We start from the raw sequence: 57305 nt of genomic DNA, 5'->3' as shown, positions 1-57305 counted from the left end.
GCCTGCCTGAATTTCTAAGAGCGTTTTCGCTGTTGCGGGTGCAAAAGTAGAACCTTTTTCCGCTTTTCCAACACTTTCCCCGCCCTTTTTTAAATCTTTTTCAAAACTTTTTCTTAACTCGCTGGCAACGTCCCCTTTACATTTTCATGTTTTTTTGGTTTGCGTGGGATTTTTCTGAAATGATTTCCGTTTTTCCTGTTTTATGCCTGTTTCGCATTCTCCATTTTGCAGAGTTTTCAGGTTTTCCGCGCCTTTTTTAATCATTTTTATGCTTTCGAAATCTTCTTTCCCCCCGAAAATCCTCTTCCGAAGACCGATCCCCTAGCCCCGATAGCAGCGGAAATCCTTTTTGGGCCGGGGTTCGGCCCGAAAAGATTGCAGCGGATAGCGGGATAAAGCTCCTAAACCAAAAATTGCAATTCTTCAAATCTCGAATTCCAAAACTCGAAGGGCCTCGCTCCGCCCTGCCAGACAAATTACTCTTATATAATATGTATATCAAAAAATAACCCGACAGCTTTTGGAAAACTGTCGGGTTTGGTATTATGATTTTATTTTTTACTTAGTCGAAGCGAATTGCTTTTACGGGCGATATTTTTGTTATTATATATGACGGAATTAATAGTACCAAGAAACAAACACCGATGGTAAGCAGGTTTAATAAGAGTATATAAATCCAATTGAGATAAACTGGCGCTTGATTGACATAATAGTTTTCAGGGTTTAGCTGAATTACTCCAAATTGTTGTTGGATTAACAGAATTGAAATTCCAATTAAATTTCCCCAAAACAATCCGCGCAGAATTAGGTAAAAGGCGTTATATAAAAATATTTTACGAACTGACCAGTTATTTGCTCCCATCGATTTTAAAATTCCGATCATTTGAGTTCTTTCTAAAATGAGAACCAAGAGCGCTACTACCATATTAATTGTAGCGACTAGAATCATAACTCCTAAAATGATTATAATATTAAAATCGAATAGTTTTAGCCAATCAAAAATATAGCTGTATTTATCTATTATAGTTTTTGTGTCAAGATTAGACGATGTTCCTTCGTAAATTTTATTTCCAACTGATTTAATTTCATTAAAATCTTTGACAAAAATCTCAAATGCTCCAACTTGATTTTCATTCCACTTATTAATTCTCTGAATATGTCGAATGTCTCCAATAATATATGTTGCATCAAAATCTTGAAATCCTGAGTTAAATATTGCCGCGATTTTAAATCGACGACTGTTTGGAAGCTTCCCTTGCTCCTCTTTTATAAAAAAGGTGTTAAATTGATCTCCAATTTTCAAATTTAAGCGATCTGCAAGAAATCTTGAAATAATAACATCTTCATTTAATGCTTTTGTAAAATCTGGCAATTTTCCTTCTACAATATATTCTTTAATATTGTTCCAATCATAATCTGCTCCCACTCCTTTGAACACAATTCCTTCAAAAGCATTTTCTGTTCTAATTATCCCAGCTTTGGTAGCCACCGCTTGGACATGGCTTACTTCTGGAACGGATTTAAATTTAGGATAAAAATCTTGTTTCTTTGAAATTGGAACTGTTGTGACTTCTGAATTGTTATTATCATAATTAGAAATTACAATCTGACCATTAAAAGCGGAAACTTTTTCACGAATTTTTTTCTGCAAACCTATTCCAGTTGCTACAGAAACCATCATCATGATAATTCCGATTGCAATTGCAGAAATAGCAATTTTTATAATAGGCGCCGAGATACTGCTTTTATAATCTTTCGCAGTAATAAGTCTTTTGGCTATGAAATATTCTAAATTCAAATTATGAAGTTTCTTTATGTTGTTTAATTATTTCTTTCTCAAAAATACATCTTAAAAAAGGAAATCAAGATATTCCTGAAAACAATTACCAGTTTTTATTTATAGTGGCAGTTTCTTTTTCATTTCTTCGACGATATTGAATGCTGCTGGACAAATTTCGACGTTTTTCAAAGTTAAGTTTGAAATTTGATAAAATTTGTTTCGATCAGTATGAGGAAATTCTCTACAGGCTTTTGGACGAACATCATAAATCATACAGTAATTTTCGTTGTCCAAAAACGTACAAGGAACGCTTTTCAAAACATAATCTTTATCCTCGTCAATTCGTAAATACTGATCAATGAATTGTTGCGGCTTCTGCCTGAAATGTTTAGAAATTCGCTCAATATCTGCCAAAGTAAATAACGGCCCAGTTGTTTTACAGCAATTAGCGCACTTCAAGCAATCCGTCCTTTTAAATTCAGCATCGTGCAAATCTTGCATAATATAATCTAAATTCTTTGGCGGTTTCTTTTTAAGCTTATCGAAATACTTTTTATTCTCGTTATGCTTATCTTTGGCTAACTTACTTAAGTTATTTAAAATCTGTTTCAAGTTTACTCTTTAAAATTTATTTGCAAAATTAAACAACTTTGAACTTGAAACCTTAAACTTTGAACTAAAACAATGAAAGATCTTTTTGGGAAAGCGATATTTGATTTTTACACCAAAAATTCACCAGAAGACATTATTACCGAAACTTCAATTTCTGAAGAAGACGAAATGAGTGTTGAATATCTTTTTCGAACTTATAATGAAATGCCAAAAATTGAGCAAAAAGCTTTGCAATTGGCGAAAGGAAAAATATTAGACGTGGGTTGCGGAGCTGGGAGTCATGCTTTATCTCTTCAAAACGAACGAAATTTAGAGATAACAGCTATCGATATTTCAGAAAAAGCAATTGAAACTTGTCGCCTTCGCGGAATTAAAAATGCTAAAGTTGAAAATATTTTAGATTTTGATGACGAAAAATTCGACACGGTTTTACTTTTAATGAATGGAACAGGAATTTTTGGTCAGTTAAAAAACTGCAACACTTACTTATCTAAATTAAAATCTCTTTTAAATCCAGGCGGACAAATTTTAATTGACAGTTCTGATATCATTTATATGTTTGATGAAGATGAAGATGGAGGAAAATGGATTCCGTCTGAAAATGATTATTATGGCGAACTAGTTTTTAACATTAGTTATAAAGGAGAAAAAGAAGAGCCTTTTGATTGGTTATATTTGGATTATAATACACTTCAAAATGCTGCGATTGCGAATGGCTTAAATTGTGAACTGATTCTTGAGGGTGAACATTATGATTATTTAGCCAGACTTTCTATTTAAATCAAACCATAAAAAATTTATGAAAGAACTAGATTTAGAGAAATTAAAATATCCAATTGGAAAATTTATTGCTCCAGAGAATTATTCATTAGAATATCTTGCTGAAAAAATCAAAGAAATTGAAACTTTTCCAGAAAAATTAGCAAATGAGACGGTTCATTTAACTGATGAACAACTCGACACACCTTATCGCCCTGAGGGATGGACTGTAAGACAAGTTATCCATCATTGTGCAGAAAGCCATATAAATTGTTTCATTAGGATTAAATGGACACTAACAGAAAACAATCCGGTTATTAAAGCTTACGATGAAGCACTTTGGTCTGAATTACATGATAATTTAACAATGCCTATTCAGCCAACTCTAGATTTATTGAAAGGACTTCATTTTAGATTGGGTTATCTAATGAGAAATTTATCTGAATCTGATTTAGAAAAAACTTTTGTACATCCTGCAGATAATTCAGAAAACAAACTCAAAAAGATTATTGGGATGTATGCTTGGCATGGAAATCATCATCTAGCACACATTACAACTTTAAAAAAATATAAAAACTGGAAATAACAGAGTGTTTACTTTTTACACAAATTGTATACTTATAAAAACAAAAAAATCTCTTCGGTTGAAGAGATTTTTTGTTTTATGGAATATTAAGATATTTATGAGTCTGTAATGAAACTCTCCATTTTGGATTATTCATAACATAATCAACAATAAGCGGAGTCATTTCTTCTTTTTTACTCCATTCTGGCTGAAGAAATAAAATTGCATTATCGTTTACTAATTCTGCTTGTTCTTCTGCAAAAATAAAATCGTGTTTATTGTAAATAATCACTTTTAATTCATGAGCATTGTCATACACAGTTTGTGTTGGCAGTTTATTCTTTTTTGGCGAAAGACAAATCCAATCCCACGTTCCCGATAACGGAAAAGCTCCAGAAGTTTCAATATGTACTTTTAAATTCTTTTCTTTTAATCGCTTTGTTAAAAGCGTCATATCCCAAGACAAAGGCTCTCCACCAGTCACAACAACTGTATCAGCATATTTTGCAGCATTTTCGACAATTAAATCCACACTTGTCGGCGGATGAAGCTCAGCATTCCAGCTTTCTTTCACATCACACCAGTGACATCCTACATCACATCCACCAATTCTAATAAAATAAGCAGCTCGTCCTGTATGCGAACCTTCTCCTTGAATGGTGTAAAATTCTTCCATCAAAGGCAGCATTGCTCCTTTATTTACTTCTAATTGAATTTCTTTTGGTAACATTTTAATATTTTAAGAGTGCAAAGATAGTCAATAATATACGGAACAAAAAAACCGATAGTTTTTTGAACTATCGGTTTTTAATTATTTTCTAAAATCTAGATTATTTTAAAGTCTTAATAGATTGTGTAGCATATGAATTTGCTGGATCTAATACTAAAGTTTTATTGAAATATTCAATAGCTTTAGCTTTATCAGTATTCGCATAAGCAGCACCAATACCATTGTAAGCTTCAATAAATTTCTTAGTTACAGCAGGTTTAGCAACCTCTTCTGCACCTTTTGCTGAAATTTTAGTAACGTATTCTTCGTAGTTTTTAATGATCATATCATCTTTGTCTAATAAAGAATTGATTCTCGCTTTGTACAAGTATGCTTCATCATAACTAGGAGCAGTAGTCAAAATTTTATCGAAAGCTGCATCTGCTTTCCCTAAAGCAACAGCATCACGGCTTTCTTTTGGTTTACTAGCATTACCATAGTATAAAGAAATTCCATAATAAACACTGTCATCTAAGTAATTTTTAGACTCAGAATTACTTGCTCCAAGTTCAAAAATAGCAGCTGCTTGTGTATATTGTTTTTTACCGAATAATTCTTTTCCAAAATCTGCAAATTCTTCAACTACTAGAGGCTCTAATTCAACTGCTTTTTTGATATCAGCTAAACCTGCATCAAAAGCCGCTTGGTCAATTGTACCGTCAGCTGCAGTTCCTTTTTTAATTTTTGATAATCCTAAGTAGTAGTAATCTCTACCGATAACTTTGTTTCCTGGAGCTTTGATATAATCTTCGATAGATTTGATAGCTACATCAACATTTCCGTTTTCGTAAGCAGCATATCCTAAATATCTGTAAATTCTAGGATTTACTTTATCTTGAGCAATCATTTTGTTTGCAACAGTTTCCAATTGCTTGTAATCTTTAACTAAGATCAAGAAATCTGCATGACGCATTTTAGAATCAAGAGAGTAATCTGTCAAACTTAAATACTTCTCGTAATTTGTAATTGCATTTTGCAAGTTTACTTTAGCAGTAGAAGGTTTGTTTCTTGCCCATTTGTAATAAGTTTCAGCAAGCTCTCTGTAAACTGGTCCGTAGTTAGCATCTAAAGCGATTACTTCATTAAAAGATCTAATCGCTTCATCGTAAGATTTAGCACCTTTTAATAAAACTCCTAATTGCATTTTTGCTCTCAACAAAGTGTTATCTGCTGTAAAAGCATCACGGTATGCTTTATAAGCATCATTTTGGTTATTAGCTCCGTAATAAGCATCTCCAATTGCTAATAATGCTTGTGCATTTTGCGGATCAACTAATAAAGCTCTTTTCAAAATTTCAGTAGCGCTTTTGAAATCTGGATTCTCAGAATTCATGTAAGCTCTAGCGATGTAAATAAACTCATTTACATCTTTTTTCTTCATGTCTTTAGTAGCCAAAGTAAAATTAGCTTGAGCTGCAGCTGAATTTTTTGCATCAAGATCTAATTGTCCTAAACCAATATAGCTTAAGTTTTTCTTATCTGAAGCTTGCAATCCATTATTATAATAGATTTTTGCAGAATCGATAACAGATTGATTTAAATAAACATTTCCCAAAACAAAATTTGCTTCCCCGTCTGAAGGTTTAGCTTTGATGATTGATTTAAGGATAGTTTTTGCTTTATCAAATTGTTCAGCATCAATTGCCTTCTTTGCTTGGTTGATGTCTTGCGCTGTTGCCGCGGTAGCCGAAGCAACTAATGCAAGACTTAAAATTTTAAATTTATTCATCTTTATTGTAATTAATTTATTCTTTATCTTTTATAATTTCACTTCTAATCTTTAGTTTACGTCCTGGAGTTTTGAATGGTAGCAATCCAGATTTCAAAACTATACGCTGTCCAATATCGCCCGCAATGAATGATGCAAACCCCATTCCTAGTCCTGAGTAACCTTGACAATTGATAATAAACAAATCACGTGCCAAAGGATATTTTCCTTCTCCAAGGTCATTTTGTGTTGGGCTGTAGTATCCACCACCATTTAACCCTTGTACACTCAAAACATTTACTTTCTTAATTGTTTCTTTCATGTCTGGAGTTGGCTGATATAGCCAGTTGACACCAATAATACCAACCATTCCGTCATTTTCAGAGACAAATTTTATTACTTCATTATTCGTTTTAAAAGAGAAAACTCCAGATTTAGGAATTTCATTAACTTTTGCTAATTCTTTCATGTAACGAACAGTACTTGAATTAGGATTATCGAAAACTAACCCTTTGATTTTACCATCTGATTTGCCTTGCATAAAATCAAGTACACTTTTCAACGCAATAAGTGTATCATTATTGCTTTTGTTTGAAATAAAAGCAATCGCGTCATGAGCAAAAGGAGTTACTCTAGGATTAATTTTACTTTTATCGAAACGAGTTTTTTCTTCAGCAGTTAAATCACGAGTTGTAATTACAACTTTAGCTTTTTGATTTAACAAATCATTAATCACTTCAGCTTCCGATTTTGGTTTTACTGTAATTTTTGCATCATAGTAAGTTCCTTCGAAAACAGCAACCTGATCGTCTACAATTTGCTTTACCGTTTCGTCAACCGTAACATCTAGTGATCCTTTTAAAATGGTTTCTTTTTCCGTTTCACTTTTGCTTTTTTGGTTACACATGGCAAACAAAAAGACAAAAACTATCAAACCTAAAGCCTTACTATATTTCAACATAATTATTCTTCTTTTGAATTAATTAATCTTAAAAATCTTATTCCAGAATACACAATTAGTAAACCACCAAAAGCGTATCTATATTTAGGTTCCATATTAAGTGGGAGTTTTTCCCAGAACATAATCATTAAACCGAGTACAAGATATATTAAAAAAAACAGTATTCCTAAAACAAGAAGAAATCGCTCTTTGAGCGATTTCTTCTGAATATTATTAAGCATATCTTTTAACATTATTCTGCAGATTGAATAGTAATAGGAAGAGAGTATAATACCCTAACTTTTTTACCATTTTGCTCGCCGGGAGTCCATTTTGGACATTTTTTAAGAACACGAATTGCTTCTGCTCCTGTACCATAACCGATATCTCTTAAAACTTTGATATCTGTTAATGACCCGTCTTTTTCAACTACAAACGTAACGTAAACTTTACCTTTTAAACCTTCTTCTTCTGGAGTCTTGTAGTTGTTTCCTACGAATTTGTAGAATTTCTCAATACCTCCTGGGAAATCAGGTTTTACTTCGATACCAGCTGTGTTATATACAGTGTTATCTTCTTGTACCACCTCTGCTACTGGTCCTTTACCAACTGGCTCATCAACAGTTAAAACTGCATCTGGATCTCCTTTGATAGTCTCAGCACCAACTTTTTTGTCTTTTAAATCAACAATTTTTGGTGGGTCTTCAGTTACTTCTTCCGCTTTTGCAACCACAGGTTTAACGAATTTAACCTGATCCACTTTTGGTGGCGGTGGCGGTGGCGGTGGCGTGTTAGGTTTAATTTCCTCTTTTTTCGGAGGTAATTTTACCGCAGCCATCTTAACCTCTTTAACCTCTTCTTCTTCTGTAGATTCTGGTAACAGATTCGCAATAAGAGGAGCAGCGATAGCAGCACTGAAGATAAGAGAACCAATAACAAGTGATTTCACACTTGTTTTTCTGTTTGATTTTCTCAGCTCGTATGCACCATATATCTTATTACGCCCTTCGAATACGATATCAAGCCACTGATTTTTTATAATATCTAATTTCATACTTCTTGATTTTTAAGTTGATAAAATCTAAGATTGCTCTTATTTTTTATCTATCACTTTTGTTTCTTCAGGTGTAAACTCAGGAACAATTGCATAAGTCTCAACTCCAGTGATAGCCATTTCGTCCAAGATATCAACCAAATTACGGTAATTTGATTTCTTCGTTGGTTTAATGATCACAATGATACCGTTTTTAGGTTTTCCTAAAGCAGTAGAATATGCTAAAACATTTTTCTTTTGTTTTAATAATTCTCTACGGATACCATCTTTACCATATGCAATATCTTTAGGCCCTACTTTTGGTGTTGCCAATAATCCCATATAGTAAACCATTGTATTGTTCTCACCCAACATTACTGTCATCGTACGATTTTCATCTACCTTTGTATCTTCTACTGGCTTATCATCTGGCTCTTTATTTGGCAATGATAAATCCATCGATTGAGGTTTTGACAACGAAGTAGTTAACATAAAGAATGTGATCAATAAGAATGCCAAATCCACCATCGCCGTTAAATCGACTTTCGAGTTTTGCTTTTTACTTCTTACTTTACCACCTTTTCCGCCACCACCGTCGCCGGTATTTAATTCAGCCATTTTAGTGTATTTTTTTTAATTAAAAGTCTTTCCCTCTCGTACCTGTAACTAAGTTAAAGGAATTGATTTTCTGATCTTGTAAGATATCCATAATTTTTCTAATTCTTGGATATTCTTCCTTAGCATCTCCTTTTATTGCAATTTGCAATTCTTTGTCATCAAGGTCAATTGTAGCTCTTCTAGAAATTAGAAGCCATTCTTTTAATTGATTATCTAAAGAATCCAAAGGTATTCCAGGTTGGTTTGCTTTGGTTCTGTCTGCCGCTTTCATATCAATGATTTGCTTTAGACCTGTAATTGGCACACCAAAGTCATCCATCAATGCAAATTTGGTTTTATCTTCTTCTGAAAATTCAATACCATATTTTGCACCCATTCCTTCAAGAGTTCTTTTACGAAGCTCTCTTCCTTTGATGTCAAAAAATACTTTCCCTTTTCCTACTGTAATAATAGCCAAATCAGTATCTGGCAATTTAGTTATAGCAACAGAAGCAGGCATATCTACAGGCAATGCCTCAGGCACTTTAGCAGTAGCGGTCAAAATAAAGAACGTTAGCAAAAGGAACGCTACATCGCACATCGCAGTCATATCTGTCGATGTCGACTTTTTTTTCATTTTTATTTTAGCCATTATCTTTTATTTTATTTTTTTGATATAAATATCAAAAATTAATTATTGTCTTAAACTTCCTCTGAATTTTCTGTAAGTATTCACGATTGTAGTACCAGCCTCATCGATAGAGTAAGTTAAATCGTCAATTTTAGCAGTAAAGAAGTTGTAAGAAACAATTGCTAAGATAGAAGTAGAGATACCTGTAGCAGTGTTGATAAGTGCCTCAGAGATACCTGTTGCAAGAGCAGCTTGGTCAGGAGTACCAGCAGAAGCTAACGCACCAAACGCTTTAATCATACCAGATACAGTTCCTAATAATCCTCCTAATGTACCTAAAGATACTAAAGTAGAGATAATAGTCATGTTTTTCTCTAACATTGGCATTTCTAATGAAGTTGCCTCTTCAATTTCTTTGTGGATTACTTCAGAAGCTTCTTCACTGTTGAATCCTTCTTTTTTAACGTCTTGGTATTTTACCAAAGCAGATTTAATTGCGTTTGCAACTGAACCTTGTTGTTTGTCGCAAGAAGCGATAGCAGCTTCGATGTTTCCTTCTTTAATACTTCCTTGTACATTTTTCATAAATGCATCTAAGTTAGTTTTTCCAGCAGCTTTACCGATAACAATAAATCTTTCAATAGAAAAAACAACAACCATTAAAAACATACCTAATAATACAGGTACAATGAATCCTCCTTTATAAACTTGTCCTAATGTATTGATTGGATGTCCAGTTTCTGGATTACCTCCTTCGAAGTTCGCAGAGTCCCCCATGATTACTTTCCAAATAAACACCCCTACTAAGATACACGCAACAATAATGATTCCAGTGATCATTCCTCCCCCATTTGAAGTGCTTTCTTTTTTAACTTTAACGTTTGCCATTTTTTTTAATTTTAATAGTTTTAAATAATTTTTATTTTTTAGTTATATTTAACTTGTAGAGGAGCAAATTTATACGTTTAGTTTAAATAAAAAAACTTTTTTTAATTTAATTGACCGAAATTTAACTTCAAATTAAAAAATATCTCATTAAATTGCCAACACCATTTTTTAGATAAAACAAAAAAAGGGACGATAATTAGAAAAATTACAACGTTTTAGTAAATATTCAAAGATTCCTTTGATATCTTCTTAAAAAGCTGCGAATTTTTTTTTTATTAAATTTTCAATCAAAAAAAGCTTTTTCTTACTAAAAAAAACCATATAAAAAGTACCCAAAAACAAAGCAATACTCATATAACAATCTAAATTACAAATAAAAACATGAATAAAAAAGAGAATTTTATTGCAGATATAAATACAGGGTATTCATCGAAGGGAGACAGCATCATACTTGGAGGTGCAATGCTTGACGGTGAGCCACTTGCAGAAGCGCATGTTAAAATTCCGCTGAAAACTTTAAATCGCCACGGCTTAATTGCCGGTGCAACTGGTACAGGAAAAACCAAAACAATTCAGGTTTTTTCGGAACAACTTTCTAATGCTGGGATTCCTGTTTTAATGATGGATATTAAAGGAGACTTTAGCGGTATAGCCAAAGAAGGTAAAGAAGAAGGTTTTATTACAGAACGTCATGCTAAAATAAACATACCTTATAATGTAGCTGCATTTCCTGTTGAATTGATGTCTTTGTCTAAACAGAATGGAGTTCGCCTGCGCGCAACAGTTTCTGAATTTGGACCTGTATTGTTTTCTCGAATTTTAGATTTGAATGATACTCAGGCTGGAGTCATAGCGGTTATCTTCAAATATTGTGATGATAATCAAATGCCTTTATTGGATTTGAAAGACATAAAAAAAACAATCAATTATATTACTGAAGAAGGCAAAGAGGAAATTGCTGCCAATTATGGGAAAATCTCAACTGCCACAACAGGAACCATTCTTCGAAAAATCATTGAATTGGAACAACAAGGCGGTGATTTGTTTTTTGGCGAATTATCTTTTGAAACTGATGATTTAATGCGAATTGATGAAAACGGAAAAGGTTACGTTAATATCATCCGCTTGACGGATATTCAGGATAAACCAAAATTGTTCTCGACTTTCATGTTAAGTCTTTTGGCTGAAATTTATCAGAAGATGCCAGAAAAAGGAGATGCAGGCCAACCAGAATTGGTAATCTTTATTGACGAAGCGCATTTGATTTTTAATGAAGCGAGCAAAGCTCTTCTAGAGCAAATCGAAACTATCGTAAAATTAATTCGTTCTAAAGGTGTCGGACTTTATTTTGTAACTCAAAATCCGATGGATGTACCTAGTGGTGTTTTGGCTCAGTTAGGATTAAAGATTCAGCATGCATTGAGAGCTTTTACAGCAAATGATCGTCAGGCAATTAAAAAGACAGCCGACAACTACCCTACTTCTCCTTATTATAAGACGGATGAATTATTGACTAGTTTAGGAATTGGAGAGGCTTTGGTTACGGCACTTAACGAAAAAGGTATTCCAACTCCGCTTGTTGCCACAATGATGCGTGCGCCAATGAGTAGAATGGATGTTTTGTCTGCTGAAGAAATTGATGAGATTAATGGCAAATCGAAATTAGTTAAGAAATACGCTGAAGAAATTGACCGCGAAAGTGCTTTTGAAATTTTAAACAAAAAATTAGCAGAAGCGAATGAAGCTGCGGCACAGCAACAAGAACAAGCCCCAACAAGAACATCAAAAGCAGAACCAAGTACTACAGAGGTTGTAACAAAATCTGTTCTTAAAGTTGTAACAAGTGCTACCTTTATAAGAGGTGTTTTTGGAGTTTTATCAAAATTCTTAAAAAAATAATCTACTATTTTTAAACCATATAAGTTATATAAGTAAATATAAACTTTACCCATATAGAAAACCCGACAAGTTTTAAAAAAATGTCGGGTTTATTTATGTTTACAATTCAGATTAAATGAACTTATATAACTTATATGGTTAAAAAAACTTAAGACTGTTCTAATAAGGCTAGTATTTTGTTTTCAACTTCTGGACTATCCCAAATATTTTCAATATTCTCCATTCCGAGAACTTTTTCCATAATTCCGTTTTGATAATCTCCAATTGCTAGCGCTTCTGCATAAGGACGATCGCTGAAAGTAACTCGGCTGTAAAGCGGAATCCATTTGTCTGGATGTTTATCTGAAAATACTTTCTCTATTTTCTTTTGCAGTAAGAATTTTTCATCTGCTGTTTTGGTGCTCATTTCTAAAAAATTTCGATAAGAAAGCTCTGCAATTGCATCTGCATTTGGTTTTCTAGAGATCTGATATTCTGCAAATATCTTCTTCCAATCGTCTTGGTACTTTTCAATCATTTCACTCAAAACGGTGATATCTTCAAAGCCTGCATTCATACCTTGTCCGTAAAACGGAACTATAGCATGACAAGCGTCTCCAATCAAAGCAATTTTATTTTCGTAAGTCCAAGGGAAACATTTCATGGTTACCAAAGTACTCGTTGGATTTTTAAAGAAATCGTTGGCCAGTTCTGGAATTACTTCAATAGAATCTGGGAAATTTTTCTCGAAGAAATCTTCTACCATTTTACGATCTGTAAGCGATTCAAAAGAATTTTCTCCTTCAAAAGGCATAAATAAAGTACAAGTAAAACTTCCGTCAAGATTAGGAAGCGCAATTAACATGTACTCGCCTCTTGGCCAAATATGAAATGAATTTTTATCTAATTTATGTGTTCCATCTGGATTTGCTGGAATATTTAATTCTTTATATCCCATATTCAAAAATTCTTGAGAATAATTGAACATACTCTGACGCTGCATTCTGTGGCGGATTCTAGAAAAAGCTCCATCGGCACCAAAAACCATATCAAATTTTCTTTCTTCCCACTCGCCTCTTTCGCTTTCTCCTATATGAAGTGTTGCATCATTTAAAGTAACGTCCCAAACTTTTTGCTCAAAATGAAATTCAGCTCCAGCTTCTTCAGCCAGATCGATCATTTTTCGGTTTAGTTTTCCTCTTGAAATAGAATAAATCGATTCGCCTTCTTGTCCGTAATTCTGAAAGTTTAATTTATCAACCAAATGAATGGCGCGTTTATCCATCGGAATTGCAATTTCTCGAACTGAATCGCCAACTCCCACTGCATCCAAAGCTTTCCAGCCACGATTGGACATTGCTAAATTAATAGAACGGCCAGAGAAATTTATTTTTCGGATATCGGGACTACGATCATAAACATGAACGCTGTGACCAGCTTTTTTAAGATAAATTGCTAGAAGCGACCCTACAAGTCCAGAACCAACAACAGCAATTTTTAATGAAGTTTGCATCGAGGAAAATCTAATATTGGGTCGTAAAAATAACTAATAAATGTACATGAGCCTTAAAATAAATGAACAAATTGCTTGTAAATAGTGATTCAGAAGATTATTGGGATTTTTGTTATTTTAAAATTATAACAAATTGTTATTTTATTGAATTTATTTGCAGAAATTAAACAATTACTTTCGCTCTAAGTTTATTTCATTAGAAAAAATAAAAATTCATGAACAGCGAAATTTTACAATCAGACATTATTTTAGAAAACGAGAAAGTGCTTTTAATTCCGTTTGAAAGCAAAAGAAATAGAGAACTCAAAGAAATCATTTTTGATGATGAAATTTGGAAATATATGGGAATGTATGTTCGAAACGATCAAGACTTTGAAAAATATATAGAAAGTACATTAAAACAAAAAGCTGACGGAATTTGTTATCCGTTCTTAATTATTGACAAAGTGACAAATAAAGTTGCTGGAAGCACACGTTACGGTTATTTAAATCATGCAAGTCAGAAATGTGAAATTGGCTGGACTTGGTACGGAAAAGCATTTCAGGGAACGGGATTAAATAAAGCTTGCAAATTTGAATTGTTGAATTTTGGTTTCGAGCAAATTCAATTTAGAAGAATACAATTTAGTGCCGATCTTGAAAATTTAAGATCACAAAAAGCTATTGCAAAATTAGGTGCTGTAAAAGAAGGTGTTTTTAGAAATAATTATGTTGATTCTGAAGGAAAAAGCAAGGATGATGTTTATTTCAGCATCATATCGGAAGAATGGGAAAATACTAAAAAGGAATATTTCTCAGAATTTATTTTAAAAAACAACCCAGCTTAAAAACTGGGTTATTTTCTGAATTAATTAACCTTTTCCAAATCTGTTAATTTCCACGATTGATCAAACAATGCTGGTGTTGGACCATAAAATCTTGTCAAAATTTCAAAATCTCCATTTGGATCTGTGGGCGTCCAGTTACTTTCTCCTTCAGACGGTGGTTTGGGTCCAAAATAAAGTGTCACTGTTCCATCACTATTCTTTTTCAAACCAGGAGTTTGAGATGAACGACCTGCCCATTTCATATTTCTCACAAATGCATGTGTTTCGCGATCATAAACGGTCATTGACCAATATTGTTTTACTGGAACATTTGCAGGAACTACCACGCGATAAGAAGAATTTCCTATTAAAAAATTCCCATCTTTGTCTTTTGTAGTCATTAAATAATATTGCGATTCGCCCAAATGTTTTGCACTAAAAAAAGCAATCATGTAGCAAACTCCTCTGTTATCAATTGGATAAATTTCTCTAGTTTGAAAAGAATTTTTAATACTGTTTATATTATCTGCACTGGCAGGAAAAAACCATTGACTACCTTGATAAAATGGTTTTATATTTTCATAATTCCATATTAACCATTCTTTTGCATCATGAATAGCCACATTAAATATTTCTTTAGCTTTTGCATCTGGAGAAAATGGTTTACCTCTTTCTATTCCGATTGTTTTTAGAAGATCAATCATAGCTCTATCCCGCTCTAAAAATGGTTCTTGCTGAACAATTTCATTTAAGGTTTGATAGAAGCTTTCATCATATTTAATAGTAGAATTGTATTCGACTTTACTTGCATCTACAAAAACAGTTTGTGGCGAACTTGATCCTTGAACATATGGATATAATTTTACTCTTTTTCCATAATCTACCGCTGCTTTTACATCTGCTGGACTTCCGCTTTTAAGAACCGAACGTAAAAGTGCATAACCGCGATAAGTATCAGACTGCATCACAAAATAGCCGGACGGGATTTTACTTTTATCGTAACCTGGAGGCAGAATAATATACTTTCCTCCTTTTCCTTTGTCTAATCCGCCTGGACCAACATCTTCAATTGCAGCCTGCCAATAATTCATTACACTTCCGTTAAAAGTACCACCATCAGCTGGAGGAATTTCCAAAACTACTGGTCCTTTTTCTGTATTAAAAAAAGGCATCAAATAAATTACATCTGGATTTGGTGTTAATGTTTGATTCTTCCAATTTAACAATCCAGGCCAATACACGATTTGATTATAAGATCCGTGAAGTTTTTCCATCTCTTTATACATGAGTTGAAAATTAACGGCCGGTAATCCCCAAATTGCAGCTTCAACTGCGCGATTGTACTGCATCTTTTCTTTAATATTCTCAGAATGAAATTCGGTTTTCTGGGAAGATTCTGTGTTTTGAGCTGTATTATTTTCTGCTGTGTTTTCTTTTTTACAAGCCGTTGCAAGAAGAAACAACGAAAACAGATAAGCAATTATTTTTTTCATAACATTAGAGTTAAATTGGTATTAGACATAAAATCTCAATCAAATTTAAATCTAGTGAACAGAATATTAATCAATTATAGACTTCAAAGAGGTTTCATATTATAATTTGAAACCTCTTTTTCCTTAGTCTTCATTTTTACCACTTCATCTTTTTAACCTAAATTTGAATTGGCAAATCAATATTAAAAGTCTCTTATAAAAATGCAATTATACTCAGAACATTACGTCAGTCAAAAAACGGAGCGATTTGTCAATAAAATCTGGCGTCTTGATAATAGCATTGGCGAAAGCCTAATCGAAAACAAATTGGTTTTGCCAAATGGCTGTTTTAATCTGGCAATTGTGAGTGGCAATGCAATCGAAGTTCATACGAGCAAAAACAAATACGAAATGAACGAAGGCATTTATTTCTGCTCGCAAATGACGAATAAAGTTTTGGTTCATATTCAGCCAAAAACAAAAGTTACTATAATTCAGTTACATGCGTGGACACTTTCAATGTTTCCAAAATATGATTTAAGCAATTTTACAGATTCAATTATTAAAATTAATTCAGATGAATTGCCTTTTAAAATTGAAATTCAATCTGAAATTCAAACTCTTCTAAATACAATTAATTTTTATTTTGAAGAATTAGCAAATTCAAACCAGAACATAATTGAAAAAATCTGCAAAATAATAAGAGTTGATGAAGATGAAATTTCAGTTTCAGAAATCGGAAAACTATTGAACTCTTCACAACGTTTGCTTCAAATAAAATTTAAAACCGCAACGGGACTTACAATCAAAAAATACATTCAGATTTTAAAATTTAGAAAATCTGTCGATCAAATGCTAAATGCTGATTTAGAAAAAATGAGTTTAACCGAAATTGCGCTTTACAACAAATATTTCGATCAATCGCATTTTATCAGAAAGTTTAAAGATGTGACCAAAACAACTCCAAAAATGTTTAATCCCGATTCGTATTTTCTTTCGCAAAAAAGATAATTTTTTCGCTTTTGTACAATTTTGATGTTGTGAATTGAATTACTATTGCAAAATCAATAATCATCAATCAATCATCAAAATGAAAATCATTAATCGCCTTTCGTTTCAATTCAAAGTTATTTTAATTGGAATTTTACTTTTTCAAATGCAAACTGGTTTTTCGCAAGAAGAAAAAAGCTCTGAATTGTATAAAACCATTATGTCAAAAGACAGCCTTCTTTTTAATATCGGATTTAATACTTGTGACGTAAAACAATTCGAAAATTTATATACGGAAGATTTTGAGTTTTATCACGACAAAGACAGTATTTCGGATAAAGCGAGATTTCTAAAAACTTTTAAAAGCGGTATTTGCTCTCCAACTAGAAAATACAATTATCGTAGAGAATTAATTGACGGAAGTACCGAAATTTATCCTTTATATAAAAATGGAATTCTTTACGGAGCGATTCAAATGGGAACACATCGTTTTTACGAAAGTTCTGCTGGAAATGCTGAACAGGCTGGAAGTTTTGCCAAATTCACACATCTTTGGCTTCTAAAAAATAAAGATTGGAAATTAGCAAGATCGCTGAGTTATAATCATCAGATGACTAGTTCGACAGCTGGAATCGAGAACCTTTTTGACAATAATCAGGAAACCGAAAAATGGCTGAAACAAAATAATATTCCAGCTTTAGGATTGGGCATTATTACGGATGGAAAACTAAAGCAAATCAAGACTTTTGGCAAGTTAAAACGAGAGGTTTCTGCTCCTTATAATACGATTTGGAATGTTGCTTCGCTAACCAAACCTGTAACTGCTATAGTTGCCTTGAAATTGGTTTCTCAAGGAAAATGGAATTTAGATGAGCCACTAAATAAATATTGGATTGATCCAGATATTGCAAAAGATCCGAATCATAAATTATTGACCACTAGAATTATTCTGAGCCATCAAACCGGTTTTCCGAATTGGAGGTCTTTCAACGAGTCTAAAAAGTTAGATTTTAAGTTTAAACCCGGAACGCAGTATCAATATTCTGGAGAAGGATTTGAATATCTGCGAAGAGCTTTGGAGAAAAAATTCCATAAATCATTGGATCAATTGGCCTCAGAATTGGTTTTTGAACCTTTGAAAATGACCGATTCTCAATTAATCTGGAATGATAAAGTTGATCTTTCGAGATATGCAATTAATTACGACAAAGACGGAAATGCCTACGAAACAACTAAAAATAAAACTGCAAACGCAGCAGACGATTTATTGACTACGATTGAAGATTACGGCAGATTTTTATCGAGCATTATGAACAGCGAAGGATTAAGCAAAAAGGTTTTTGACGATATGATTTCGCATCAAGTTCAAACCAAAAAGAACAAATATTTTGGTTTGGGTTTTGAAATCTATGACTTAGGAAATGAAAATTATGCGCTTTCGCACGGTGGTGCAGATCAAGGTGTTCAGACTATTTTTATTTTACTCCCAAAAACCAAGCAAGGTTTAATCATTTTTACAAATGTTGATGACGGCTATAAAATTTACGAAAATATTGTTGTTCATTATCTTGGAGAAAACGGTAGAAAAATAGTCGATATCGAAACCAAATAATTTCCACTTCAATCAGATATTAACTTTAATCTGAAAACATGCTAAAATTATTTATCCTTCTATTATTATACTTGTGTGAAGTTTTAATCGCTTAACATCTTTTAAAAATATTTGTTAGTTATGAGCATGAACCTACTTTTAAAGTACTTGGTTCATGCTCTACTTTTTTTACATTCAGAAAAAAAATAAAAAAATCTCTACAAATCTTGAAACCAAATCGCAAATCAATCGTCTAAGATTTTAAAGCACAAATTTATTTCATTAAAAAAAAACGTAATTTCGATTTTAACTTTCTGAATATCTTTTTGTTACCAAGTTTCAATCATCAATCAAAAACGAATCATTTCATTAATCTTAACCATAATCAATCCATTATGAAAAAATCAATCAAACTTATTGCACTCTTTGTCGCTATTCAACTCTCAACATTTAGCACTTTTGCTCAGGATAAAGCACAGCAAATCGAACAGCTTTTAAATAAATATACCGAGTACGGACAATTTAATGGTTCTGCTTTGGTAGCCGAAAACGGAAAAGTAATTTTCAAAAAAGGTTTTGGTTCTGCCAATATGGAGTGGAATATCCCGAATCAGCCGGACACTAAATTCAGATTGGGTTCTATCAGCAAACAGTTTACGGCGCTTTTAATTGTAAAATTGGCTGAAGAAGGAAAAATAAAATTGGATGTTCCTATTACGACTTATCTTCCAGATTATCCAAAAGAAAATGGCAGCAAAATCACAATTCATAATTTACTGACACACACTTCTGGAATTCCTAATTATACTAGCGCGCCAAACTTTCTTAGAGACAAAGCGAAAAGCCCTTATACGCCAGAAGCTTTTATAAAAACATTTTGGAGTCTGCCACTTGAATTTACTCCTGGCGAAAAATTCAATTACAGCAATTCGGGTTATTTCTTGTTAGGTTACATTATCGAAAAAATTACAGGAAAAACGTATGAGCAAAATTTACAGGAAACTATTTTCACGCCTTTAAAAATGGTGAATTCTGGTTACGATCACAGCGATTTAATCATCAAAAACAGAGCTGCTGGATATGAAAAAGAAGGAAAGAAAATTGTCAATGCTGCTTATATCGACATGAGTATTCCGTACGCAGCGGGATCTTTGTACTCTACCGTAGAAGATTTATACTTATGGGATCAAGCGCTTTATACCAATAAATTGCTTTCTGCAAAAAGCATGGAATCTTTATACAAACCTTACATCAAAGCTTGGAATGGTTTTTACGGATACGGATGGTCAACTTATGAAGTGTCAAACGGAAACGACAAATTAACCGTTATTGAACACGGCGGAGGCATCAACGGGTTTAATACAATCATTTCTCGCACTCCTGCGAATAAAAATCTTGTTGTTTTATTGAACAATACTGGCGGAACTGTTTTGAGCGAAATGAACACTGCTATTCGCAATATTTTATACAGTCAGCCATTCAATCAGCCGAAGAAATCATTGGCTTTGGATTTATTAGATGTTTACACGGAAAAAGGCGCTGTTGCTGGAACTGATACTTTTAAAAAGTTGAAAAATGATCCGACTTACGCGATTAAAGAAGGCGATATGAACCGAGTTGGATATCAATTACTGCAAACAGGAAAAAAGAAAGAAGCTATTGAAGTTTTCAAAATCAATGTAGAGACTTTCCCTAAATCTGGAAATGTTTATGATAGTTTAGGTGAAGCTTATTTGGCTGACGGCGACAAAAAACTGGCGATTGCCAATTATAAAAAGTCTGTTGAATTGGATCCGACAAACGAAAGCGGTAAAAAAGTTTTAGACGAACTTTTAAAGAAATAAAACGAGATATTTTTTAAATAAAAACTCAAAAATAGCTCCGATAAAGTAGATGCAAAGTCTATTTTATCGGAGTTTTTGTTACAACTTGTAACAGTCAAAATTTGATGATTTAGTTTTTAAAATATTATTTTAGCCTCACCCAAAACAACTGAATTCCTATGAAAAATCTAAAAAAATACAGTTTTCTTTCTGTACTGCTATGTCTTTTTATTTCTTCTAAAGTTGCATCGCAAAACAATCAGCCGTTGATGCCGACGCAACAAAACAAAATTATAATTGACAGAATTGTCGAAGCGGCTCATTACAAAAACTATATAATTGATTTTTGTTTAGTGAAAATAAATGAAGCTTCTGCGAAAGAAGGCTGGAACGATCAAAAAGCGATGGAAATTACGGAGAGTATCAATTACAAAAATTTCAGAGATGCGATTTATAATATTTTCGCAAGACACAATGAAGTTGAATTGGAAACGATTTTAAAAGCTTACGAAAAAGACACTGCTTATCAGTCTCAAAATTTCATGACGACAAATCGAATTCTTTCTAATAATCTGAACATTTTTGCTGATGATATTGTGAAAGGGAAATATCTTTTGAAATAAGGTTCAGAGGTACAAAGTGACAAAGGTTCAAAGGTTTTCTAAATAGAAATCTTTGAACCTTTTTTATGTTTTTCAAATCAACTTGAAACCTGAAACTTCAAACAAATTTATCCCTTCGGTTTCAGAACTAGTTTTGTTGATGTTTTTATGATTTCTTCTTTGTTTAATTTCATTTTTCTGAACTTTCCTGCGTTGTACATTTCGGCTTGATCGCTGTAATGTTTGCTGAAAGGATTTCCAGATTGTCCTGTTGGTAAAATACTCCAGCTGTTTTCTACGTCTGAAAAATCGACAATTCTTCTTGTTGAAGGCCCGCCTTTTACATAGTATTTCCCTTCGTCATTAAATCCGAAGAATAAATTATTGATTACTTCATTTGAACCTGGAGAATTGAAAGGCCCGACATTAAACAATCCGCGGAGCGCAGCCACTTTTCCTAATGGATGTTCGTGTTCTACGGTGTGCACTTTCCCCCAATTCCAATCTGAAATATTTTCTCCCAGTTGATTTTGCAAAGCGATAACAGCATCATGAAATGATTTTGAAACAATTTCTGTTCTCGTTTCTTTGACATTTTTGGTTTTGATATTATCCCACCAAACCGAATTTTCGTTTTTTATCTGGTTCGCGATAACTTGTTTTCCAAGAGAAATTCCTAAGAATAAATTGAAATTGTCTTTCCCCATTTCGTCTTCAAATGTATTTTTCAGATACAAATAAATCCATTTGTTGTAAATCGTTGGCGCAACATCTTCTAAATTGGTGGTTCCTTTCCACGATTTTAAAACGTTCAAAACTTCTTTTTCGTTATTAGAAAGCGTTTTATTATCTAAACTTGCAATTAAATTTTTAGTCGTTTCAACTGCAACATCAGAAGTATTATCATAAATTATTTTGCTAATTGCTTCTTTGTCCCAATCAGATTTAGCATCTAGAATTCCCGAGATTCTTTTCGCACGATCTTCTGGCAAATAATATCCTGGATATAAATAACCATTGTCGATTGCTTCCGGCTGATTATTCGCAGAATAAACATATCCCCATTCCGGATTTTCAGCTGATGGATTTTGTTCGAAATCTAAAAACTTTGTAATATCATCTTTTCCGCTTGAACCGTCTAAAATCAAATGCGTATTAACGCCTTCATTATGTCGGTACAATTTTCCACTCGCCCACCATCCAACATTTCCTTTGGCATCTCCATACATTACATTCAATCCAGGCGCGGCAATAAGACTAACAGATTTTTTAAAGTCCTTTGTATTTTTAGCATGCGAAAGCCCATAAGCGGCATCTAAAATTAAGATTGGTTCTCTCGTATACGTCCACGACATGGCAATTGGCGTTTTCTTATCTAAACGATCTATAAAATCATTCATAATTGGTCCGTGACGAGTCGTTTTAATCGTCAAAACAACATCAGAAGAATCTTTTACTTTTATCGTTTTTTTTCTGATTTCATATTTGCTGAAACCTGTTGGCGTTTGATATTGAGAAGCGTCATCGGCTTTGTTTTTTTCTTGGTAAAAATCGATGTCATCATTTTCGAACATAGTCAAACCATAAGCATAATCTCTGTTATGTGCCAAAAGCGGAAACGGAGTTCCTGCCAAATAACAACCGTACAATTCATGCTGTGGCGTTACCAAATGTGCTTCGTACCAAGTTGCAGGTTGCGAAAACCCAATGTGTGGGTCATTCGCAAAAATAACTTTTCCTGTTTTCGATTTGTGCGGACCAACAACCCAGCTGTTACTTCCAACAAAAGGCGGAATCGGAGATTGATCCAACATTGCCGAAATAGATTTTGAAATCTCGGTATATTCTTCTGTCTTCTCTTTAGAGATTTTAATTCTGGTGTTATTGAATTCTCCTTCAATGCCTAAATCTTTCAAATACGCAACACCATATTTATTTTTAATATCTGTCAACAACGGATCTGTTTTCTGAGCCATCGCAAAACTAAAAGACATATATCCGAAAATATTATAAACGTCTTTTATGGTAAACTTTTGCTTTTTTACACCAACCAAAGTAAATTCTATTGGCGTAACTCCTTCCTCCAAATATTGATTAATTCCATCCAAATAAGCTTGAGTCAGTTTATAACTTTCGCTGTTTTTATCCAATTTTGCAATGGCTTTCGCCGAAGCTTCTTCAATTCCGATTCCGGCAAAAAACTTGTCATTTTTTAGCGCAACACCTCCAAAAATTTCAGATAAACGTCCTGGAGCAATTCGGCGTAATAATTCCATTTGCCATAATCTTTCTTGCGCATGCACATAGCCTAAAGCCGTCATCGCATCTTTTTCAGAATCTGCATAAATATGAGGTACACCAAAATCATCAAAATAGACTGTAGTTGCTGCATCAAGGTTTTTTAATTCTACTGAACCTTCATATTTTGGTTTTAAATGAAAAATATAAGCGCACAAACCAATCGCAAGCACTACAATTAAAACCACTAAAACCAACAGGATTTTTTTAATTATTCTCATATTCTAAAAAAGGATAAAATTCAAAATGATATAACTTTTCTCTAAAATTTTATAAAAGAAAACACTCTTTAAAAGTCTAAATTTATGTATTTAAAATTAATACTATAAATGTCAATCTATAAAAAAATAGCGATTGTAGTAATTTCTCTGTTTGCCATTGTGATTCTTGCCAATGTCGGTCTGAATTATTGGATCAAAAAACAGCTTCCGATTATTATTCACGAAAAAAACAAAACGGCTTACAATATCAATTACGAAAAAATTGAAGTCTCTCTTTTTTCTAGAAATATCAATGCGCAGACTTTATTGGTGAGTCCGAAAAATGAGCCGAAAGACAGCAAAAACGGACTTTTTTCTAAAATCGAATCCATCACTATAAAACACTTCAATATTTGGGATTTGGCTTTTCGCGACATAATTCAAGCAGAAAGCATTATCATCAATAAACCGCGAATCATTTTATATAAAAAAGGCGAAAAATTAATCAATAACAGCAAAAGCATCGAAAAAGAAATTATTGATCCTTTTCGAAAAATTATAGCGGTTTCTAATATTTACCTCAACGAAGGCTCGGTTGATGTTGTTTCTTTAGATAATGACAAACCTATTTTCAGCATTAAAAAAATCCTTTTAAAACTGGAAGGCATTTTGATTACGGACGCTACTTTAAAAGAAAAAATTCCGATTCGATATGAAAAGTATGCTTTGGTTTGTGACAGTTTGTTTTATAGACCCAACGGTTTTTATTACATCAATATTGGAAAAATAAGTACCGAAAAGAATTTTTTAAAGATTAATAATTTCTCTAATCTGCCTCAATTTGAACGATATGAATTTGTAAAACGGCTTGAAAAAGAAAAAGACATTTACAATTTAAAATTCGATTCGGCTCAGGTTGCAAAAATGGATTGGGGTTTTAAAAACAATCAATTTTATTTCAAAGCAAATTCGCTTGTGATCAATCATTTTGATGCCAATATTTATCGTGGAAAAATGGTGAAAGACGATCCAAGCAAAAAATATCTTTACAATCATTTACTACGAAATCTGAAATTCCCGCTTCAAATTGATACACTTCAAGTTTTGAAATCGAAACTGGTTTATGAAGAAGAACTAGATTTTGCTAAAGGTCCAGGTGTTTTAACTTTCGACAAATTCAATCTACAGGCAACTAATTTGCGAAGCGGTTTTGGCTTGAAAAAAACCGACGATGTAAAAATCAAAGTCAAATGTATTTTTATGAAAAGTTCTCCGCTTGATGTCGATTGGAGTTTTAATGTTTTGGATAAAAGCGATGGATTTCATATTCAAGGCATAATCTCGAATTTTAATGTTCAAGGAATGACGAGATTTACAAAACCTTATGTGAATGCCACTTTTACTGGAACTTTCAGCAAATACCGTTTCAATTTCTATGGAAATGACAATGGCTCAAAAGGAAACGCTTCTTTGGATTATGACGATCTTAAAGTCAAATTATATAAAAAGAAAAACCCAGAAAAAGAGGCTAAACTTAAAACAGCCGTTGCCAATTTGTTAGTCAAAAACGATTCGAAAGACGGAGCAAAATCTGCAGAGATTGAAGTCGAACGACTTCAGGATAGATCGTTTTACAATCTTTTGTGGAGAAGTATCGCAGAATCTTTGAAGAAGATTTTGATTTAGTTTTTTTCGCCACGAATTCACGAATTAGCCCAAATCTTTGTGGCTATTTAATTCAAATTACACAAATTAAAAAATAAAATTCGTGAATTCGTGGCGAAAAAAACCTTTCTCACAACGTGAACCTGACATTTATCAGGTTTTAGGAGGAAATATTTTTTTTCATTTGCTTCTATTTTAATCCGAATACAAATGACAAAAAAAAATCTGCATACTTTTCATATTCCGGTAATGGGATTGGCTTACACAATAGACAGTCCGATTAGAGTCGCGCAGTATGGAATTTCATCGGTTGTGGCTCTCGCCGACGATGATTTAATTGAAAAGATGCGTAATTTTTACAGCACAAAATTCAACATTCCTTACGAAGAAATTACTCAAAAATTTCATGATTACCGTGCTGAAAGAATTACCTCTTATTTGAATTTAGTCGATAAAATTGTAAAAGAGAAGTTTGAAAATTTCAAAACAGAATTGGCTGAAAGCAAAACTGCTTTGGAAAATTTCATGTCGATGTTGCCTAATTCTTCTGATATCAAAAAAGGATTTCAGAATTTATTAGATGACGGAATTGCTTTTAAAGAAAACATTCAAAATTATATTGAATCGCATCTTTGTCCAGGAGAAATTGATGTGAACATTATGACGAAATTAGATAAAGATAATTTCATCAAAAACGAACAGCTTCCAATTGAATTTAACGATGCTCATGCTGCGTTAAGAGGTTTTGCCAACAGTAATTTAGAATCTTCTGTTGTACTTTCTGCTGGAATGAATCCGAGATTGTTTGGTTACTTCGAAAACTTCAAAGATTTTTTTCCAAATGAAAATAATGAGTTAAAGAAGAAGATTATCTTGAAAGTAAGCGATTTTAGATCGGCTATGATTCAAGGAAATTTCTTGGCTAAAAAAGGACTTTGGGTTTCTGAATATCGAATTGAATCGGGATTAAACTGCGGCGGGCATGCCTTTGCAACTGACGGGCTTCTTTTGGGCACGATTTTAGAGGAATTCAAGCAGAAAAAAGAACAATTGACACAATCTGCCCACGAATTAATGATTAAAGCTTTACAGGCCAAAAATCAGCATTTACCTGAAAATCCTTTAGAATTAAAAATTACCGTTCAAGGCGGTGTTGGAACAGCGGCAGAACATGAGTTTTTATTAGACAAATACGATGTTGATTCTGTAGGCTGGGGTTCTCCATTTTTATTAGTTCCCGAAGCTACTTCTGTAGACCAAGAAACTCGCAATTTATTGATGAAAGCCAAAGAAGATGATTTTTACTTGAGTAATATTTCGCCTTTGGGAGTTCCATTTAATACTTTGAAAGGAACAACAAACGAATTCTTAAAGCAAAAACGAATTCATGAAAATAAAGCAGGAAGTTCTTGCCCGAAGAAATTTTTAGCGTTGAGCAAAGAATACGATCCGCACGGAATTTGTACGGCTTCAAAAAAATATCAGGATATCAAATTGGAAGAGTTAGAAGCGAAAAAAGATTCTTTATCTGCTGATGAATTTGAAAAAAGCAAAATCAAGATTACCGAAAAATCATGTTTATGTGTCGGTTTGGCAAATGCTTCTTATTTAGAAAATGATATTAAAATAAAAGGTCAAGCACAAGGCGTTGTAATTTGCCCCGGACCAAACTTGGCTTATTTTGATCAAGAAGTTTCTTTAAAAGATATGATTCATCATATCTATCAAGGAAAATCGATTATTAGAACTGAACGCCCAAACTTGTTTATAAAAGAGCTAAAAATGTATGTTACGTATTTTAGAAATGAAATTCAATCTATTTCTGGAGAACTTACAACGGCTCAGCTAAAAAAATGGAATTCTTTTAAATCTAATCTGTTAGATGGAATTGAGTATTATAAAAATTTATTTGAATCGACGTCAGTCTTTAAGGGTCATCTTGATCAACTCGATTCTTGTAAATCAGAATTAGTTGGTATTAAAATTCCCGTTTCAGAGTTGGTTTAAAATTGAAAACCCCAAATTATTACTAATTTGGGGTTTGTTTTTATCTATAGAATTTAAACTATTCTTTCTTCTTGTTTTTACTATCAATAACAGCTCCGGTTCCGGTTCCCAAAGCAGCTCCAGCTAAACCACCAATAATGGCACCTTCGCCTTTTTTCTTACTGACAATCGCACCAGTTGCAGCTCCTACTCCGGCACCAATAACAGCACCTTTAGCAGTTGCACTCCAACCTTTCTTTTTGGTTGTCGTGGTTGTTGTTGCACTATTTCCATTTGCAGCTTGCTGATGCACTACCACAACTTTCTCTTTCTGAGCTTCTATTTTTTCCTCATTCATTTTTGCCATTTCAGTCTTCATCGAATCGATAACACGCTGTTTGTTAATCTCAACTTTCATTGAATCAATGCTGGCTTGTTTGGCTTTATTTATATCTTCTTTATTTTGTTGTTGACAAGAAGTTAAAAATATCACGGTCAATAATATATATAAGCCTTTCATGATCTTGTAATTTTAAAATTATACATTACAAAATAAGCAATATCTGTTATAACAGTTGTTACAGAATTTTTTTGAAAGGTTATAAAATTACATTGCAGAATATTCTTTCACCAAGATTTTACTTTTAAAAATCTAGCTAAGGTCCAACGTTGAATAAAAAAACAACCATATAAGTAATATAAGATATTTTAAGTTTTTTTTCTTAATTGAACTTATATTACTTATATGGTTTATAAATACTTCGCGTCTTAGCGACTTTGCGAGCAATAATTTTACTTCCCTAAAATTCCTTTTTTCAGAATTTGCCCGAAGTCATACATATCTTCATAAGAGCAATATAATGGAACTGGAGCCAAACGAATTACGTTTGGTTCGCGCCAATCTGTAATTACTCCGTTTTTCATTAAATAATCAAATAAAGCTCTTCCTTCTCCGTGCAAGAAAACAGATAATTGCGAAGCTCTTTCTGCAGGATTTGAAGGTGTAATGATTTCAAAAGTACTTTCTACTTCTTTATCAATTTCGTGAAGAACAAATTCCAAGTAAGAAGTAATATGATCACGTTTTGCGATTAAAGCATCCATTCCAACCTCAGCGAACATTTCTACAGAAGCCAAATAAGGCGCTAAAGATAAAACAGGAAGATTACTAATCTGCCATCCATCTGCACCATGAACAGGATCGAAAGTTGGTTCCATTTTAAAACGGCGTTCTTTGTTGTGTCCCCACCAACCTGCAAATCTTGGCAAATCTGAGTTATGATGTTTTTCGTGTACGAAACAGCCCGAAGCATTTCCTGGACCTGAATTCATATATTTATAACTGCACCAAGCAGCAAAATCTACGTTCCAATCGTGAAGTTCTAATTTAATATTTCCAGCAGCATGCGCTAAATCCCAACCTACTTTTGCTCCAGCTTTTTGTCCTGCAGCAGTGATTGTTTTAATGTCAAAAACTTGTCCAGTGTAGTAATTTACTCCACCAATTAAAACCAAAGCCAGTTCATCTCCAACTTCTTCAATTTTAGCTAAAACATCTTCTAAGCGAATATTATGTTCTCCTTCTCTACGTTTAATTTCTACAATTGCATCTTCTGGTTTATAACCGTGAAAATTCACTTGACTTTGAAACATGTATTGATCTGATGGGAAAGCTTTTTCTTCGCAAATAATTTTGTAACGTTTTCCTTTTGGCTGATAAAAAGACACCATCAATAAATGAAGATTTACGGTCAAAGTATTCATAACCGTAACTTCTGACGGAAGCGCACCAACAATTTTACTCAACGGTTCAGCAAATCTTTCTTGATAATCCCACCAAGGTTTTTCAGCATAAAAATGACCTTCAACAGCCAATTCTGCCCAATCGTTCATTACTTCATCGATGTAAGCTTTGGTACGTTTTGGTTGTAGTCCTAAAGAATTTCCAGTAAAATAGATAACTCGTTTATCATTCACTTTTGGAAAAATAAATTGTTCTTGATAATGGTTTAATGCGTCTTTCGAATCTAGCTCTCGTGCAAATTCGCGTGTATTTTGAAAAGTCATTGTTTTTTGTTTTGCTTGCTAAAATAACAATTTTTGTTTGTTTTGTTTTAAGTTTCAGGTTTCAAGTTGATATTCTTTGTGTGATTTACCGCAAAGTACGCAAGGTTTTTTTATCAAGATTAACTATTACAAACACTAATAAGTTCGCAAAGCTTTGCCTTCTTTGCTTGAGGCAAACACAAACTGAGCAAAAAAAATCCTTGCGTACTTTGCGGTAAATCACAACGAACGTAAAAACTTGAAACCTGAAACTTGAAACACTTATAAAAACAGAAAACCCGATAGCTTATAAAAAACTATCGGGTTCATATCTTGAAAATTAATTCCGATTATAGAATTAACATTGCGTCTCCGTAAGAATAGAATTTGTATCCTTCTTTGATCGCTTCTTCGTATGCTTTTTTCATTAAATCGTGTCCACAGAAAGCAGAAATCATCATCAATAATGTTGATTTTGGAGTGTGGAAGTTTGTAATCATACAGTTTGCAATACTGAAATCGTGAGGAGGGAAAATAAATTTATTTGTCCATCCTTCGTAAGGATTTAAAGTATTAGCAGAAGAAACAGAACTTTCAATTGCACGCATTGAAGTTGTTCCTACAGCACAGATACGTTTTTTCTTTGCTTTTCCTTCGTTTACGATATCACAAGCTTCTTGAGTAATAATTAATTCCTCAGAATCCATTTTGTGTTTAGATAAATCTTCAACCTCAACTGGGTTAAAAGTTCCTAAACCAACGTGTAAAGTTACCTCAGCAAAGTTCACCCCTTTGATTTCTAATTTTTTCAAAAGGTGTTTTGAGAAGTGTAAACCAGCAGTTGGTGCCGCTACAGCTCCTTCTTCTTTTGCGTAGATTGTTTGGTATCTTTCAGCATCTTCAGCAGTAACTTCTCTGTTGATGTATTTAGGAATTGGAGTTTCTCCAAGTTCTGTCAATTTATTTCTGAATTCTTCGTAAGATCCATCGTATAAGAAACGTAAAGTTCTACCACGAGAAGTTGTATTGTCAATTACCTCAGCAACTAAAGTATCGTCATCACCAAAATAAAGTTTATTACCAATACGGATTTTTCTAGCTGGATCAACTAAAACATCCCAAAGGCGTTGCTCAGAATTTAATTCTCTTAATAAGAAAACCTCAATTCTAGCTCCCGTTTTTTCTTTGTTTCCGTACAAACGTGCAGGGAAAACTTTTGTATTGTTAAGAATTAAAACGTCTCCGTCATCAAAATAGTTGATAACGTCTTTAAACATTTTATGTTCGATAGTGTTTTTTTTACGGTCAATTACCATTAAACGTGATTCGTCTCTGTTTTCTGCTGGAAATTCAGCCAAAAGTTCTTTCGGTAAATTGAAATTGAAGTGTGATAATTTCATATTTGAATTGTTGATTTTAGCGTGTAGATTTCAGATTTGTTTATCTAAAATTTTAAATCGGTTGCAAATATACGATTGTGAAATAGGCGTTGTCAAGTGTTTTGGCTATTATTTTCAAAAGTCCTTGATTTACTGAGGTTTCAGATTGACTTAAAAAGCTATTCTTTAAGTCAATTTTAACTTTTTCATTGTCATTTCGAGTAAAGAGAGAAATCACAATAGGAGCTTTCTAAAGCATATAGTCAATCTTTGTTGAGTTACTTGCGTGGTCTTCGACTTCGCTCAGACTGACAAACTTTGCGATTATACTAAACTCAATCCATAAAAAAACCTCTGGTTGAAACCAGAGGCTATATTTACAAGCTTTGTGCTAAGCTTTTATTTAAATGAACTTATATGACTTATATGGTTCAAAAAATTAAAGTTCTGAGATTTGAAAGTTTAAAGCTTTTAAATCATTCCAGAAATCTGGATATGATTTAGAAACTACTTCTGCATCATCGATGATAATTGGCACTTTGATTGCTAACGGAGCAAATGCCATTGCCATACGGTGATCGTTGTATGTTGCAATATGAACATCGTGATTAATATCGCCAGAACGTGATAAAGTCAAGCTGTCATTAGTTACAGAAATATTTGCTCCTAATTTTGTAAGCTCTATTCTTAAAGCTTCAAGTCGGTCCGTTTCTTTAATTTTTAAAGTATGAAGTCCTGTTAAGTGGCATCCAATTCCTAAACCTAAACAAGTAACCACAATAGTTTGTGCAATATCTGGTGTATTGTTCAATTCAAAATTTACATCTTCGTAATTGAATCCTGAAACTTTCTCCAAAGTCATTTTATTGTTTTGGAAAGTCGTTTTCACACCCATTTTCTCATAAAGAGAAACTAATTCAGAATCTCCTTGCAGACTGTTTTCTTTGTAACTGCTTAAAGTGATTTTAGTAGCATCAGACAAAGCAACAAGGCTGAAGAAATAAGAAGCCGAACTCCAATCAGACTCAACTACCATTTCTTTAGATTCAACTGCTTCTTTAGGGAATACTTTAATTATATTTCCTTCAAAACTTGTTTTAATATCTAAATCATTAAGCAAAGCCAAAGTCATTTTGATATATGGAATTGAAGTAATTTCTCCTTCTAAAGTCAGCTCTAAACCATTATCTAATTTTGAAGCCACTAATAAAAGTGCTGAAATATATTGGCTGCTCACATTGGCTGCCAAAGTTACTTTTGAAGCGGTAATTTTTTTTCCTTTGATTCGAATTGGCGGATAACCTTCTTCTTTTTCATACGAAATCTCAACTCCCAATTGTCTTAAAGTATCAACCAAAATTTTAATTGGTCGTTCCTGCATTCTGCTAGAACCTGTCATTACCACTTCTCTTCCTTCGTTAACCGAAAAATAAGCAGTTAAGAAACGCATTGCAGTTCCTGCGTGGTGAATGTCTACGATTTCGTCATTTCCAGCTAGAGCTTTTTGCATTACTTCGCTGTCATCTGAATTTGAAGTATTGGCTAAAGTAATATTTGGGAATAACGCTTTTAGTAGCAATAAACGGTTCGTTTCACTTTTTGAACCTGTGATATTTAGTTGCGAATCATCAATCGTGAATGGTGAATTCGTGCTTAATTTTAAATTCATTTTTTTAATTGTAAGTTGTGAATGATGAATGATGAATGACTAGAAACATATTCAGCCCTGCAATTTACCACTCCCCATTCATAATTCAAAATTCAAAACTCATAATTCAAAGCTTATGAGTGATATTTCACAATTATTTCAATTTATCATTGTTTTTGTGACGATCTTTATCTCTAACCGATTTTAGATCCATTTTTTTATCGAAAGATGCTTGCAAATCAATTCCGGTCTGATTCGCTAAACACAATACAACAAAAACAACATCTGCCAATTCTTCTCCTAAATCTTTGTTTTTATCGCTTTCTTTTTCAGATTGTTCTCCGTAACGGCGCGCAATGATTCTGGCAACTTCTCCAACTTCTTCTGTCAATTGAGCCATATTCGTTAATTCATTAAAATAACGAACACCGTGTTCTTTTATCCAAGTATCAACAGCTAATTGTGCATTTTTCAAATCCATCTTTTATATCTTTTTAAGAATTATTTTTTCGTTTTGGCTTACGATCATCTTCTGAAAAAACTCTTTTATCATTCCGTAATCCTCAGCTGCAAAAATACTACTGTTGATTTCTTTTTGGCCAACAATTTGAATTTTGTTTTCTGAAACCGAAAAATTTAAAATAAAGGACATCAACTTGTCTTCTGAAGTTATTTTAAATGGCTTAGGAATCGATTCTATAGTGTACCCCTGAGGAATTTCGACGCTTAGATTAAACTTTTCTAAGTTTTTATATCCAAAATAAACAGGCATTTGTCTTTTTTCCTGATTGAAAGGATTTTTAGTTTGGGTAAAAAATAAAAGCGGATTCATAAAAATTTTTCCATCAATAATATCAGATCGATTGCTTGAAGCAAAAGCAAAAGTTTCTATAACCGATTGATCTAGATTTGACTTCTGATTTTCTATTTTATAATTTGAAATCTCCAAACCTCCCAATCTGTTTTCAAATTTTTCAAGATAAGCATCTTCGGTTTTAGTATTATTTTCTTCTCTAAAACTGTACGCATCATAATCTGTTCGTTGCACTCGAGCCTGACCGTTCATTTTTCCGTCAGGATTTAATTTGACAATCAGACTGTAAATTTCTTTAGACTGCTGTGCCGGATCTAATTGAATTTCTTCAGAACTGCCATCTTTCTTAATTAATCTTCCGTTCCAATTTAAAACATTCAATGGCAAAATATTCGGTGCTGTAAGTTTATGACTTGCATCCAAAAGGATTCTTTTACCATCAATATCGGCTGCTGCTATCACATAATTGAATCCTGTTCTTGTTGGATAAACTGGAAGTCCGTTTTGTATTGTACTCACCAAAACAGGATTGGCTTCAATACCAGCCGCGCGAAGCATATTGATCAGAATAAAATTGATTTCTGCAACATTTCCTGTTTGATCTTTATAGGCTTTTTCGACTCCCTTTTCTGTGAAACAACTATTAACTTCATTCCAATTCATTCGATTTTTAACATAAGTAAAAATCAAATTCAATCTTTCCTTTCTATCTTCTACATTAGACAATAATTTATTCAGATCATCTGTAAATAAACTGCCTTGATTCAATTGTTTCCCGAAACTATCATCTTTAAAAATAGTCTTTGCAACACCTTCCCAAGTTAAACTGTAATCTTTTACAGGCTTATCTGGAAGACGCACTCTTTCTAGTTCTTGCTGAATGCTGCCTCGATAATTTTCTAGATTACTAATGTAAGGTTCCTCTTTTAATGCTGGAACATCTTTTCCTTGATAAAAGCTTTCGATTTGTTTATAACTAAATGAACTTGTTTGACTGAAGGAATTATCAAAGCTCTGACTTGCGCCTGTAAATTTAGATTCTGTTTCTAACGGAATTCCTCCAATTAAAATAGGTTTGTAAATATAAAACTCAGGAATCTGAGTTTTGTAATAAAAATAGTCAACAGGAATGTTGAACTGAATATCAAAATCAGGAAACTTCATCAGATTTTCTGACCTTAAAACGTATTTATATTCAATAATAGACCCCACTTTTACATTTGGCAAAGTGATCGTTTTTTCTTTCCAGTATTTATTGATTTTGTTTTTAAACTCGCCCTGATTATTCAATTTCGTTTTTACGATATTTCCATTTTCTAAGTTATAAGTCACTGCATCTGAAAATTCTAAACGATCTTCATTTAAATTATCATAACCAATATAAAAACGCACTTTCTGGTTGGCCCAGCTTAAACCTTCTTTTTTGTAAATTTTGATTTTCACCTCGCAGACATGGTTGGCATAAAATCCAACATCTTTATTATAACCAAAATAAGTCCTTCCTTTTTTAAACAAGATAGCAGCCGGCGCGCTGCTATCTTTAGGATGAACTTTCTCGTTTAATTCTGCAATCGTTACTTTGCCTAAATCATAATTTTGAGCTTGAATAGTGATCACACTTCCAAAAAGTGAAATACAAATAAGAAGGAATCTTAACATAATTAAATACGTTTTAAAACGATTTTTTCGGTTTCTTTTGCAATCATTGTTTTGTAATACTCTTTCAGCATTTCATATTTTTCAGCAGAAACGATAGCTTCATTGATCTGATGTAAAATAGCTAGCTGCAACGTATTTTCATTAACAGCAATATTAAATTTAAATATCCCTAAATTATCTTCCATTGTAACAGCAGAAGCTGCAGGCAATGTTTCAACTGCAAAACCATCTGGAATGTTAATCGTAATATTATACTTATTGGTAAAAGGATAACTAAAATCTATTGGATATTCTCGCACTTCTTGCTTAAAAGGATTTTTATCATTAGTAAAAAATAACATCGGATTTACATAGATTTTATCTCCAATAATCTCACATAAATTATTTCCGGTAAACGAATACGTTTCAATAATTGGCAACAGTATATCTTGCTCGTTAGTTTTAGAATAATCGCTTATTTCTATTTTATTATTATTGTTCTCTAGCTTTTCTAAATATTCTTCTTCTTTAAGATTGCTAATTTTGTTTCTGGTAATCATGCCATTATAATCTGCAGACTGTCTTCTTGTTTTTCCTGTCACTTTCCCATCAGCTTCGATACTGTAAGTCAAAAAGACATTGTCAAAAGATGTTTTTTCTGGCATCAGATTAATTTCTTCAGATGTTCCATCTTTTCTAATTAATCTTCCTGACCAGTTCAATACTCTAAGCGGCAAGATGTTTGGAATTGAAAATTTTTCGGAAGCATCTAATAAAATATATCCGTTTGGAGTTTCTACGGCCGCAATTACATAATTAAATGCTGTTCTGTTTGGAAACAAAGCAATCCCGTTTGAACGTGTGCTTACTAAAACTGGATTTGCAGTTAGCCCAGAATAACGAAGCATCGCTGTAAGCATCAAATTAATATCGGCAATGTTTCCTGTTTTTTCCTTGTAAGCCTTTTTCACACCGTTATCACAGCTATAGCCATAATAGTTATTCCATTTCACGTTTGATTTCACATGATTAAAAATGCCCCAAATTTTCTCTTCTGGCGTTTTTGTTTCGGCAAGCAGTTTTTTCAAATCTTCTTCAAAATATCCAGTTTTATTTAATTCAGGACCAAAATCATCATAATCATAGATTGTCTTTACTACTGAATTCCAATCTGTAGAATAAGTTTTAAATGGCGAATTCGGATACTTTGTCATTGATAATTCTTGACTTAAGCTTACGGTGTAATTATCAATATTATTTACAAAATTCTCGTCCTTAAGTGCTGGTAAATTTTCTGCGATATAAGTAGTTCTTGTCTCAAGAAAATCTAATTTTTCTTGTGAAGCGCTCCCGCTAACCACTCCATTTCGACCTTCTCTGTATGTGTATTGGATTGATCTGTTGATTTTTTCTTCTGCTATTTTTGGACTCACATATCCTTTAAAATTTCTATTGTAAACAAAATACTCTGGAACATTCATTTTAAATTCTGAATAATTTACAGGAATTCGATCTTGAAAACTCCAATCTCTTGGGCTCCCAATACTATTATTTTTTATGATATACCTAAATTCAACTATAGATCCTTCTTTAACATTAGGCATCGTAATAACCTTTTGTGCCCAATATTTATTAATTGCTTCATCAAATTCAGCTTCACTTTTCATTTTAGTCTTCTCTATCTTTCCATTCACTAAATTATATGTTGTAGCGTCAGAAACAAGAACTTTTTCTTTTGAGCCATTTCCAGCTATATAGTACCTTATTTTTTTTGTAGCCCAATCATAGCCCTCTTTTTTATATATTTTAATTTTTGCAATTACTTCCAATTGCATGACAAAGCCATTATCTTGATCATAATCAAAAGTATTTTGCCCCTTTTCAAAAAGTATAGCAGCAACGGCCGAAGAATCTTTAGGATGAACTTTCTGTTCAAGCTCTGCAACAGTAACTTTTCCTAATTTAAATTCCTGCGAAATTATTTTGGGAGAAAATAATAAAATCGCAAATAGTGTAAGTAGTTTAATAATCTTCATTGGTAATTTTTGGTTTATTTTGGTTTTGATTTGTTAGTTTTTGGTAAGTATAATTTTGGCGTTATCATTTCTAGAAACTTGTTCCATAAACAATCGATACTCATCGTATTCTTTATTTGAATATTTGCCTTTGCTAAGAAACATTGATCTTTTATAAGTCAATTTATTGTTATCTTTTTTGATGATTTCGGTTTTATACTCGCCAAATTTTCCTTTTAATTCATAATTGGAAGGCAGAAATTCGATACTGAAACCTTCTGGCAGATTGATTTCGATTTCATCTGTATCTAAAAAACCACGCTGGATTTGAAATGGATTTTTACGGTTTCTAATTCGTTTTACATTTCCCGTATATTGGTTGAAAGCATCAACCACAAAAATCATTTTATTTCCTGAAAGTGCTCCATAATTCACAGCGCTGATCTGGACATCTTCAGTAAAACGAATATTCTCTTTATCATTGGTAAAAGTAATTTTACCCAATTTTAAGTTGTTTATATTGTCCCAATATTCTTTATAGTGTTCTTCTTTCTCATTCGGTTGCATTGTTTCTACTCGAGATTTAGAATCATATGCACTTCCTTGAGAGGCTATTTTTAAAACTCCTGAAAAATTTCCAGTTTGATCAATTGTATAAACTCCTTTTCCTTCCTGAGTATTTCCGTTATCAGCATAGATTTTAGTTCGAACAATTTCTCCTCCATCAGGTTTTACTACTAAAACATCGCGATCATCTGTAAAAGTTCCTTGATATCCAAATGGTCCATCTTGACTCGTACATTCTAGCCAGATATAATTATCCTGGTTAGGAATTGCCAAAATCATATGATTTCCTTGCATCGAAACAAAATCGGATTGAATATCTTCTTTGTAGCGATCGCCATATAAAATAGTATTGTACGACGGAACATCTACAACCTGCAAAAGTGCTTTTGTATAATTTGTCAATGCCTTGCAATCTCCATATCCTAAACGATCAACATCGTTTGCCAGCATAGGTTTCCAGCCGCCAATACCAATAGCAATGTTTACATATCGAGATTTTTTCTGTACATAATCATAAATGATTTTAGCTTTTTTGACAGGATCTTTTTCATTCCCAACCAAAGCTTTAATTTTTGATTTTGTTTCTTCTGGTAAAACAGTTGTTCCATTCAAGATTTTGTCGCCATACCATTTACCAAATGCTTCCCAAGTAGTAGCATTTCCGTCAACTCCTTCCAAGTGAAAATTTTCTAATCCCATCATGACTTTAGGAAAAAGATCTGAAAGAGCAGGACTAAGATCTTCTTGTTTTTGAGCAAGAATATTTGTCGCTATATAACTTAAATTGGTATCGGAATCAGCTGTTTTTTTGATATTGAAATTATCAAATCGGAACTCTTTCTTTTTAAAGCCCAATCCTTTTGGAAAAGTAACATTCAGAACACATCTTTCTACGCTCAAATTATAACTGCCAATAAAATACCATTTCGGTATAAATGCAGTATTCGAAGTTTCAATTTCGCTTGTATAAGCAATCGTAAAGGGATACGAAATTGGTGTGTAATCTAAAAAAAGTACGCGACTGTCTGAAAAAAGAGTACTTCCGCCTACCGCGCTCTGATCTTTAAAATCTTTTCTCTTGATTTTTTTGATTTCATTTCCGAGCGCATCATAAACTATAGCTTCAATATTTTTTACTGAAGTTGTTTTGTCATAATGACAATAGGCGTCGATATCATTTAATCCTTTTTCATTTAAAACAGAAACAACTCTTTGAATTTTGACATTCATACTTCTTTGCGAAGCAATAACAATATCCATCTGATCTAAACGAAGAACAGCATTAGCATTTTGTTTTAAACTATCTGGTACAAAAATTATGGGATAATTGCCCTTTTGAGCGAATGAAGTAAGGTTTAAAAAAAGTAAAAATATCGCAAAAAAAAGGTTTTTCATTAGTAAGTATTTTCGTCAAATATATATTATTTTTAGAAATCCTTAACAAATGTTTAATAATATTTTATTCCCTGTTTTTACTATCCATTACAATTGTAACTGGCCCGTCGTTTAAGAGACTGACTTTCATATCTGCACCAAAAATTCCGGTCTGTACTTTCTTTCCAAACTCTTTTTCTATTGCCTCAACAAAGCTCTCGTAAGTAGGAATTGCAAAGTCTGGTTTTGAGGCTTTTATGTAAGAAGGACGGTTCCCTTTTTTCGTTGAAGCATGAAGTGTAAACTGACTCACGACAATAATATCGCCATCGATATCCTGAACTGAACAATTCATAACATCATTTTCGTCTCCAAAGATTCTCATTTTAATGATTTTCCCAGCAAGCCAATCAATGTCTTCCTGTGTATCGGCATCTTCAATCCCAACTAAAACCAATAAACCTTTTTGAATATCTGCTGTTTTTTGACCATCAACAGTTACTGATGCTTCGGAAACTCTCTGAATTACGACTTTCATTATAATTTTGAATTATGGTTTAATTCCACAAATTAAGGATTTTTACAGATTTTCAAACTATGCTACAATTGGGATTTGAAATTTAAAATTCTATTTTCTCGTTTCATCACTAGCAGCACGATCTTCGCCATACGTATCGGTGCGATAATGTTCATCGTCTCCTTCTAGGATTTTCAGATAACTATTGTAACGCGACCAAGCGATTTCATCTTTTTCTAAAGCTGCTTTTATCGCACAATGAGGTTCTTCTTTATGCAAACAGTTGTTAAACTTACATTGGTCTTTCAATCTGAAGAATTCTGGAAAATAACCGCTAATTTCAGACGGTTCCATATCTACGATTCCAAAACCTTTGATTCCTGGCGTGTCGATGATTCTGGCATCAAAAGACAAATCATACATTTCGGCAAAAGTTGTAGTGTGCTGACCTTGTTTGCTTTGTTCTGAAATAACAGTAGTTTTTAAATGAAGACTTGGCTCAAGTGCATTAACCAAAGTAGATTTCCCAACACCTGAATGTCCAGAAAACATGCTTACTTTGCCAATCATCATTTCTTTCAGTTTGTCAACTCCTTTATTTTCTGTGGATGAAATTCGAAGACATTTATACCCAATTTCAGAATAAATATGCTGCAAATAAAGCTGATCATCTAAAGTCTGCTCCGTTAAAGTATCAATTTTATTAAAAACAAGAATAGCTTCAATTCCGTATGCTTCGGCAGTAACCAAAAAACGATCAATAAAACTTGTAGTTGTTGGCGGATTATCAATTGTAATCAATAAAAAAACCTGATCGATATTAGAAGCAATAATATGAATCTGTTTAGACAAATTAACCGATTTACGAACGATATAATTTTTTCTTTCATGAATATTATGAATCGTTCCTGTTACGGCATCCGAAGTTTCATCCAACTCATAATCAACAATATCGCCTACAGCAATAGGATTGGTACTTTTAATACCTTTTATTCTGAATTTCCCTTTCATACGGCATTCCACAAAATCTCCTTTTTCAGATTTCACGGTATACCAGCTTCCTGTAGATTTATAAACGGTTCCTGTCATTCAAATTTTAGATTGTAGATTTTAGATTTCTGAATTTACTATTGAGAAATCTAAAAATTTTAAAAGGCAAAATTACGTTTTTTGAATTGAACAACGCAACTTCACCTTTTAAATTTGAAAGACATATCCTTAATTTGCAGACTTTACCAAACTATTTCGGCTAAAATCTCATTCTCTTTTACTTTTCCTAACTGAATTGTTTTTAAAATTCTCGATACTTTGCCGGCTTTAGTGGTATAAATTTCAACCATAATTGTTGCTGGACCATTTTCGGTTAATTCGCTTTCGCCAAAATAATTAGTCTTGATTTGATATTTTCCTTTCACCGCATTTCTAATCAAATATTGCTCTGGACCATAACCTTGCGTAAAATCTTTTGAAAATCTTCCGCCAATTGCTGTGCTTTTATGACTGAAATAGCACTCTTCTCCAGTTGGTTCAATTACATGCAAATCCAAATCGACATCCATTTGGTTCCAATTCATAATGATTCTGATATCGATAGGCATTTTAGCAATGTATTTTTTATCTAGTTTACCTGTTTTTAATCCAGAATGTTCAGCCATCAAGCGACTAATATCCATCAAAACAATATCTTCAACACCTTCATATTGTCCGCTCATTTCTCCATAATAATTCACTTCAAGCGATTTTAACAATTCATCAAAAGCTTCTTGATACTTTCCTACGTCTTCCAGTGCTAATGCATAATCTCTTAAACTTTGCGGTTCATGCGCTCTCCATTTTGCGACTTGTTTTGCTGTAAAAACAGCATCTTCATAATCTTTCCATTGACGCAAAGTGTAGGTAAGCGTTTTATATAGCTGATGATTTTCTAAACCTAAATCAGCAATATTGCTAATAACTTGTAATGCTTTTTTCACATCGCCTTGATTGTAGAAAAAATGGGCTACATCAAAATAAAAACTAGGATTTCTTTCTTGCGATTTTCTCAATTCGAAATACAAATCGTATTGTTTTTCTTTTGGTGCTGAGGCTAAAGCTTTTAAATACAATCTGTCTGGATTCCAGATTTTGTCTTTATTCTTAGAATCAAAACTGAGTGTATCAGTAACAGAATAATTTAAAGATGGCCCCGTTTCAGATGCTGATTGAATTTCAACTCCTGCAACTTTACCTGCAACAGCCTCTTCTCTTATCATTTCACTTCCAACTTTTTTATCTTTTAATTCAGTAACTACTTGTCGATCTTCAACAATCTCTTCCGCTTTTGCTACAACAGGAACTACAAATTTAACTTGATCAACTTTTGGTGCGCTTGGCGACGGCGGAGTAGTTTCATATACAGCATTATCTTCCTCAATAGTCATATTCTCTGCTCGCCCTGCTCCAACAGGTTCATCTACCGTCAGCACAGCATCAGGATCTCCTTTTATAGTAGTTTGAATAACTTGGCTTCTTACCATATTTCTACCTCTACTTCTTCCATTTGGGGGCGGTGGGGGCGGTGGAACTTGTCTATTATACTTGTATTTAGATGCGATTTTCTGTCCTGCATATTTCACGTCTTTTTTCCACCAAGAGTTTATACTATTGAAATAACTATCAATGCTTTCCCAATTATTTTTATGTTGAGCCAAAGTATTGTCTTGTTCTTGTTTTTTAATTTGATCAAATTCAGCACGCAATTCTGCTGGCGGCAAAATATCGTACATAATATAATCACGAACATTTTCTAGAACAATCAACGAAGTGTTTTTGGTTACGATTCCGAACTTCTTTCCTAAAAGTTCAATTTCGTCTGCATTTTGATCATATCGCAATTCAAGGTTCGCAATCTTTTTCTGCGCCCAAAGTCTTTCAACATTGATATCTGTTGTATTTTGAAGTGCTACATCTAAAGTTATTTTTCTTTCTAAAACAGCTTCATTATTGTAACCAAAAAGCAATGTAATTTCATTTTTTGGATTCAGAGAAATTCCTGAAAAACTGAAATTTCCTGAAACCGAACTTCCTTCCATCGGAAATAAATCAGTCACAGTAAGATTTTCTTTAATACCAAGAAATTTCAAACTCGTGTTTGTTAATTTATCCAAAGCCGTTTCTAGATTTGTCTGGTTTAAATTGATTAAACTTCCTCCTGTTTTTGTTGCTGAAAAATTCAGAAATACAAAATCGGCAGAAACAGAAGACGTTACAGCATAAATTGGCTTTTTTGTTTTTGGAAGAACATTTTCGCTCAAAGAAGATAATCCGTCAGAAAAAAATAAATATTCATCTTGATTTTCAAAATTGATTTGTGAAAAACGAGTTCCACCATCGTATTTTGTTTTTTCTAAAATTGCTTTTAAGTCTGACCAATTTCCGTTTGAAATCACAAATTCTTTTTGTTTTTCGAAAGTATAATTCAGAAAATACAAAGTCACTTTTGTGTTTTTTATTTTCTGAAAATAAGCATCTAACAAATCCAATTCTTTTTTCAAATCGCGTGTTTGACAACTCAAAGAATTATCCCAAATCAAACCAATTGAATTTGGAGTTTTCTTTGCCATTTTAGTTCCGTCCACAAAAGTATTTCCGTAGAAATAATATTGACCTCCAGCATCCTGCATTATAACACTCGGAATATTTTGCTGAATTGGAATTTTAAAAAGTAATTTTTCTGAAGGCTGATAGTTTTCTTTCTTTTGAGAAGCCTCGAAAGATTGATTCCACTTTGAGAAAACAATTTCCTTATCTGATTCTCCGCTTACAACAGGTTTCGCTGCAGCGCCTAAAACCGAAACATTAATTTCGAATTCATCCAACTTTTTAGGATAACGGCTTAAAAGCTGATACACCAAATTATCTTTATCTAAAGCCGAAAGTTCTTCTTCGTAACCAATAACAACGATTCGTTCTCCGTTTGGCATTAAAGGATAAATTCTAGTTTTAAAATTATTTCCATCGACTTTTTCCAACAATCCTGGATCGACACGACGATGTTCTATTGCTTCAAAAACCTGTTTCCCTTTATTTTTGTTTACTGGAACAGCTTCTCGTAATTTTCCATTAATATCAATTGCATATCTAGAAACCGAAACATTTTCAGGCAATGGAAAAATAAGTTCAGCTTCCATCTGACGAGTTCCCGAATTGAAAAAATGCATCTCAGCTGTCGTGTAAGCAATATTGCCAACGATTTTCACATTAACCTTTAACTGACTCATTCGTACTTTCTCAGCTTCTTCTCCTTTAACTGTCAGTTCTGGACTTTGCGCAATGACTTTTGTTCCAAAAAACAACAAAAAACAAAGAAATAAATTCATCCTTGTTTGAGAAAAAACCCAATTTGGCAAAAGCTGTTTTGGTTTCATGGCATTGAAATTTAAAAGTTATATAATTGTATAGAGAACAAAAAAGATAAAAAGGTTGGGAAACAAATATATTTATTTCAAAAAAAAATCCCCACCACTTTTTTCAAAGCAATAGGGATTTTTAAAAAACAATCTAATTTTAAATGTGTGATATAATTAAACTCAATAACAAAGTTTTTTCAAAACTTAAATTAACTTATATCACTTATATGTTGACGAAAATTATGCGTTGAAAATTTTCTCTTGGTGTCCAATACTTTCTTGGTGAATTGCTTTGAACATTCTTAAAACGAACTCTTCAGTAAGACCTTTTTTCTCACCTTCTAAAATCATTTTTCCTAAGATTTCGTTCCAACGGTTATTTTGAAGAATTGCAACGTTTGCATCTTTCTTAACCTGACCAATTTCGTCAGCAACTTTCATACGTTTTCCTAATAACTCTAATAAGTTAGCATCAAGAACGTCGATGTTAGCTCTTAGTTTAGTCATTTTTTGGCTGTACTCGTCTGTAGTATCATCCGTTTTTCTGATAGTCAAATCTTTGATGATTTGTTTCAAAGCATCTGGAGTAACTTGTTGCGCAGCATCAGACCAAGCGTTGTCTGGGTCGAAGTGTGTTTCGATGATCATACCATCGTAATTCAAATCTAAAGCCTCTTGCGTTACTTCAAAAATCATTTTACGATCTCCAGTAATGTGAGATGGATCGATGATTAATGGTAAATCAGGGAATTTGTTTTGCAATTCGATAGCAATTTGCCATTCTGGAATGTTTCTGTATTTTGTTTTTTCGTAAGTAGAGAAACCTCTGTGGATCACACCTAATTTCTCGATACCTGCCATGTGCAAACGCTCAACACCACCTAACCATAAAGCTAAATCTGGGTTTACTGGGTTTTTCACCAAAACAATTTTATCAGTTCCTTTTAATGTATCAGCAATTTCTTGAACTGCAAAAGGGTTTGCAGTTGTACGTGCACCAACCCATAATACGTCGATATCGTGTTCTAAAGCAAGTTTACAGTGCGCTGCAGTTGCAACTTCAGTACCCATTAATAAACCTGTTTCAGCTTTAGCTTTTTGCAACCATTTTAATCCAATTTCACCAACACCTTCAAATCCTCCTGGACGAGTTCTTGGTTTCCAGATTCCAGCTCTGAAAACACTTACTTTTGAATCTTTCAATTCGTGAGCAATTTTCAAAACTTGATCTTCAGTTTCTGCACTACAAGGTCCAGCTATCACAAGTGGGTGATTTAAATTGAAATCTTCTAACCACTTTCTCATTTCTTTCTTATTTTCCATCTTAATTCTAATTTTACTTTTTAGTTGTTGTTAATCCGTTTAGTATTTCTTTTATTTTATTTGTGCTTTCCATTTCTTCAAAAATGGCGTTATAATCTTCTTCTTTCAGCAAATCTCTAAACCGACTTAGGTTTGAAATATATGCTTCTAATGTTTCCAGAACGTGTTCTTTATTTTGTTTAAAAATCGGTGTCCACATTGCTGGCGAACTTTTTGCTAAACGAACTGTACTTTCAAATCCACTTCCCGCCATGTCAAAAATATCCTGTTCGTCTTTTTCTTTATTCATTACCGTTTTCCCAAGCATAAACGAACTAATGTGCGATAAATGCGAAACGTAAGCAATGTGTTTATCGTGTGAAACGGGATCCATATATCTGATTCTCATTCCAATCGAAGTAAAAAGATTTAATGCTTTCTCTTGTAATTTAAAAGCTGTCTTTTCGACTTCGCAGATAATATTTGTTTTTCCTTGAAACAAACCTCTTATTGCCGCCGATGGTCCAGAAAACTCTGTTCCTGCAATTGGGTGTGTAGCAATAAAATTTCTTCTTTTTGGATGATTCGCTACTGCTTCACAAATTGGCTTTTTAGTCGATCCAACTTCAAAAACAATCGTTTTATCTCCTACTGCATCCAAAACTTTAGGTAAAACTGTTAGCGCTACATCTACAGGAACCGAAACAATTACAAAATCTGCTTTTTGTAAATCTTCGAAACTTCCTGCTTCGTCAATAACTCCTAAATCTATTGCTTGTTGCAAATGCTGTTCGTTACTGTCAATTCCTAAAATAGTTGCATCAGGATAACGTCCTTTGATGTCTAACACCATCGAACCGCCTATTAACCCTATTCCTATTACGTATACTTTCATATTTTTTTTTATTTGAAGCTATGTCATTGCGAGGAACGAAGCAATCACACTAACAATGATTCAGCAACTGAGATTGCTTCGTCCCTCGCAATGACTTCTAAAATCGATCAATCGCTTCTTGTACTTTTTCTTCTTTTACACACAATGAGAATCTGATATATCCTTCGCCGTTGCTTCCAAAAATGGTTCCCGGTGTAATGAAAATATGTTTCTCATATAATATTTCGTCAATGAACTTCTCTGCTGATTCTATTCCTTCTGGAAGTTTGGCCCAGACAAAAAGCCCAACTCCTTCTTTATAAACTTTACAATTTAACTTTTCAGCTAATTTTTCCGTCAATTCTCTACGGCGTTTGTAAATTTTGTTCTGATCTTCAAACCAAGATTTATCACATTTTAAAGCTGCAATTGCTCCTTTTTGGATTCCGTAAAACATTCCGCTGTCCATGTTGCTTTTTACTTTTAAAACAGCATCGATAATTTCAGGATTTCCTAAAACCATTCCGACTCTCCAGCCTGCCATGTTGAATGTCTTACTTAAAGAGTTTAATTCTAAAGCTACTTCTTTCGCACCTTCAACTTGCAATAAACTCATCGGATTATCATTCAAAACAAAACTATACGGATTATCATTGATCAATAATATGTTGTGTTTTTTAGCAAAAGCAACCAATTTTTCAAATAACGCTAAATTTCCTCTCGCTCCTGTCGGCATGTGCGGATAACCCAGCCACATTATTTTTACTTTCGAAAGGTCTAATTTTTCTAAAGCTTCGAAGTCTGGTTCCCATGCATTTTCTTCTTTCAAATCATAATAAACCGGAACTGCTTCTACCAAATTGGTTACCGAAGTATAAGTTGGATAACCTGGATTCGGAATTAAAACGTGATCGCCTGGATTTAAAAATGCAAGCGAAATATGCATAATCCCTTCTTTTGAACCCATTAGAGGTAAAATCTCATTATTCGGATTCACTTCAACACCAAACTGATTTTGATAAAAATCTGCCATCGCCTGCCTCATTTCCGGTAATCCCTGATAGCTTTGATAACCATGCCCATTCTCGTCTTGAATTGCCGCGGCTACCGCTTCAATTACTGCTTTCGACGGACTCAAATCAGGGCTTCCAATTCCCATATTGATGATCGATTTTCCTTCAGACATCAGCTGTCTCACTTCTCTTAATTTTGATGAGAAGTAGTATTCTTCAACTGTGTCTAATCGTTTTGCTGTTGTAATCATGATTTATATTTAATTTGCTTTAAGCTTTCTTTTTTGACTTTAAGACTTTTGATTTTTCAACTTTAAGATTCACTTAAAGGTTTCGTATTTTTGTATTCTCCCAACACTTTAAAATATTCTGCCATTATGTTTAATAACGTTTTGGCTTTTGCAAAATCTTCGTATTTCTCAAATGTTACGTCTACGAAGAAGGAATATTTCCAAGGTGTTTCAATTTTTGGAAGCGACTGGATTTTTGTCAAATTCAGTTTGCAGTCACTCATTACGTTTAAAACTGCTGCTAAACTTCCTCTTTTATGATCTAATTCAAATTTTACAGAAGCTCTGTTGATTTCGCTTTCTGGCAGAAATGAATTCTGTTTTTTAATGATTACGAAACGAGTCATATTATTTTTGATCGTTTGAATCGATGACGCAATAATATCAAGATCGTACATTTCTGCTGCTGTTTGACTTGCAATTGCAGCAATTCCGGTTAATTGTTTTTCCTGAATTCTTCTTGCTGTTTCTGCTGTATCTTTATCCTCAACCAATTTGATATTTGGATATTGTTTCAAGAAATCCATACACTGCAAAAGTGCCATTGGGTGCGAATGAACTTCTCTAATATCTTCAATTTTCTGACCTTTTAAAGCCATTAAATTCTGCTGAATATTTAAATAATGCTCTCCAATAATGTGCAAATTATTCTTGTCAATCAAAGCATAATTTGGAATAATCGGACCCGCAATTGAATTTTCGATCGCCATTACAGCCTGATCAGATTTTCCGGCAATAAGGCTGTCGATCAATTCTTCAAAAGACAAGCATTCATCAATATCCACATTTTCAGAGAAATACTCTTTCACAACCTGATGATGAAATGATCCTTTAATACCTTGTATTGCAATTTTCGTTGTCATATAGTCAAAAAAAAATCCTGATTTGCATCAGGATTGTATATTAGTTTTATTTGTCTTAAAATTTGATCTCAAATAACCATAGCACAATCCTCACTTCTACTAAAGAAGAAATAAAAAGAGTTGCTAAAATAAAAACGGTTACTTGCCATTTTGTTTGTGTTTTGTTTTAAATTCTTTGCGAATGTATAAATTATTTTTAGTGCACCAAAAAAAAGATTGCATTTTATGAAACAAAAAAGGATTTCTTAACAAATTTAGCAGGTTTTGTATGATAATATAAAAAAATCGGCTTAAAATGAGAATATTAAATCTAGGTTCTAAGGTTCTGAGATTCTAAGGTATTAAGTTTTTTTGCCACGAATTCCACAAATTGACACTAATTTATCATAATGTAAAATTCAATTTCCTGAATTTATATAACAGATAACAAATTAAAATTTGTGGAAATTTGTGGAATTCGTGGCAACCAAACTTTTAAAACAATCCAGAAACTGGTTTATTCATAATCCCGATTTTAGAATAATCGAAATCCATTTTTTGTTTTAATAATGAGGCGTAGACGCTTCTAAAATCTATTTCATATTTTAAATCGCCGTTGTCTAAGTCTGCTAAGTTTGGATTTTTTCCTAAAATAGTTCCTTTATTATTTCCTCCGATGATGAACATTGGCGCGGCAGTTCCATGATCGGTTCCGTTTCCGTTGTCTTTTACTCGTCGTCCAAATTCGGAGAAAACTACGACTGTAACGTTTTGAAGCAATTGCGCTTGTTTTAAATCGCTGTAAAAACTATAAAGCGCATCGTTTAAATCGGTTAGTTTTCTTTCGTGAATGGCAAGCTGATTATCGTGCGTATCGAATCCGCCGAGAGAAGTATAATACACTTTCGAGTTTAGATTTCCTTTTATTAAACGAGCTATCCATTCTAGATTTTTAGATAATTCTGTTTTCGGATAACTGATTTCATTTTTCGATTTGGCTAATGCTTTCTGAATTTCATCTGAACCTTCGGTAACCGAATTGGCAATTTTTCGAACAAAATCTAAATGCGGATTCTGCGATAAAGTCACATTTTCTTCTTTTGATTTTACCTTAAATCGGTTTGGATCTTTTATAGTAATAAAATTCGGCTCAACTCCTTTTAAGGCCAAATTATCAATTGAGTCTAAATTGATTCCAGCCGTCGCCTGATGTCCGTTACATTGCAAATCCAAAAATCTTCCGAGCCAGCCTTCATTAATATATTTATTAGAATCGGTTGCCGTTTGCCAGATTTCCTGACTTCTAAAATGCGATCGGATTGGTTCTGGATAACCGACATTCTGAATTACGGTTAAATCTCCGTTTTGCTGCATTTGAGCGAAATCTTTCAATGAAGGATGAAATGCCATTCCTTTATTCTTCCCAACCACAACATCTTTATTTAAAGCAATTTTAGTCCTATAATCATAATACAACGGATCGTCGTATGGAATAAAAGTATTCAAACCGTCGTTTCCTCCGTTCAATTGCACAAAAACAATGCATTGTTCGCCAACAACCAGATTAGTTTGCGAACCAAAAGCGTGTAAAAAATCAGGCAATACAAGCATCCCACCTGTAAAAGTTCCTGTCAATGTTAGAAAATCTCTTCTGTTCATGATGCTTGTTTTCTAAATTAATTGATATTCTGGCAGTTTTGTGATGTAATTGAATACGCGGACAACTGCAAAATCGGCATGAGGTTCTTTTGGATCAAAATCGTATTTCAAAAGATTCTCCATGTCTTTTTGAGCCGAATCGCTTACCGCGAATAATAATCGGTTTGACAATTCAGAAATAATAGTTTTATTATTTCCGTTTGAATCAAAAGTGACTTTTACATCAGCTTTTTCATATTCTGATTTTTCTTTTTCAACTCCATTCATCATGGTTTTCAAAACTCTTCGATTGAGACTTTTTCCACTGCATAATAAATCTGCGGTATTATTTCTTTGGAGATAAATCTGCGAAGTCAACCAAGAATTTCCTCCATCCCAGCCTTTCACATTTACCTGATTGTACAAATCCATTCCCTGTTGTTTTATAAATGCCATGATTGCAGCATCGTCAACATTATCAATTTGTAATTCATCGTAAAGCTGTAAAATATAAACCAGCGGATTTTTGATTTTATTTCCGGAATTCTCTTTCGAAAATTCTTCCGTAAAAATCTTAGTCAGTAAAGGCTGAATTTCGAATTTTTCTTTTCTAAAATAATCCCCATAGTACGCCACCAAATCTTCTGGCGGGTTATCATATACAAACCATTTTAGAATTTTTCGAGTAATTAAATAGGGAATATTTTTCTGTTCGAAAATAATATCAACCAAATCATCTGCTTTCCAGTTTCCCGTTTTCCCGAAATAGGTTTTATCGCTGTTGTCTTCTATATTTTTTCGGTAAACCGCGCTGTCATCGCCGATATTTAAACCCGCTAATGCTTTTGCACCGTTTTTAATGTCGTTTTCAGTATAATTTTCAATTCCAATTGTAAATAATTCCAGTAATTCACGACTAAGGTTTTCGTTTATTTTTCCTTTTTTGTTATCGCCGTTATCGAGATATCGCACCATTGCATTAGATTTCAGAATCTGTTTCGTCAATTCTTTAAAATTCCCAAAAGCATTTTCGCGCAAAATCATATTATGCTGATAAATCCAATAGTTGATTTTTACTTTTTGTGAAGTCGACACGAAGTGATTGTGCCAAAAACAAACCATATTCTCGCGAAGCGGAAATTCGTCTGTACGCATTTTAGCAATCCACCATTTTTTAAATGCGACGTTTGCTTGATTTTCTTTTTTCTGAAATTCTTTTCTGGTTTCGGGACCTGAGATTTTTATTTGCTCTCTGATCTCCTTTAATTCCAAAGTCGTTTTAGGTTGATCCTGCAGAAAATCTGGAAGTTGTTTATCAAATTTGGAGTTATAGGAATGTTTTAGAAACTTTTCTAATCCTATCTTTTCAATTTGAGTGGCTTGTTTTCCTGAAAAACCTAATCGTAATGACCAAAGATTGCTTTTTTTCATAATTCAGAAATTATTACAATAAGACTTGATTCTCATTTAAAGGTTTAATTTAAAAGAGACTAAGTCGCTAAGATTCTGAGATGATAAGTTTTAAAAGTCTTTGGTATTAATTAAAACGGAGGATTTTTGGGGATATTGTCAAGACAATCACAATCAACATTGCCCACGGTTTCAACCATGGGAGACGTATGATGCTCCTTTTTGCGTTCCCACGGTTGAAACCGTGGGCTATGTTTGAAAATCTTTAAAATAAAAATTCATCTAAAAATTGTTTGCTTTCATCAATATACAACAAATAATTTCCAGTTTTAATTTGATCTTTTTGAAGTTCTAATTTTATTTCAACACATGGTGTCGGAATAAAATCGTGATCAATTAAAATTGAAATAAATTTTGAAGTGATTCATCAAAGCTAATATCTAACTCATTAAAATCTATATTCAACAAATAGTCATTTGCTAGTTTATAATAATCCTTTTTGTTTTTATGAATTGAATTTAAATCCATTTACATCAATTTTTTACTTTTCTCCAATAATATGTAGATCTATCAATATCATCAAATATAAAAGCTATTCTTTTATCACTGATTTTGAAAAATTTCATTCGTCTATTATTATTATCATAAAGTAATAAAGTATCACCAGACATTTTCCATTTCCCATATTCATCAACAGAGCTTCTTAAAACATTTTTTCTCGCCATTTTTCTTGAATTATACTTTTGAAGCAAGCGCCTATAACTATTATCATCTCGCAAATACAACACACCTACTTCATAAGAATAACCAACTGCAGGATACGAATCGTAAGCAATTCTATAAACAACATCTTTCTTCTGAGCATAGACGACGAAATTCAATAAAAACAAAATGGAGATTAAAAATTTATTCATCAAAACCTATATAAATATTTAAGCAACAAATAAACAAAAAAGCAGCTATCAAAAATGACAACTGCTTTTTTATATATCAAATTAAAATCTAAATTCTTAGATCTAAAATCTACAATTAAGACCCACACATTTCACAATCCTCTGGATCTGCTGCCTGTGCTTTCAATAACATTGCTTTGTAATCTTCAACGCTGATTGCTTCACTTTCTTGAACTAAAGATGGAGCTTCTTCTTTTTTATCGTTGTTTAATGTGAATTTAATCGCATCTACAGCCGCTTTTGTTCTTAAGTAATACATTCCTGTTTTTAAACCAGATTGCCAAGCGTAGAAGTGCATTGACGTTAGTTTAGAATAGTTTGCATCTTGCATGAACAAGTTCAACGATTGAGACTGGTCAATAAAGTAACCTCTTTGACGAGACATATCGATAATATCTTTCATCGACATTTCCCAAACTGTTTTGTAAAGATCTTTTAAGTCTTGCGGAATAATGTCAATATTTTGAATCGATCCATTATGACGCATAATTTCCTGTTTCAATGACTCGTTCCATAAACCTAATTTCACTAAATCTTCTAGTAAATGTTTGTTCACTACAATAAACTCTCCAGATAATACACGACGCGTGTAAATATTTGAAGTATATGGTTCGAAAGCTTCGTTATTTCCTAAAATCTGAGAAGTTGAAGCGGTTGGCATCGGCGCAACTAATAATGAGTTACGAACTCCATGCTCCATAACTTCTTTTCTTAAAGAAGCCCAGTCCCAACGACCAGATAATTCCTCATCTTTTAATCCCCACATGTTGTATTGGAATTCTCCTTGTGACATTGGCGAACCAGCAAAAGTTGAGTATGGTCCTTCTTCTTTTGCCATTTCCATAGAAGCCGTTACAGCTGCGAAGTATAATGTTTCGAAAATTTCTTGGTTTAAAGCTTTAGCCTCATCACTTGTAAAAGGCATACGAAGCATAATGAAAGCATCTGCTAAACCTTGCACTCCTAATCCAACTGGACGGTGACGGAAGTTAGAATTTTCAGCTTCTTTTACTGGATAGTAGTTTCTATCGATTACTTTGTTCAAGTTACGAGTTACACGTTTTGTAACATTGTAAAGTGCTTGGTGATCGAATTTTCCGTTGTCGATGAACATCGGAAGAGAAATAGAAGCCAAGTTACAAACTGCAATTTCATCTTTAGATGTAAACTCCATAATCTCTGTACACAAGTTAGAAGAACGGATAGTTCCTAAATTCTTGTGGTTCGATTTACGGTTTGCTGCATCTTTGTACAACATATATGGTGTTCCAGTCTCGATTTGAGATTCTAGGATTTTCTCCCACAATTCACGAGCACGGATTGTTTTTCTTCCTTTTCCTTGAAATTCGTAATCAGTATATAATGCTTCGAATTCATCTCCATAAACATCATATAATCCTGGACATTCGTTTGGACACATTAAAGTCCAAGTCGAATCTTCCTGAACACGTTTCATGAATAAATCTGAAGTCCACATTGCGAAGAATAAATCTCTCGCACGCATTTCTTCTTTTCCGTGGTTTTTCTTTAAATCCAAGAAATCAAAGATATCAGCATGCCAAGTTTCGATGTAAATCGCAAAACTTCCTTTACGTTTCCCTCCACCTTGATCTACGTAACGAGCAGTATCGTTGTAAACTCTCAACATCGGAACAATTCCGTTTGAAGTTCCGTTTGTACCGCGAATGTAAGATCCAGTCGCACGAACGTTATGAATAGAAAGTCCGATTCCTCCCGCTGATTGCGAGATTTTTGCTGTTTGTTTTAATGTATCATAAATACCATCAATACTATCATCTTGCATTGCCAAAAGGAAACAAGAAGACATTTGAGGTTTTGGAGTCCCTGCGTTGAACAACGTTGGCGTTGCGTGCGTAAAGAACTTTTTAGACATTAAATCGTAAGTTTCAATAACCGATTTTAAATCGTCTAAGTGAATACCAACAGAAACACGCATTAACATGTGCTGCGGACGCTCCACGATTTTCCCGTTTATTTTAAGAAGATAAGAACGCTCTAAAGTTTTGAAACCAAAGTAATCGTAATTAAAATCTCTTGTATAAATAATGTGAGAATCTAAAAAAGCAGCATTTTCCTGAATCACTTTGTACACGTCATCAGCAACCAATGGAGCATCTTGCCCATTTCTTGGATTAACGTAGTGATACATATCTTTCATCGTTTCTGAGAAAGATTTTTTAGTATTTGAATGTAGATTAGAAATTGCTACACGCGCTGCCAATTGAGCATAATCAGGATGCGCAATTGTCATAGAAGCCGCCGTTTCTGCTGCAAGATTATCTAGTTCAGAAGTCGAAACCCCATCATACAATCCTTCGATAACTCTCATGGCTACCTTAACAGGATCTACGAGCTCATTCAAGCCGTAACACAATTTTTTGATTCTTTCTGTAATCTTATCAAACATTACGGGCTCTCTGTGGCCATCTCTTTTTACTACATACATAAGCTTACCTTTTATAGTTATTGAAAAAATGAAAGTACCTAGAGAACGAACTCCAGCACTTAAACATTGCGTGTTTTAAAATTATTTTTCGAGAATTACCGAATTCTCAATAGTTACTCGATTCAAATCCGAAAATCGAATTTAAATACGTCAAAAATTGCTATTGAATCTGCGATTTGGGAAAGAGATTCAACCTTAAAATATTCCTGCTAATCTTTTTTTAGCATTTCTTGAAGAAGTAAATGCTAAAAGTATTTTTGTTGTCTAAAAATCTGCATCAAATGAAATTTTTTGAGCATCACTATCTGTGTTCATCACACCTGATTTTTGATACTCTGCAACACGTTTTTCAAAGAAATTAGTTTTTCCTTGAAGAGAAATCATGTCCATGAAGTCAAACGGATTCGCTGATCCATAAACACGCTCGCAACCTAATTCTACTAACAATCTGTCAGCAACAAATTCTAAATATTGTGTCATTAAAGTTGCATTCATTCCAATTAAACTTACTGGAAGAGATTCTGTAACAAATTGTCTTTCGATATCTAAAGCATCAACAATGATTTCTTTAATTCTTTCTTTTGGAACTTTGTTAACCAAGTGATGGTTATGCAAGTGAACTGCAAAATCACAGTGTACGCCTTCGTCACGAGAAATCAACTCATTAGAGAAAGTTAAACCTGGCATAAGTCCACGTTTTTTCAACCAATAAATTGAACAGAAAGCTCCCGAGAAAAAGATTCCTTCAACTGCAGCAAAAGCAATAAGTCTTTCAGCAAATGAATCAGACTCGATCCATTTTAAAGCCCATTCTCCTTTTTTAGCAATTGCAGGGAATACTTCTAAAGCATTAAACAATTCTATTTTTTCTGCTTCGTCTTTAACGTAAGTGTCAATTAATAAAGAATACGTTTCACTATGAATGTTTTCCATCATAATTTGGAAACCATAGAAAAATTTAGCTTCAGCATATTGAACTTCATTTACAAAGTTCTCAGCAAGATTTTCATTTACGATTCCGTCAGAAGCCGCAAAGAATGCTAAAATATGTTTAATGAAATATCTTTCGTCGTCATTCAACTTATTATTCCAGTCTGTCAAATCTTGGTGCAAATCGATTTCTTCTGCAGTCCAAAAACTAGCTTCCATCTTTTTATACCACTCCCAAATATCATGATGCTTAATCGGAAAAATAACGAAGCGATTTTTATTTTCTTGTAATATTGGTTCGATTTGTGACATGACAGATTCTGTTAATTTTTTTATTGAATTTTTACTCATTCAGATAGACTACAAAGATTGTCATTTCACGTCAAAAATAAAAGCCAAACTTATTCACAATCGGACGTAGTTTTTAACAAAGGCTTAAATTTGAAAAAAAATTCAGACAATAATTAATTTACTGCTAATGAGTTGTTTAAAATTGCTTTTCAGCTAAAAAAGCCCCGTAGAATATAGACTTTTTCGAATAAAAAGCAAGAATTTTTAAATAGTTTTAAAAAGTTTTTTTAGAGTCAAAACTTTATTTTTTTGAGTCAAAAGTTGTAGTCAAAAAGACTATAATTTTTGATGGCTTTTTTATGAATTTTTAAGTTCTTCAGCTACCTTTTCAAGTTCCATATACCAATCTTCGCCAAAGCGTCTTATCAATGCTTCTTTTACAAATTTGTAAACCGGAACTTCCAATTCTTTACCTAAAGAACAAGCGTCATCGCAAATGTCCCATTTGTCATAATTAACCGCCGCAAATTCTGTGAAGTCTTTTACGCGAATTGGATATAAATGACAAGAAACAGGTTTTTTCCAATCTACTATACCTTGATTGTAAGCTTGCTCGATTCCGCAAAGCGCAGTTTTTCCATCAAAAATTACATAAGCGCAATCTTTATTGTCAATAAGCGGAGTTTCAAGATCTCCGTCAGTTCCTTTTACCCAAGTTCCTTGCGCTTCGATAGCGGCAATTCCTTCTTTGCGTAAAAAGGGCTTTACTTTTGGATAAATTTCTTCTAAAATCTTTGTTTCAGCTTCATTCAAAGGCGCACCGGCATCTCCATCGACACAGCACGCACCTTTACAGGCTGACAAATTACAGACAAATTCTTTTTCGAGGATATCCTCTGATACTATGGTTTTTCCTAATTGAAACATTTTGCAAAGGTAACTAAAGATTCAGGAAATAAAAGTCACTCGTAAAGATTAACTTTTAATACCTCCAGATTATAATCAATCTATTTTACTTACATAAATTTATAATCTGATTTATTGAATGTAAAGGCACTTTTCTCCAAACTTTTACATTTCATTGTGGTCACTTTTCTGCTTTTCAAATCTTTCATTGTCATATCCATCAGCAAAGTTCTTTCGTCAGGTTTAAAATAAGACGAAAACTCCGCAGGCATTTTCCAGTTTTTTTGATTTTTGAACATATCACCAAAACTCACTTTTGCTTCACTCGTATAATAACAAATGATGTCATATTGATCGTTTGTCATTTGAACTCCTTTGCAGTTATAACCCAAAAATGTTTTATCAGGCAATGTTTTAATAGTGAATTTAGATTTTTCACTTTCTTTTTTAGCCAAATCAGTGTAATCAGGCATTTTTGAAGCTGATGCCATTTTTTCCTTTCCGTTTCCAAAACACGTTATCGTAATATTATTTCCAGAATCCATAATCATCAGCATATTTTGATCTTGCCCTTGCGCCATATTCATTGCGACATACGATTTATTTGGTTCTAGCAAATATTCGGCATTCATTGACTTGCCTTCGTTGGCCGTTATTTCCATAATATATTTCCAACTGAAGACATAAGAATTTGGCACAACCGAAGGATCAACTTTATTTTTCCCGTAACCTAAAATTGCACTTTCCATATTACCAGTTTGTGCATCTGTATTATTCTGCGCGCTTTGATTCTTTTTTGAATATTTCTCTAAAGCATTTTTCAAAATTTGCGCCTGCATACTATTGAATGAAACCAACAGCATTAAAACCCCAACAACCCACATCTTTTTCATAACA

45 protein-coding genes are annotated in these 57305 nt (G+C 33.2%); 10 read left to right on the top strand and 35 right to left on the bottom strand.

The window, feature by feature from the left end; translation table 11 throughout:
- Window positions 1-562 precede the first annotated feature (562 nt).
- Together ACE01P_RS20500 and ACE01P_RS20495 are read right to left on the bottom strand one after the other, a co-directional pair.
- On the bottom strand, window positions 563-1798 hold the full coding sequence (locus ACE01P_RS20500; RefSeq protein WP_379700897.1) for an ABC transporter permease: 1236 nt from the start codon (window positions 1796-1798) through the stop codon (window positions 563-565).
- A 99-nt stretch (window positions 1799-1897) separates the two neighbouring features.
- A complete protein-coding gene (locus tag ACE01P_RS20495) occupies window positions 1898-2392 on the bottom strand; it encodes a YkgJ family cysteine cluster protein (protein WP_379700896.1) in 495 nt (164 codons plus the stop codon).
- A gap of 72 nt (window positions 2393-2464) precedes the next feature.
- Between ACE01P_RS20495 and ACE01P_RS20490 the strand changes: the two genes are divergently transcribed.
- Window positions 2465-3172 (top strand): class I SAM-dependent methyltransferase, encoded by a 708-nt coding sequence (locus ACE01P_RS20490; protein WP_379700894.1) that lies wholly within the window; start codon window positions 2465-2467, stop codon window positions 3170-3172.
- Between the two features lie 19 nt (window positions 3173-3191).
- Window positions 3192-3737, top strand: coding sequence for a YfiT family bacillithiol transferase (locus ACE01P_RS20485; protein WP_379700893.1), 546 nt, complete (start codon window positions 3192-3194; stop codon window positions 3735-3737).
- Between the two features lie 76 nt (window positions 3738-3813).
- Here the strand turns inward: ACE01P_RS20485 and ACE01P_RS20480 are convergent, their stop codons facing one another.
- From ACE01P_RS20480 to ACE01P_RS20445, 8 genes are all read right to left on the bottom strand, one after another.
- Window positions 3814-4446, bottom strand: a complete 633-nt coding sequence (locus ACE01P_RS20480; RefSeq protein WP_198855500.1) for a 7-carboxy-7-deazaguanine synthase QueE — start codon at window positions 4444-4446, stop codon at window positions 3814-3816.
- A 100-nt stretch (window positions 4447-4546) separates the two neighbouring features.
- The gene (locus ACE01P_RS20475) at window positions 4547-6214 is read right to left on the bottom strand and encodes a tetratricopeptide repeat protein (protein WP_379700892.1); all 1668 of its coding nucleotides are present in this window, start codon (window positions 6212-6214) and stop codon (window positions 4547-4549) included.
- A 16-nt stretch (window positions 6215-6230) separates the two neighbouring features.
- The gene (locus ACE01P_RS20470; protein WP_379700891.1) at window positions 6231-7154 is read right to left on the bottom strand and encodes a PstS family phosphate ABC transporter substrate-binding protein; all 924 of its coding nucleotides are present in this window, start codon (window positions 7152-7154) and stop codon (window positions 6231-6233) included.
- 2 nt (window positions 7155-7156) lie between these two features.
- Window positions 7157-7387 carry a hypothetical protein gene (locus ACE01P_RS20465; protein ID WP_111286913.1) on the bottom strand — a complete coding sequence of 77 codons (231 nt, stop codon included), beginning with the start codon at window positions 7385-7387 and terminating at the stop codon, window positions 7157-7159.
- Entirely contained in the window at window positions 7387-8187 is an 801-nt protein-coding gene (locus ACE01P_RS20460) for an energy transducer TonB (RefSeq protein WP_379700890.1), read from the bottom strand. The genes ACE01P_RS20465 and ACE01P_RS20460 overlap by 1 nt, the downstream gene beginning before the upstream one ends.
- Before the next feature lie 39 nt (window positions 8188-8226).
- The gene (locus ACE01P_RS20455) at window positions 8227-8784 is read right to left on the bottom strand and encodes an ExbD/TolR family protein (RefSeq protein WP_379700889.1); all 558 of its coding nucleotides are present in this window, start codon (window positions 8782-8784) and stop codon (window positions 8227-8229) included.
- A 19-nt stretch (window positions 8785-8803) separates the two neighbouring features.
- Window positions 8804-9415, bottom strand: a complete 612-nt coding sequence (locus ACE01P_RS20450) for an ExbD/TolR family protein (protein WP_379700888.1) — start codon at window positions 9413-9415, stop codon at window positions 8804-8806.
- A gap of 42 nt (window positions 9416-9457) precedes the next feature.
- On the bottom strand, window positions 9458-10282 hold the full coding sequence (locus ACE01P_RS20445) for a MotA/TolQ/ExbB proton channel family protein (protein ID WP_379700887.1): 825 nt from the start codon (window positions 10280-10282) through the stop codon (window positions 9458-9460).
- A 381-nt stretch (window positions 10283-10663) separates the two neighbouring features.
- Between ACE01P_RS20445 and ACE01P_RS20440 the strand changes: the two genes are divergently transcribed.
- On the top strand, window positions 10664-12181 hold the full coding sequence (locus ACE01P_RS20440; RefSeq protein WP_379700886.1) for a helicase HerA-like domain-containing protein: 1518 nt from the start codon (window positions 10664-10666) through the stop codon (window positions 12179-12181).
- Window positions 12182-12329: 148 nt separating this feature from the next.
- Here the strand turns inward: ACE01P_RS20440 and ACE01P_RS20435 are convergent, their stop codons facing one another.
- Window positions 12330-13673 (bottom strand): FAD-dependent oxidoreductase, encoded by a 1344-nt coding sequence (locus ACE01P_RS20435; RefSeq protein ID WP_379700885.1) that lies wholly within the window; start codon window positions 13671-13673, stop codon window positions 12330-12332.
- 215 nt (window positions 13674-13888) lie between these two features.
- On the opposite strand from ACE01P_RS20435, the gene ACE01P_RS20430 reads away from it, so the two are divergent.
- Window positions 13889-14500 (top strand): GNAT family N-acetyltransferase, encoded by a 612-nt coding sequence (locus tag ACE01P_RS20430; protein ID WP_379700884.1) that lies wholly within the window; start codon window positions 13889-13891, stop codon window positions 14498-14500.
- Window positions 14501-14520: 20 nt separating this feature from the next.
- Here the strand turns inward: ACE01P_RS20430 and ACE01P_RS20425 are convergent, their stop codons facing one another.
- Window positions 14521-15972 (bottom strand): DUF1214 domain-containing protein, encoded by a 1452-nt coding sequence (locus ACE01P_RS20425; RefSeq protein WP_379700883.1) that lies wholly within the window; start codon window positions 15970-15972, stop codon window positions 14521-14523.
- Between the two features lie 201 nt (window positions 15973-16173).
- On the opposite strand from ACE01P_RS20425, the gene ACE01P_RS20420 reads away from it, so the two are divergent.
- The 4 genes from ACE01P_RS20420 to ACE01P_RS20405 all read left to right on the top strand — a co-directional run bounded on the left by ACE01P_RS20420 (window position 16174) and on the right by ACE01P_RS20405 (window position 20978).
- Window positions 16174-16962 carry a helix-turn-helix domain-containing protein gene (locus tag ACE01P_RS20420; protein ID WP_379700882.1) on the top strand — a complete coding sequence of 263 codons (789 nt, stop codon included), beginning with the start codon at window positions 16174-16176 and terminating at the stop codon, window positions 16960-16962.
- A 79-nt stretch (window positions 16963-17041) separates the two neighbouring features.
- Complete coding sequence (locus ACE01P_RS20415) at window positions 17042-18553, top strand: serine hydrolase (protein WP_379700881.1); 1512 nt, start codon at window positions 17042-17044, stop codon at window positions 18551-18553.
- A gap of 374 nt (window positions 18554-18927) precedes the next feature.
- Window positions 18928-20376, top strand: coding sequence for a serine hydrolase (locus ACE01P_RS20410; RefSeq protein ID WP_379700880.1), 1449 nt, complete (start codon window positions 18928-18930; stop codon window positions 20374-20376).
- A gap of 158 nt (window positions 20377-20534) precedes the next feature.
- Window positions 20535-20978, top strand: coding sequence for a hypothetical protein (locus ACE01P_RS20405; RefSeq protein ID WP_379700879.1), 444 nt, complete (start codon window positions 20535-20537; stop codon window positions 20976-20978).
- Window positions 20979-21085: 107 nt separating this feature from the next.
- On the opposite strand, the gene ACE01P_RS20400 is transcribed toward ACE01P_RS20405, so the two are convergent.
- On the bottom strand, window positions 21086-23476 hold the full coding sequence (locus tag ACE01P_RS20400; protein ID WP_379700878.1) for a penicillin acylase family protein: 2391 nt from the start codon (window positions 23474-23476) through the stop codon (window positions 21086-21088).
- Window positions 23477-23584: 108 nt separating this feature from the next.
- Between ACE01P_RS20400 and ACE01P_RS20395 the strand changes: the two genes are divergently transcribed.
- Entirely contained in the window at window positions 23585-25141 is a 1557-nt protein-coding gene (locus tag ACE01P_RS20395) for a hypothetical protein (RefSeq protein WP_379700877.1), read from the top strand.
- Window positions 25142-25330: 189 nt separating this feature from the next.
- A complete protein-coding gene (locus ACE01P_RS20390) occupies window positions 25331-27127 on the top strand; it encodes a hypothetical protein (protein WP_379700876.1) in 1797 nt (598 codons plus the stop codon).
- 58 nt (window positions 27128-27185) lie between these two features.
- Here the strand turns inward: ACE01P_RS20390 and ACE01P_RS20385 are convergent, their stop codons facing one another.
- The 22 genes from ACE01P_RS20385 to ACE01P_RS20280 form a co-directional block, all read right to left on the bottom strand.
- On the bottom strand, window positions 27186-27626 hold the full coding sequence (locus tag ACE01P_RS20385) for a YMGG-like glycine zipper-containing protein (protein WP_379700875.1): 441 nt from the start codon (window positions 27624-27626) through the stop codon (window positions 27186-27188).
- Between the two features lie 272 nt (window positions 27627-27898).
- Window positions 27899-29173, bottom strand: coding sequence for a kynureninase (gene kynU, locus ACE01P_RS20380; RefSeq protein WP_379700874.1), 1275 nt, complete (start codon window positions 29171-29173; stop codon window positions 27899-27901).
- Window positions 29174-29502: 329 nt separating this feature from the next.
- On the bottom strand, window positions 29503-30552 hold the full coding sequence (gene queA / locus ACE01P_RS20375) for a tRNA preQ1(34) S-adenosylmethionine ribosyltransferase-isomerase QueA (RefSeq protein WP_379700873.1): 1050 nt from the start codon (window positions 30550-30552) through the stop codon (window positions 29503-29505).
- A 418-nt stretch (window positions 30553-30970) separates the two neighbouring features.
- Entirely contained in the window at window positions 30971-32200 is a 1230-nt protein-coding gene (locus ACE01P_RS20370) for a 3-phosphoshikimate 1-carboxyvinyltransferase (protein WP_379700872.1), read from the bottom strand.
- 133 nt (window positions 32201-32333) lie between these two features.
- A complete protein-coding gene (locus ACE01P_RS20365) occupies window positions 32334-32660 on the bottom strand; it encodes a nucleotide pyrophosphohydrolase (RefSeq protein WP_095928239.1) in 327 nt (108 codons plus the stop codon).
- Window positions 32661-32663: 3 nt separating this feature from the next.
- Window positions 32664-34652 carry a DUF3857 domain-containing protein gene (locus ACE01P_RS20360; RefSeq protein WP_379700871.1) on the bottom strand — a complete coding sequence of 663 codons (1989 nt, stop codon included), beginning with the start codon at window positions 34650-34652 and terminating at the stop codon, window positions 32664-32666.
- A 2-nt stretch (window positions 34653-34654) separates the two neighbouring features.
- On the bottom strand, window positions 34655-36667 hold the full coding sequence (locus ACE01P_RS20355; protein WP_379700870.1) for a DUF3857 domain-containing protein: 2013 nt from the start codon (window positions 36665-36667) through the stop codon (window positions 34655-34657).
- Window positions 36668-36700: 33 nt separating this feature from the next.
- The gene (locus tag ACE01P_RS20350; protein ID WP_379700869.1) at window positions 36701-38608 is read right to left on the bottom strand and encodes a DUF3857 domain-containing protein; all 1908 of its coding nucleotides are present in this window, start codon (window positions 38606-38608) and stop codon (window positions 36701-36703) included.
- A 64-nt stretch (window positions 38609-38672) separates the two neighbouring features.
- Window positions 38673-39125 (bottom strand): D-aminoacyl-tRNA deacylase, encoded by a 453-nt coding sequence (gene dtd, locus ACE01P_RS20345; RefSeq protein ID WP_379700868.1) that lies wholly within the window; start codon window positions 39123-39125, stop codon window positions 38673-38675.
- A gap of 90 nt (window positions 39126-39215) precedes the next feature.
- Entirely contained in the window at window positions 39216-40193 is a 978-nt protein-coding gene (gene rsgA / locus ACE01P_RS20340) for a ribosome small subunit-dependent GTPase A (protein ID WP_379700867.1), read from the bottom strand.
- A 143-nt stretch (window positions 40194-40336) separates the two neighbouring features.
- Window positions 40337-43510: a VIT domain-containing protein gene (locus ACE01P_RS20335; RefSeq protein ID WP_379700866.1), complete on the bottom strand. Its 3174-nt coding sequence runs from the start codon at window positions 43508-43510 to the stop codon at window positions 40337-40339.
- Window positions 43511-43732: 222 nt separating this feature from the next.
- A complete protein-coding gene (locus ACE01P_RS20330) occupies window positions 43733-44815 on the bottom strand; it encodes a bifunctional 3-deoxy-7-phosphoheptulonate synthase/chorismate mutase type II (RefSeq protein WP_053472520.1) in 1083 nt (360 codons plus the stop codon).
- Window positions 44816-44828: 13 nt separating this feature from the next.
- Window positions 44829-45689: a prephenate dehydrogenase gene (locus ACE01P_RS20325; protein WP_379700865.1), complete on the bottom strand. Its 861-nt coding sequence runs from the start codon at window positions 45687-45689 to the stop codon at window positions 44829-44831.
- A 97-nt stretch (window positions 45690-45786) separates the two neighbouring features.
- Window positions 45787-46932 carry a pyridoxal phosphate-dependent aminotransferase gene (locus ACE01P_RS20320; protein WP_379700864.1) on the bottom strand — a complete coding sequence of 382 codons (1146 nt, stop codon included), beginning with the start codon at window positions 46930-46932 and terminating at the stop codon, window positions 45787-45789.
- Between the two features lie 62 nt (window positions 46933-46994).
- Window positions 46995-47834: a prephenate dehydratase gene (locus ACE01P_RS20315; RefSeq protein WP_379700863.1), complete on the bottom strand. Its 840-nt coding sequence runs from the start codon at window positions 47832-47834 to the stop codon at window positions 46995-46997.
- Between the two features lie 474 nt (window positions 47835-48308).
- Entirely contained in the window at window positions 48309-49472 is a 1164-nt protein-coding gene (locus ACE01P_RS20310) for a DUF1501 domain-containing protein (RefSeq protein ID WP_379700862.1), read from the bottom strand.
- Window positions 49473-49484: 12 nt separating this feature from the next.
- Window positions 49485-50882, bottom strand: a complete 1398-nt coding sequence (locus ACE01P_RS20305) for a DUF1800 domain-containing protein (RefSeq protein ID WP_379700861.1) — start codon at window positions 50880-50882, stop codon at window positions 49485-49487.
- Between the two features lie 512 nt (window positions 50883-51394).
- Window positions 51395-51778, bottom strand: a complete 384-nt coding sequence (locus ACE01P_RS20300; RefSeq protein WP_379700860.1) for a hypothetical protein — start codon at window positions 51776-51778, stop codon at window positions 51395-51397.
- A 112-nt stretch (window positions 51779-51890) separates the two neighbouring features.
- On the bottom strand, window positions 51891-54281 hold the full coding sequence (locus tag ACE01P_RS20295; RefSeq protein ID WP_379700859.1) for a ribonucleoside-diphosphate reductase subunit alpha: 2391 nt from the start codon (window positions 54279-54281) through the stop codon (window positions 51891-51893).
- Between the two features lie 264 nt (window positions 54282-54545).
- Window positions 54546-55523, bottom strand: a complete 978-nt coding sequence (locus tag ACE01P_RS20290; RefSeq protein WP_379700858.1) for a ribonucleotide-diphosphate reductase subunit beta — start codon at window positions 55521-55523, stop codon at window positions 54546-54548.
- A 336-nt stretch (window positions 55524-55859) separates the two neighbouring features.
- Complete coding sequence (locus ACE01P_RS20285) at window positions 55860-56429, bottom strand: DUF3109 family protein (RefSeq protein ID WP_379700857.1); 570 nt, start codon at window positions 56427-56429, stop codon at window positions 55860-55862.
- Between the two features lie 89 nt (window positions 56430-56518).
- The coding region (locus ACE01P_RS20280) for a hypothetical protein (RefSeq protein ID WP_379700856.1) at window positions 56519-57305 on the bottom strand (787 nt) is incomplete at its 5' end.

The sequence above is a fragment of the Flavobacterium sp. HJSW_4 genome, assembly GCF_042436695.1.
Lineage (GTDB): Bacteria > Bacteroidota > Bacteroidia > Flavobacteriales > Flavobacteriaceae > Flavobacterium.
Note: the sequence above shows the minus strand (reverse complement) of the source record. Positions and strands in the feature narration are given on the sequence as shown.

Bases quoted from the DNA above. Each gene is read 5' to 3' on its own strand.
- ACE01P_RS20490 (WP_379700894.1), top strand. From the start codon at position 2,465: ATGAAAGATCTTTTTGGGAAAGCGATATTTGATTTTTACACCAAAAAT.
- ACE01P_RS20485 (WP_379700893.1), top strand. From the start codon at position 3,192: ATGAAAGAACTAGATTTAGAGAAATTAAAATATCCAATTGGAAAATTT.
- ACE01P_RS20480 (WP_198855500.1), bottom strand. From the start codon at position 4,446: ATGTTACCAAAAGAAATTCAATTAGAAGTAAATAAAGGAGCAATGCTG.
- ACE01P_RS20475 (WP_379700892.1), bottom strand. From the start codon at position 6,214: ATGAATAAATTTAAAATTTTAAGTCTTGCATTAGTTGCTTCGGCTACC.
- ACE01P_RS20470 (WP_379700891.1), bottom strand. From the start codon at position 7,154: ATGTTGAAATATAGTAAGGCTTTAGGTTTGATAGTTTTTGTCTTTTTG.
- ACE01P_RS20465 (WP_111286913.1), bottom strand. From the start codon at position 7,387: ATGTTAAAAGATATGCTTAATAATATTCAGAAGAAATCGCTCAAAGAG.
- ACE01P_RS20460 (WP_379700890.1), bottom strand. From the start codon at position 8,187: ATGAAATTAGATATTATAAAAAATCAGTGGCTTGATATCGTATTCGAA.
- ACE01P_RS20455 (WP_379700889.1), bottom strand. From the start codon at position 8,784: ATGGCTGAATTAAATACCGGCGACGGTGGTGGCGGAAAAGGTGGTAAA.
- ACE01P_RS20450 (WP_379700888.1), bottom strand. From the start codon at position 9,415: ATGGCTAAAATAAAAATGAAAAAAAAGTCGACATCGACAGATATGACT.
- ACE01P_RS20445 (WP_379700887.1), bottom strand. From the start codon at position 10,282: ATGGCAAACGTTAAAGTTAAAAAAGAAAGCACTTCAAATGGGGGAGGA.
- ACE01P_RS20440 (WP_379700886.1), top strand. From the start codon at position 10,664: ATGAATAAAAAAGAGAATTTTATTGCAGATATAAATACAGGGTATTCA.
- ACE01P_RS20435 (WP_379700885.1), bottom strand. From the start codon at position 13,673: ATGCAAACTTCATTAAAAATTGCTGTTGTTGGTTCTGGACTTGTAGGG.
- ACE01P_RS20430 (WP_379700884.1), top strand. From the start codon at position 13,889: ATGAACAGCGAAATTTTACAATCAGACATTATTTTAGAAAACGAGAAA.
- ACE01P_RS20425 (WP_379700883.1), bottom strand. From the start codon at position 15,972: ATGAAAAAAATAATTGCTTATCTGTTTTCGTTGTTTCTTCTTGCAACG.
- ACE01P_RS20420 (WP_379700882.1), top strand. From the start codon at position 16,174: ATGCAATTATACTCAGAACATTACGTCAGTCAAAAAACGGAGCGATTT.
- ACE01P_RS20415 (WP_379700881.1), top strand. From the start codon at position 17,042: ATGAAAATCATTAATCGCCTTTCGTTTCAATTCAAAGTTATTTTAATT.
- ACE01P_RS20410 (WP_379700880.1), top strand. From the start codon at position 18,928: ATGAAAAAATCAATCAAACTTATTGCACTCTTTGTCGCTATTCAACTC.
- ACE01P_RS20405 (WP_379700879.1), top strand. From the start codon at position 20,535: ATGAAAAATCTAAAAAAATACAGTTTTCTTTCTGTACTGCTATGTCTT.
- ACE01P_RS20400 (WP_379700878.1), bottom strand. From the start codon at position 23,476: ATGAGAATAATTAAAAAAATCCTGTTGGTTTTAGTGGTTTTAATTGTA.
- ACE01P_RS20395 (WP_379700877.1), top strand. From the start codon at position 23,585: ATGTCAATCTATAAAAAAATAGCGATTGTAGTAATTTCTCTGTTTGCC.
- ACE01P_RS20390 (WP_379700876.1), top strand. From the start codon at position 25,331: ATGACAAAAAAAAATCTGCATACTTTTCATATTCCGGTAATGGGATTG.
- ACE01P_RS20385 (WP_379700875.1), bottom strand. From the start codon at position 27,626: ATGAAAGGCTTATATATATTATTGACCGTGATATTTTTAACTTCTTGT.
- kynU (WP_379700874.1), bottom strand. From the start codon at position 29,173: ATGACTTTTCAAAATACACGCGAATTTGCACGAGAGCTAGATTCGAAA.
- queA (WP_379700873.1), bottom strand. From the start codon at position 30,552: ATGAAATTATCACACTTCAATTTCAATTTACCGAAAGAACTTTTGGCT.
- ACE01P_RS20370 (WP_379700872.1), bottom strand. From the start codon at position 32,200: ATGAATTTAAAATTAAGCACGAATTCACCATTCACGATTGATGATTCG.
- ACE01P_RS20365 (WP_095928239.1), bottom strand. From the start codon at position 32,660: ATGGATTTGAAAAATGCACAATTAGCTGTTGATACTTGGATAAAAGAA.
- ACE01P_RS20360 (WP_379700871.1), bottom strand. From the start codon at position 34,652: ATGTTAAGATTCCTTCTTATTTGTATTTCACTTTTTGGAAGTGTGATC.
- ACE01P_RS20355 (WP_379700870.1), bottom strand. From the start codon at position 36,667: ATGAAGATTATTAAACTACTTACACTATTTGCGATTTTATTATTTTCT.
- ACE01P_RS20350 (WP_379700869.1), bottom strand. From the start codon at position 38,608: ATGAAAAACCTTTTTTTTGCGATATTTTTACTTTTTTTAAACCTTACT.
- dtd (WP_379700868.1), bottom strand. From the start codon at position 39,125: ATGAAAGTCGTAATTCAGAGAGTTTCCGAAGCATCAGTAACTGTTGAT.
- rsgA (WP_379700867.1), bottom strand. From the start codon at position 40,193: ATGACAGGAACCGTTTATAAATCTACAGGAAGCTGGTATACCGTGAAA.
- ACE01P_RS20335 (WP_379700866.1), bottom strand. From the start codon at position 43,510: ATGAAACCAAAACAGCTTTTGCCAAATTGGGTTTTTTCTCAAACAAGG.
- ACE01P_RS20330 (WP_053472520.1), bottom strand. From the start codon at position 44,815: ATGGAAAATAAGAAAGAAATGAGAAAGTGGTTAGAAGATTTCAATTTA.
- ACE01P_RS20325 (WP_379700865.1), bottom strand. From the start codon at position 45,689: ATGAAAGTATACGTAATAGGAATAGGGTTAATAGGCGGTTCGATGGTG.
- ACE01P_RS20320 (WP_379700864.1), bottom strand. From the start codon at position 46,932: ATGATTACAACAGCAAAACGATTAGACACAGTTGAAGAATACTACTTC.
- ACE01P_RS20315 (WP_379700863.1), bottom strand. From the start codon at position 47,834: ATGACAACGAAAATTGCAATACAAGGTATTAAAGGATCATTTCATCAT.
- ACE01P_RS20310 (WP_379700862.1), bottom strand. From the start codon at position 49,472: ATGAACAGAAGAGATTTTCTAACATTGACAGGAACTTTTACAGGTGGG.
- ACE01P_RS20305 (WP_379700861.1), bottom strand. From the start codon at position 50,882: ATGAAAAAAAGCAATCTTTGGTCATTACGATTAGGTTTTTCAGGAAAA.
- ACE01P_RS20295 (WP_379700859.1), bottom strand. From the start codon at position 54,281: ATGTATGTAGTAAAAAGAGATGGCCACAGAGAGCCCGTAATGTTTGAT.
- ACE01P_RS20290 (WP_379700858.1), bottom strand. From the start codon at position 55,523: ATGTCACAAATCGAACCAATATTACAAGAAAATAAAAATCGCTTCGTT.
- ACE01P_RS20285 (WP_379700857.1), bottom strand. From the start codon at position 56,429: ATGTTTCAATTAGGAAAAACCATAGTATCAGAGGATATCCTCGAAAAA.